Annotated in this window: 66 protein-coding genes and 1 rRNA gene (1 of these 67 running past the window's edge); 51 read left to right on the top strand and 16 right to left on the bottom strand. The window is 34.8% G+C overall.

Annotated features, from left to right (window positions below; translation table 11 throughout):
* Window positions 1–185: the start of a phenylacetate--CoA ligase family protein gene (locus tag ACJMLO_RS02720; protein ID WP_405293683.1), read on the bottom strand. The gene continues 1,117 nt to the left of window position 1, outside the view; only the first 185 of its 1,302 coding nucleotides appear in the window; it begins with the start codon at window positions 183–185; its stop codon lies beyond the left edge, outside the window.
* Between the two features lie 230 nt (window positions 186–415).
* Here ACJMLO_RS02720 and ACJMLO_RS02715 point away from each other — a divergent pair, with 230 nt between their 5' ends.
* The 3 genes from ACJMLO_RS02715 (at window position 416) to ACJMLO_RS02705 (ending at window position 3,043) form a co-directional block, all read left to right on the top strand.
* The gene (locus tag ACJMLO_RS02715; protein WP_405293681.1) at window positions 416–1,216 is read left to right on the top strand and encodes a tetratricopeptide repeat protein; all 801 of its coding nucleotides are present in this window, start codon (window positions 416–418) and stop codon (window positions 1,214–1,216) included.
* Between the two features lie 103 nt (window positions 1,217–1,319).
* A complete protein-coding gene (locus ACJMLO_RS02710; RefSeq protein WP_405293679.1) occupies window positions 1,320–2,930 on the top strand; it encodes a sodium:solute symporter in 1,611 nt (536 codons plus the stop codon).
* Entirely contained in the window at window positions 2,930–3,043 is a 114-nt protein-coding gene (locus ACJMLO_RS02705; RefSeq protein ID WP_405293677.1) for a symporter small accessory protein, read from the top strand. The genes ACJMLO_RS02710 and ACJMLO_RS02705 overlap by 1 nt, the downstream gene beginning before the upstream one ends.
* A gap of 187 nt (window positions 3,044–3,230) precedes the next feature.
* Here the strand turns inward: ACJMLO_RS02705 and ACJMLO_RS02700 are convergent, their stop codons facing one another.
* Window positions 3,231–4,709 carry a hypothetical protein gene (locus tag ACJMLO_RS02700; protein WP_405293675.1) on the bottom strand — a complete coding sequence of 493 codons (1,479 nt, stop codon included), beginning with the start codon at window positions 4,707–4,709 and terminating at the stop codon, window positions 3,231–3,233.
* Between the two features lie 198 nt (window positions 4,710–4,907).
* Here ACJMLO_RS02700 and ACJMLO_RS02695 point away from each other — a divergent pair, with 198 nt between their 5' ends.
* Window positions 4,908–6,746, top strand: a complete 1,839-nt coding sequence (locus ACJMLO_RS02695; RefSeq protein WP_405293673.1) for a YhgE/Pip family protein — start codon at window positions 4,908–4,910, stop codon at window positions 6,744–6,746.
* 61 nt (window positions 6,747–6,807) lie between these two features.
* Here ACJMLO_RS02695 and ACJMLO_RS02690 read toward each other — a convergent pair whose 3' ends face one another.
* On the bottom strand, window positions 6,808–7,077 hold the full coding sequence (locus tag ACJMLO_RS02690) for a hypothetical protein (protein WP_405293671.1): 270 nt from the start codon (window positions 7,075–7,077) through the stop codon (window positions 6,808–6,810).
* A gap of 1 nt (window position 7,078) precedes the next feature.
* Window positions 7,079–7,366, bottom strand: a complete 288-nt coding sequence (locus tag ACJMLO_RS02685; protein ID WP_405293669.1) for a hypothetical protein — start codon at window positions 7,364–7,366, stop codon at window positions 7,079–7,081.
* A gap of 128 nt (window positions 7,367–7,494) precedes the next feature.
* On the opposite strand from ACJMLO_RS02685, the gene ACJMLO_RS02680 reads away from it, so the two are divergent.
* From ACJMLO_RS02680 to ACJMLO_RS02670, 3 genes are all read left to right on the top strand, one after another.
* A complete protein-coding gene (locus tag ACJMLO_RS02680; RefSeq protein ID WP_405293668.1) occupies window positions 7,495–8,670 on the top strand; it encodes an MFS transporter in 1,176 nt (391 codons plus the stop codon).
* 61 nt (window positions 8,671–8,731) lie between these two features.
* Window positions 8,732–9,451: a carboxymuconolactone decarboxylase family protein gene (locus ACJMLO_RS02675; protein ID WP_405293666.1), complete on the top strand. Its 720-nt coding sequence runs from the start codon at window positions 8,732–8,734 to the stop codon at window positions 9,449–9,451.
* 52 nt (window positions 9,452–9,503) lie between these two features.
* Window positions 9,504–10,889, top strand: coding sequence for a glutamate synthase-related protein (locus ACJMLO_RS02670; protein ID WP_405293664.1), 1,386 nt, complete (start codon window positions 9,504–9,506; stop codon window positions 10,887–10,889).
* A gap of 54 nt (window positions 10,890–10,943) precedes the next feature.
* On the opposite strand, the gene ACJMLO_RS02665 is transcribed toward ACJMLO_RS02670, so the two are convergent.
* A complete protein-coding gene (locus ACJMLO_RS02665) occupies window positions 10,944–11,072 on the bottom strand; it encodes a hypothetical protein (protein ID WP_405293662.1) in 129 nt (42 codons plus the stop codon).
* Window positions 11,073–11,831: 759 nt separating this feature from the next.
* Here ACJMLO_RS02665 and modA point away from each other — a divergent pair.
* The 3 genes from modA to ACJMLO_RS02650 are packed head-to-tail and all read left to right on the top strand — an operon-like array spanning window position 11,832 to window position 14,472.
* Window positions 11,832–12,665, top strand: coding sequence for a molybdate ABC transporter substrate-binding protein (gene modA / locus ACJMLO_RS02660; protein WP_405293660.1), 834 nt, complete (start codon window positions 11,832–11,834; stop codon window positions 12,663–12,665).
* 52 nt (window positions 12,666–12,717) lie between these two features.
* Window positions 12,718–13,395, top strand: a complete 678-nt coding sequence (modB, locus tag ACJMLO_RS02655) for a molybdate ABC transporter permease subunit (RefSeq protein WP_405293658.1) — start codon at window positions 12,718–12,720, stop codon at window positions 13,393–13,395.
* A gap of 39 nt (window positions 13,396–13,434) precedes the next feature.
* A complete protein-coding gene (locus ACJMLO_RS02650) occupies window positions 13,435–14,472 on the top strand; it encodes a sulfate/molybdate ABC transporter ATP-binding protein (protein ID WP_405293657.1) in 1,038 nt (345 codons plus the stop codon).
* Here the strand turns inward: ACJMLO_RS02650 and ACJMLO_RS02645 are convergent, their stop codons facing one another.
* The gene (locus tag ACJMLO_RS02645) at window positions 14,473–15,009 is read right to left on the bottom strand and encodes a DNA-3-methyladenine glycosylase I (protein WP_405293656.1); all 537 of its coding nucleotides are present in this window, start codon (window positions 15,007–15,009) and stop codon (window positions 14,473–14,475) included.
* A gap of 217 nt (window positions 15,010–15,226) precedes the next feature.
* On the opposite strand from ACJMLO_RS02645, the gene ACJMLO_RS02640 reads away from it, so the two are divergent.
* The 12 genes from ACJMLO_RS02640 to ACJMLO_RS02585 all read left to right on the top strand — a co-directional run bounded on the left by ACJMLO_RS02640 (window position 15,227) and on the right by ACJMLO_RS02585 (window position 25,695).
* Window positions 15,227–15,814: a TetR/AcrR family transcriptional regulator gene (locus ACJMLO_RS02640; protein WP_405293655.1), complete on the top strand. Its 588-nt coding sequence runs from the start codon at window positions 15,227–15,229 to the stop codon at window positions 15,812–15,814.
* 140 nt (window positions 15,815–15,954) lie between these two features.
* Window positions 15,955–16,434 (top strand): hypothetical protein, encoded by a 480-nt coding sequence (locus ACJMLO_RS02635; RefSeq protein WP_405293653.1) that lies wholly within the window; start codon window positions 15,955–15,957, stop codon window positions 16,432–16,434.
* A 192-nt stretch (window positions 16,435–16,626) separates the two neighbouring features.
* Window positions 16,627–17,766, top strand: coding sequence for an aldo/keto reductase (locus ACJMLO_RS02630; RefSeq protein WP_405293651.1), 1,140 nt, complete (start codon window positions 16,627–16,629; stop codon window positions 17,764–17,766).
* A gap of 60 nt (window positions 17,767–17,826) precedes the next feature.
* Window positions 17,827–18,177, top strand: a complete 351-nt coding sequence (locus ACJMLO_RS02625) for a nascent polypeptide-associated complex protein (RefSeq protein WP_405293649.1) — start codon at window positions 17,827–17,829, stop codon at window positions 18,175–18,177.
* 5 nt (window positions 18,178–18,182) lie between these two features.
* Entirely contained in the window at window positions 18,183–18,926 is a 744-nt protein-coding gene (locus tag ACJMLO_RS02620) for a metallophosphoesterase family protein (protein ID WP_405293647.1), read from the top strand.
* Between the two features lie 68 nt (window positions 18,927–18,994).
* Window positions 18,995–20,020, top strand: coding sequence for an NYN domain-containing protein (locus ACJMLO_RS02615; protein ID WP_405293645.1), 1,026 nt, complete (start codon window positions 18,995–18,997; stop codon window positions 20,018–20,020).
* On the top strand, window positions 20,013–21,215 hold the full coding sequence (locus tag ACJMLO_RS02610; RefSeq protein WP_405293644.1) for a hypothetical protein: 1,203 nt from the start codon (window positions 20,013–20,015) through the stop codon (window positions 21,213–21,215). The genes ACJMLO_RS02615 and ACJMLO_RS02610 overlap by 8 nt, the downstream gene beginning before the upstream one ends.
* A gap of 21 nt (window positions 21,216–21,236) precedes the next feature.
* Window positions 21,237–21,650 (top strand): hypothetical protein, encoded by a 414-nt coding sequence (locus ACJMLO_RS02605; RefSeq protein WP_405293642.1) that lies wholly within the window; start codon window positions 21,237–21,239, stop codon window positions 21,648–21,650.
* 15 nt (window positions 21,651–21,665) lie between these two features.
* Entirely contained in the window at window positions 21,666–22,889 is a 1,224-nt protein-coding gene (gene argJ, locus ACJMLO_RS02600) for a bifunctional ornithine acetyltransferase/N-acetylglutamate synthase (RefSeq protein WP_405293640.1), read from the top strand.
* A 350-nt stretch (window positions 22,890–23,239) separates the two neighbouring features.
* Entirely contained in the window at window positions 23,240–23,842 is a 603-nt protein-coding gene (locus tag ACJMLO_RS02595; protein WP_405293638.1) for a class I SAM-dependent methyltransferase, read from the top strand.
* Window positions 23,843–23,975: 133 nt separating this feature from the next.
* Window positions 23,976–24,686, top strand: a complete 711-nt coding sequence (locus tag ACJMLO_RS02590) for a 2-C-methyl-D-erythritol 4-phosphate cytidylyltransferase (protein WP_405293636.1) — start codon at window positions 23,976–23,978, stop codon at window positions 24,684–24,686.
* Window positions 24,679–25,695, top strand: a complete 1,017-nt coding sequence (locus ACJMLO_RS02585; protein WP_405293634.1) for an alcohol dehydrogenase catalytic domain-containing protein — start codon at window positions 24,679–24,681, stop codon at window positions 25,693–25,695. The genes ACJMLO_RS02590 and ACJMLO_RS02585 overlap by 8 nt, the downstream gene beginning before the upstream one ends.
* On the opposite strand, the gene ACJMLO_RS02580 is transcribed toward ACJMLO_RS02585, so the two are convergent.
* Complete coding sequence (locus tag ACJMLO_RS02580; protein ID WP_405293632.1) at window positions 25,696–26,223, bottom strand: hypothetical protein; 528 nt, start codon at window positions 26,221–26,223, stop codon at window positions 25,696–25,698. It abuts the gene before it with no gap.
* A gap of 379 nt (window positions 26,224–26,602) precedes the next feature.
* On the opposite strand from ACJMLO_RS02580, the gene ACJMLO_RS02575 reads away from it, so the two are divergent.
* Window positions 26,603–26,929: a hypothetical protein gene (locus ACJMLO_RS02575; RefSeq protein WP_405293630.1), complete on the top strand. Its 327-nt coding sequence runs from the start codon at window positions 26,603–26,605 to the stop codon at window positions 26,927–26,929.
* Here the strand turns inward: ACJMLO_RS02575 and ACJMLO_RS02570 are convergent.
* Window positions 26,924–27,091 (bottom strand): hypothetical protein, encoded by a 168-nt coding sequence (locus tag ACJMLO_RS02570; RefSeq protein WP_405293628.1) that lies wholly within the window; start codon window positions 27,089–27,091, stop codon window positions 26,924–26,926. The two genes, ACJMLO_RS02575 and ACJMLO_RS02570, sit on opposite strands and share 6 nt — an antisense overlap.
* Before the next feature lie 51 nt (window positions 27,092–27,142).
* Here ACJMLO_RS02570 and ACJMLO_RS02565 point away from each other — a divergent pair, with 51 nt between their 5' ends.
* The 8 genes from ACJMLO_RS02565 (at window position 27,143) to ACJMLO_RS02530 (ending at window position 32,523) form a co-directional block, all read left to right on the top strand.
* The gene (locus ACJMLO_RS02565) at window positions 27,143–27,400 is read left to right on the top strand and encodes a hypothetical protein (RefSeq protein ID WP_405293626.1); all 258 of its coding nucleotides are present in this window, start codon (window positions 27,143–27,145) and stop codon (window positions 27,398–27,400) included.
* Between the two features lie 81 nt (window positions 27,401–27,481).
* Window positions 27,482–28,300 carry a low temperature requirement protein A gene (locus ACJMLO_RS02560; protein WP_405293624.1) on the top strand — a complete coding sequence of 273 codons (819 nt, stop codon included), beginning with the start codon at window positions 27,482–27,484 and terminating at the stop codon, window positions 28,298–28,300.
* On the top strand, window positions 28,293–29,228 hold the full coding sequence (locus tag ACJMLO_RS02555; protein WP_405293622.1) for an SAP domain-containing protein: 936 nt from the start codon (window positions 28,293–28,295) through the stop codon (window positions 29,226–29,228). Before ACJMLO_RS02560 ends, ACJMLO_RS02555 begins: the two co-directional genes overlap by 8 nt.
* Before the next feature lie 3 nt (window positions 29,229–29,231).
* Window positions 29,232–29,819, top strand: coding sequence for a DUF998 domain-containing protein (locus ACJMLO_RS02550; RefSeq protein ID WP_405293620.1), 588 nt, complete (start codon window positions 29,232–29,234; stop codon window positions 29,817–29,819).
* A 161-nt stretch (window positions 29,820–29,980) separates the two neighbouring features.
* The gene (locus ACJMLO_RS02545) at window positions 29,981–30,229 is read left to right on the top strand and encodes a hypothetical protein (protein WP_405293618.1); all 249 of its coding nucleotides are present in this window, start codon (window positions 29,981–29,983) and stop codon (window positions 30,227–30,229) included.
* 686 nt (window positions 30,230–30,915) lie between these two features.
* Window positions 30,916–31,242, top strand: coding sequence for a helix-turn-helix domain-containing protein (locus tag ACJMLO_RS02540; protein WP_405293616.1), 327 nt, complete (start codon window positions 30,916–30,918; stop codon window positions 31,240–31,242).
* A 2-nt stretch (window positions 31,243–31,244) separates the two neighbouring features.
* The gene (locus ACJMLO_RS02535; protein ID WP_405293614.1) at window positions 31,245–31,970 is read left to right on the top strand and encodes an ImmA/IrrE family metallo-endopeptidase; all 726 of its coding nucleotides are present in this window, start codon (window positions 31,245–31,247) and stop codon (window positions 31,968–31,970) included.
* Complete coding sequence (locus ACJMLO_RS02530) at window positions 31,963–32,523, top strand: hypothetical protein (protein ID WP_405293612.1); 561 nt, start codon at window positions 31,963–31,965, stop codon at window positions 32,521–32,523. The genes ACJMLO_RS02535 and ACJMLO_RS02530 overlap by 8 nt, the downstream gene beginning before the upstream one ends.
* A gap of 95 nt (window positions 32,524–32,618) precedes the next feature.
* Here ACJMLO_RS02530 and ACJMLO_RS02525 read toward each other — a convergent pair whose 3' ends face one another.
* Together ACJMLO_RS02525 and ACJMLO_RS02520 are read right to left on the bottom strand one after the other, a co-directional pair.
* Window positions 32,619–32,774 carry a hypothetical protein gene (locus tag ACJMLO_RS02525; RefSeq protein WP_405293610.1) on the bottom strand — a complete coding sequence of 52 codons (156 nt, stop codon included), beginning with the start codon at window positions 32,772–32,774 and terminating at the stop codon, window positions 32,619–32,621.
* A 42-nt stretch (window positions 32,775–32,816) separates the two neighbouring features.
* Window positions 32,817–33,485, bottom strand: coding sequence for a hypothetical protein (locus ACJMLO_RS02520; RefSeq protein WP_405293608.1), 669 nt, complete (start codon window positions 33,483–33,485; stop codon window positions 32,817–32,819).
* A gap of 49 nt (window positions 33,486–33,534) precedes the next feature.
* Here ACJMLO_RS02520 and argB point away from each other — a divergent pair, with 49 nt between their 5' ends.
* Window positions 33,535–34,398, top strand: coding sequence for an acetylglutamate kinase (gene argB, locus ACJMLO_RS02515; protein WP_405293606.1), 864 nt, complete (start codon window positions 33,535–33,537; stop codon window positions 34,396–34,398).
* A gap of 25 nt (window positions 34,399–34,423) precedes the next feature.
* Window positions 34,424–34,876 carry a deoxycytidylate deaminase gene (locus tag ACJMLO_RS02510; RefSeq protein ID WP_405293604.1) on the top strand — a complete coding sequence of 151 codons (453 nt, stop codon included), beginning with the start codon at window positions 34,424–34,426 and terminating at the stop codon, window positions 34,874–34,876.
* Window positions 34,877–34,878: 2 nt separating this feature from the next.
* Here the strand turns inward: ACJMLO_RS02510 and ACJMLO_RS02505 are convergent, their stop codons facing one another.
* Window positions 34,879–36,348 carry a class I adenylate-forming enzyme family protein gene (locus ACJMLO_RS02505; protein ID WP_405293602.1) on the bottom strand — a complete coding sequence of 490 codons (1,470 nt, stop codon included), beginning with the start codon at window positions 36,346–36,348 and terminating at the stop codon, window positions 34,879–34,881.
* Complete coding sequence (aksF, locus tag ACJMLO_RS02500) at window positions 36,349–37,338, bottom strand: homoisocitrate dehydrogenase (RefSeq protein WP_405293600.1); 990 nt, start codon at window positions 37,336–37,338, stop codon at window positions 36,349–36,351.
* 183 nt (window positions 37,339–37,521) lie between these two features.
* On the opposite strand from aksF, the gene ACJMLO_RS02495 reads away from it, so the two are divergent.
* Together ACJMLO_RS02495 and ACJMLO_RS02490 are read left to right on the top strand one after the other, a co-directional pair.
* Complete coding sequence (locus tag ACJMLO_RS02495; RefSeq protein WP_405293598.1) at window positions 37,522–37,986, top strand: HEAT repeat domain-containing protein; 465 nt, start codon at window positions 37,522–37,524, stop codon at window positions 37,984–37,986.
* Between the two features lie 120 nt (window positions 37,987–38,106).
* Entirely contained in the window at window positions 38,107–38,712 is a 606-nt protein-coding gene (locus tag ACJMLO_RS02490) for a YitT family protein (RefSeq protein ID WP_405293596.1), read from the top strand.
* A 21-nt stretch (window positions 38,713–38,733) separates the two neighbouring features.
* Here the strand turns inward: ACJMLO_RS02490 and ACJMLO_RS02485 are convergent, their stop codons facing one another.
* Genes ACJMLO_RS02485 through ACJMLO_RS02475 form a run of 3 tightly spaced genes read right to left on the bottom strand, consistent with a single transcriptional unit; the run spans window position 38,734 to window position 40,486 of the window.
* Entirely contained in the window at window positions 38,734–39,390 is a 657-nt protein-coding gene (locus ACJMLO_RS02485; protein ID WP_405293594.1) for a hypothetical protein, read from the bottom strand.
* On the bottom strand, window positions 39,377–39,925 hold the full coding sequence (locus tag ACJMLO_RS02480; RefSeq protein WP_405293593.1) for a TIGR00730 family Rossman fold protein: 549 nt from the start codon (window positions 39,923–39,925) through the stop codon (window positions 39,377–39,379). Before ACJMLO_RS02480 ends, ACJMLO_RS02485 begins: the two co-directional genes overlap by 14 nt.
* Before the next feature lie 9 nt (window positions 39,926–39,934).
* The gene (locus ACJMLO_RS02475) at window positions 39,935–40,486 is read right to left on the bottom strand and encodes a DUF2115 domain-containing protein (protein ID WP_405293591.1); all 552 of its coding nucleotides are present in this window, start codon (window positions 40,484–40,486) and stop codon (window positions 39,935–39,937) included.
* Window positions 40,487–40,565: 79 nt separating this feature from the next.
* Here ACJMLO_RS02475 and ACJMLO_RS02470 point away from each other — a divergent pair, with 79 nt between their 5' ends.
* The 11 genes from ACJMLO_RS02470 to ACJMLO_RS02420 all read left to right on the top strand — a co-directional run bounded on the left by ACJMLO_RS02470 (window position 40,566) and on the right by ACJMLO_RS02420 (window position 49,808).
* A complete protein-coding gene (locus ACJMLO_RS02470; RefSeq protein ID WP_405293589.1) occupies window positions 40,566–41,210 on the top strand; it encodes a hypothetical protein in 645 nt (214 codons plus the stop codon).
* A 42-nt stretch (window positions 41,211–41,252) separates the two neighbouring features.
* On the top strand, window positions 41,253–41,720 hold the full coding sequence (locus ACJMLO_RS02465; RefSeq protein WP_405293587.1) for a hypothetical protein: 468 nt from the start codon (window positions 41,253–41,255) through the stop codon (window positions 41,718–41,720).
* A 117-nt stretch (window positions 41,721–41,837) separates the two neighbouring features.
* Window positions 41,838–42,287, top strand: a complete 450-nt coding sequence (gene nikR / locus ACJMLO_RS02460) for a nickel-responsive transcriptional regulator NikR (RefSeq protein WP_405293585.1) — start codon at window positions 41,838–41,840, stop codon at window positions 42,285–42,287.
* Window positions 42,288–42,310: 23 nt separating this feature from the next.
* Entirely contained in the window at window positions 42,311–43,081 is a 771-nt protein-coding gene (locus ACJMLO_RS02455) for a methyltransferase domain-containing protein (RefSeq protein ID WP_405293583.1), read from the top strand.
* Window positions 43,082–43,085: 4 nt separating this feature from the next.
* A complete protein-coding gene (gene hycI / locus ACJMLO_RS02450; RefSeq protein ID WP_405293581.1) occupies window positions 43,086–43,568 on the top strand; it encodes a hydrogenase maturation peptidase HycI in 483 nt (160 codons plus the stop codon).
* Window positions 43,565–44,659, top strand: a complete 1,095-nt coding sequence (locus ACJMLO_RS02445; RefSeq protein WP_405293579.1) for an acetyl-CoA carboxylase biotin carboxylase subunit family protein — start codon at window positions 43,565–43,567, stop codon at window positions 44,657–44,659. The genes hycI and ACJMLO_RS02445 overlap by 4 nt, the downstream gene beginning before the upstream one ends.
* A 77-nt stretch (window positions 44,660–44,736) precedes the next feature.
* Window positions 44,737–45,807, top strand: a complete 1,071-nt coding sequence (locus ACJMLO_RS02440; RefSeq protein ID WP_405293577.1) for a glycosyltransferase family 4 protein — start codon at window positions 44,737–44,739, stop codon at window positions 45,805–45,807.
* Between the two features lie 287 nt (window positions 45,808–46,094).
* Window positions 46,095–47,576, top strand: coding sequence for a Mur ligase family protein (locus tag ACJMLO_RS02435; protein ID WP_405293705.1), 1,482 nt, complete (start codon window positions 46,095–46,097; stop codon window positions 47,574–47,576).
* A gap of 86 nt (window positions 47,577–47,662) precedes the next feature.
* Window positions 47,663–48,109 (top strand): hypothetical protein, encoded by a 447-nt coding sequence (locus ACJMLO_RS02430; protein ID WP_405293575.1) that lies wholly within the window; start codon window positions 47,663–47,665, stop codon window positions 48,107–48,109.
* Window positions 48,106–49,371, top strand: a complete 1,266-nt coding sequence (locus tag ACJMLO_RS02425) for a hypothetical protein (RefSeq protein ID WP_405293573.1) — start codon at window positions 48,106–48,108, stop codon at window positions 49,369–49,371. Before ACJMLO_RS02430 ends, ACJMLO_RS02425 begins: the two co-directional genes overlap by 4 nt.
* Before the next feature lie 5 nt (window positions 49,372–49,376).
* Window positions 49,377–49,808 carry a DUF356 domain-containing protein gene (locus ACJMLO_RS02420; RefSeq protein ID WP_405293571.1) on the top strand — a complete coding sequence of 144 codons (432 nt, stop codon included), beginning with the start codon at window positions 49,377–49,379 and terminating at the stop codon, window positions 49,806–49,808.
* Here ACJMLO_RS02420 and ACJMLO_RS02415 read toward each other — a convergent pair whose 3' ends face one another.
* The gene (locus tag ACJMLO_RS02415; protein ID WP_405293568.1) at window positions 49,809–50,306 is read right to left on the bottom strand and encodes a multiprotein bridging factor aMBF1; all 498 of its coding nucleotides are present in this window, start codon (window positions 50,304–50,306) and stop codon (window positions 49,809–49,811) included.
* Between the two features lie 153 nt (window positions 50,307–50,459).
* Between ACJMLO_RS02415 and ACJMLO_RS02410 the strand changes: the two genes are divergently transcribed.
* The 5 genes from ACJMLO_RS02410 to ACJMLO_RS02390 form a co-directional block, all read left to right on the top strand.
* On the top strand, window positions 50,460–51,725 hold the full coding sequence (locus ACJMLO_RS02410; protein ID WP_405293566.1) for a proteasome-activating nucleotidase: 1,266 nt from the start codon (window positions 50,460–50,462) through the stop codon (window positions 51,723–51,725).
* Between the two features lie 194 nt (window positions 51,726–51,919).
* A complete protein-coding gene (locus ACJMLO_RS02405; RefSeq protein ID WP_405293564.1) occupies window positions 51,920–52,894 on the top strand; it encodes a PH domain-containing protein in 975 nt (324 codons plus the stop codon).
* A 9-nt stretch (window positions 52,895–52,903) separates the two neighbouring features.
* Window positions 52,904–54,097, top strand: coding sequence for a geranylgeranyl reductase family protein (locus tag ACJMLO_RS02400; protein ID WP_405293562.1), 1,194 nt, complete (start codon window positions 52,904–52,906; stop codon window positions 54,095–54,097).
* A 4-nt stretch (window positions 54,098–54,101) separates the two neighbouring features.
* Entirely contained in the window at window positions 54,102–55,139 is a 1,038-nt protein-coding gene (locus ACJMLO_RS02395) for a TIGR01177 family methyltransferase (protein ID WP_405293560.1), read from the top strand.
* 533 nt (window positions 55,140–55,672) lie between these two features.
* Window positions 55,673–55,790, top strand: a 16S ribosomal RNA gene (locus ACJMLO_RS02390); the annotation flags it as partial.

Here is a 55,790-nt window from a genome sequence, read left to right as displayed (position 1 = left end):
AATGGAATTTTTTCAATGTCTTCAAGTGTTTTGATGTCTTCAGGCTTCAATCCGATTTCATCAAATCTTTTTTTATAAAATTCTACATTTTCATATGCGAGTTTTACGGTTTTTTGCAGTCTTTCTAACTGAATCTTATTTTTTTCTTCTTTGCCCATACATTCGGCTTTTTCATCCCAAAACATGATATCCCTATTTTAATAATTTTTTTTTAGCATGTTTAATTATGAATGTTATTTGATATAAAAGTTTAGTTAACTGTTTAATTTTTTGATTTCAATTTTAATTAGTTTTTAATGCTTTGATGTAAATATTGATTTAAACTCGTATAATTACAAAAGAATATCAATTTTTACTTTATTTAAGATATAAGGTATTTATAGTTTGTTATAATAAAATTTATATGGTGATTATTTTGAATTTAAAAATTGAAGAAGCTAAAAAAGAATTTGACGACAAAAATTATGTCGGAGCATTAGAAATTTTAAATGGCGAAGAATTTGAAGATGAATATTTCAAACTTGTCATGTTTCTTAAGATTGGCTGTTTAAGAGGTTTGAATCGTTTTGATGAAGCATTAATGGTAATCAATTCTGCTATTGAAAAATGCCCTTATGAGGATATTTTTTGGGCTCAAAAGGTTCAATGTCATTACTTCAATGGTGAAAAGAGGAATGCAGTCAGAGCTTTGGTTGAACTTGAGCGTATAGTTGATAGGAATGATGAAAGAGCTCTTGTGGATGTCTCTGAACTCTTTAGCTTGGTTGGCGATGATGAAAAAGCGTTGAAGTACTGTGATATGGCATTGTCTATTGATGGAGATTTTGTTGATGCCGTTCGACAAAAATCCATGATTGCAGGTTCTCTTAAAGATTATGACATGATGAGTGATTGTGCTGATAGACTTTTGGAACTTTATGATAAGGATATCTTAAAATTGTCGATTCCTTTCATGCTTAAATTGTTTTCTAAAAGATATGATGATGCTTTAAGTATTGTAAATAGTGTAGGTGTGCTTGATGATGAACATGAACTTTTGTTGAAATCTGCAATTCATAATGCTATGGCTGAAGATTTGAATATTGAAATCAGGACTTCTGCGCCTGTTGAAATTACGATTGATGAGGTTTTAAGGATTTTCATGGATTATCATTACCGTGGTGTTCAAGGGGGTGAAATTTGCGGGGCCAATTATTTGATTAGTGAAACAGAATAATGTACAAAAAAGTACATTAATGTATTATAGCAAGCTTTATATAACTTTGGATATAATAGATTAATTGTAATATTGATTTATTATATTTTAGAGGTAATTATTTATGGACGTAATGATTTTGGCAATCGTATTTATAATCTACATATTTGCGCTTGTTTTTGTAGGTTATTATGCGTACAAAAAAACCAATTCCTCTGAAGACTTCATGATTGCTGGTAAGGATACGCATCCATTTATCATGGCAATGAGTTATGGAGCTACTTTTATTTCGACAGCAGCTATTGTTGGTTTTGGAGGGGTTGCCAGTGAATATGGTATGAGTGTTTTATGGTTAGCATTCTTAAACATTATCATTGGTGTATTTATTGCATTTGTATTTTTAGGAAAAAGAACCCGTAGGATGGGACATGCATTGGGATCATTAACTTTCCCTGAGTTTTTGGGAAAACGTTTTGACAGTAAGTTTATCCAATATGCATCAGGATTGATTATTTTCTGTGCAATGCCAATTTATGCTGCAGTAGTATTGATTGGAGCTGCAAGATTCTTGGAATCATCCTTATTGATTGATTTCAGTATTGCACTTTTAATATTATCAATAATCATTACATTTTATGTATTGTTCGGAGGAATCCGTGGTGTAATGTATACCGATGCCCTGCAGGGAACAATCATGGTCGTTGCAATGGTGTTCCTGCTTGTATTTGTATATTGGCTTCTTGGAGGAGTCGACACTGCAAACACTGCGCTGACAAATATGGTTAATTTATATCCTGCAGACGCTATTGCAACGGGAGGTACGGGCTGGACGGCCTTCCCAGAGTTTGGAACACCTTTCTGGTGGTCACTTGTATCCTCAACATTAATCGGTGTAGGTATCGGTGTACTCGCACAGCCTTCACTGATTGTAAGGTTCATGACAGTTAAATCAGACAAGGAACTGAACAGGTCAGTATTGATTGGAGGAATCTTCATTGCAATCATGCCGACCACTGCATATATCGTAGGATCACTTTCAAATGTATACTTCTTCGATAAGTTAGGTAAAATCGCAGTGGATGTGGTTGGAGGAAACATCGACAAGGTCATTCCGACATTCATTACAATGGCGCTGCCTGAATGGTTTGTATATATATTCCTGTTATCATTGATTGCAGCAGCAATGTCAACTATATCTTCACAGTTGCACACACAGGGAACTGCATTCGGTGTGGATATTTACTCAGTACTGAGAGACAAGGCCAAAAGAAGATTGGATGACGTGTCAATTTCAAGAGTGGGCATTCTAATAGCTATTCTTCTTGCATTGATTATGGCATTTTCACTTCCGGGAAGTGTGGTTGCGCTTGGAACAAGTCTCTTCTTTGAAATCTGTGCTGCAGCATTCCTGCCAGTATTTTTAGGAGCACTTTACTGGAAAGGAATTACAAGGCCTGGAGCTATTGCAGGAATAGTTTCCGGAACATTGGTAAGTCTGTTCTGGCTGATGTTTGTATTCAAAAAGACTGCAGTTGGACTTGGAATCTGCAAATTCATATTGGGTGTGGATACAATCCTTCCGGCTGCACCATGGCCGTTTATTGATGTAATGTTGATAGCAGTGCCTGTTTCTGCAATATTTGTTATTGTTGTAAGTTTACTTACCAAACCTCCGGCTCAAGAGGTAGTTGATAAGGCATTCTCTCAAATTGATACAAAAGGAAGTGATGCATAATGGGAATTTTAGGAATTGAGGACCCATGGATTTGGGGAGTATATCTTGGAATTATATTATCAACACTTTTATGTATTGGTTATGGTATTGTAAACTGGAACAAAGGAGATTAGATTTAATCTTCTTTCTTTTTTTATTTTTCGTGCAGAATTAAATTTCAGAGCCCCTTTTATGAAAACTTAAGATTTTAGGCTTGAAGATATATATAATAGGATTTGAGAAGGAATTAATCTGGCCCTGATGGTTATAGGCAATCTAAAATCAAAAATAGATTATGAAGAAGATTTTCTTCATAATAAGTTATTTTTTCACTTTTGCAGTTTTTTTAACAGTTATCTTTTCATAACTCGCTTGATATTTGACTTTTTTACCAACTTTAAGTTTATTCAGGACATTTTTCTTAATTGTCACTTTCGCAATGCCCTTTGCATTGGTTTTTGCGATGTATTTCTTGCCCTTAAACTTGAAGGTAATCTTTTTAGCCTTAAGAGGAGTTGTTCCGTGTTTAAGAGTTGCTGTTAAAACAAGTTTTTTTGCAGACTTTTTAACTTTAACGGTTTTTAGGGTTAGTCCCAAATACTTATATGTGCATTTTGAAGTGATTACTCCATAGGTGTCCCTATAGCTTGGTGCGGAGTTGTCTTCGAAAGTACATTTGATAGCTTCTGACCAGAAGTTGGTATCTGAAAGTGAGGTGACAAACCCGTATATTGCCCCTCCTTTGCCTGCAGAATTCTTTACAAAGGTTGAACTTTCAAACAAACCGGTGAAATAAGCTACTCCTGAAACCCATTTTCCGTTGTTGTAATTTGAAGTAATCTCATGGCATTTAAAGTAGATTCCTCCACCATATTTGCGTGCCTGATTTTCGGTGAAAACAGAATTTTTTACATACAAATCCTTATTTCCAAATATTGCTCCACCTAATTCTCCGGCGGTATTGGATTTAAAGTTGCATGAGTTAACATCCAAATTGGAGAATGCATAAACTGCTCCGCCTCCACGGCCTTTTGCAACGTTATTTGTAAAAGTACATCCGGTTATGTAATCTTCACCAAACTTTATTGAAGCATCTACGCTTATTGGCAATATGAATTCCATATCTCCAATTATGGTTTTGTCCTTATAGTAATTCTCATAAAAATCAATGGACCCGTCAAATGACAGACAGAGAATGGCTCCTCCGTCACCTTTTGCAGTATTTCTATTAAAAACAGAATTTTTACAATTCAATTTGCCGACTGAATTGATTGCTCCGCCACAGCATTTTGCATAATTGTTTTCAAATTTACAATTATTGATGGTCAGATTTCCAAAATTGAATATTGCTCCACCGTAATAGTCAGTATAACCGTTTTGGAATTTTATATTATTCAGCACCACATTATTATTTTTTAACAGGCCAATTTCAATAAGAAATATCCTGGATTTTGACAATCCGTTAAATGAATGACCATTTCCGTTAATGGTTATATCTTTGCCGATTTGAATTCCATTTATGCCAAATCCTTCATCGTATGTGTAATCTTTGTCCAGAGTTATTATTGAACCATCTGGAGCATCATCAATCTTTTTTTGAAATGCGGTGAATGTTCCATCGTCATCACCAAGCAAGTTTTCTTGTGGAAGGTTTATTGTCTCATCACTGGATTCTTCGAGCAGCTGAAAATCATCATTGATTGTTAGTTCAGTATTATTCAAATCCTCTGCATTAACACTGGCAATGCCGAATAAAAGCAGAACAATACAAATGAATAATAATTCCTTTTTAAATTTCATATTTTCACCATTAATTTTTATCTATATTTATATTTTGTATTTAATATTATTTGTCTTTTTTTTAAAATATTTTCAGATAAAAAAGAAATGTTTAATATTAGGTATAATCATAAATATATAATGTATTTTTTAAAATTCTAAATTTAACAATTAAGTAAATTTTCTATTTTCTTAATTTTTAAGAAACTGGGGTATAAAATGGGTAAACGAAATGTAGGGAATGTTATTGAAATAATGAAAAGCGACTTCAAATCCGTTTTTTCAAATCCCATAGTGACTATCTTATTGTTGGGATTGATAATTCTGCCATCTTTATATGCTCTTATAAATATTCAGGCATGTTGGAATCCTTATGAAAATACTGGGGATGTGGAGTTTGCAATTGCTAATATGGATAATGGATCTTCTTTTGATGGCACTCCTATAAATGTTGGAAATGAGCTTGTTCAGGGATTGGATGACAACGATAAGTTCAAATGGACTTTTGTTACCGAAGAGGAATTGCGTAGAGGGGTTCATGATGGAGACTACTATGCAGGTATTATAATACCTAAAAATCTGACTGAAAATGTTCTGTCAATAGCCGGCGATAATCCTCAGCAGGCAAAACTCGAATATCTTGTTAATATGAAGGCAAACCCTGTTGGAGCTAAATTATCGGATTCTGCATCTAATGCAGTTTATTTATCATTAAATGCAAAGATTGTCGAGTTCATAAATATGGCGGCTTATGGAAAACTTGGTGAACTTCAGGAAGGGCTTTCTTCCGGAGCTACTCAATTGGCTAGTGGTGGAAGTCAGCTTTCAGCCGGTGCAGATCAGGTATCTTCCGGCGCTTCACAGGTTTCCGATGGAGCCACTAAAGTGCAGAAAGGTTCTAAGAAACTTGAAAGCGGTGTAAGTGAAGTAGATAAGGGGTCTAAAAAAGTAGAAAAAGGTGCACAGAAAGTTAAAGAGGGTTCTAAGAAATTGGAAAGCGGTTCTAATCAGGTTCAATCAGGTTCTGATGAGTTGCAATCAGTAATTGATCCGTCATTAATGCCGGACAATCCTGTTAAGGATTATATAGAAAACAGTGCCAAAGTGGCTGAGGGCAGCGGTGAAGTTGCTCAAGGTGCCAGTAAGTTAGCTGATGGGTCAGTTACACTGGCTAAGGGGTCATCTAAATTGGCTAATGGTTCAAGTACTCTTGCAAATGGGGCCAATACTTTGGCCAACGGTTCTAGTGAATTGGCAAAAGGTTCGCTGGCTCTTGCGGCAGGTTCCCAGATGCTTTCCGGTGCAGCGGCTCAGGCATTGTTTACAGCTGCCGGCGCTCTTGCATCATCTGCAGATTCACTCTCAGGAATCACAGGCATAAATGAAACGCTCCTTGGAGACTATTTCTACTCTCCAATAAAATTGGACAGACATGAAATTTTCCCAGTTCCGAATTACGGATCTCAGATAGCTCCATTCTACCTTGTTTTGTCCATGTGGGTTGGAGCATTGATTACCTGCGCAATGTTAAAACCGGGAACCAGTGAAGGAACCAAATACACTCCTCTTGAAATGTACTTCGGTAAGCTGGCATTGTTTTTAGTAATGAGCATATTCCAAGGATGTGTGACAATAATTGGTTCATTTATATTGGGCATATATGTTGCTGAACCTTTAATATTCATAGTGTCGGCGATACTGGTATCGGGAGTTTTCATGGTATTGATGTATTCATTTGTTTCCGCTTTGGGAGATGTTGGAAAGGCTATTGGAATTCTATTGCTGCTGTTCCAGATATCAGGAACAAATGGTATTTATCCGATTCGGATTATGGATTATCCATTCCAGGTTGTACATCCTTATCTGCCGATGACATATGCGATAACATTAATACGTGAATCACAATTGGGTATGGTCTGGTCTAATTACCTGCCTGCATTGGCGGTACTTTTAGCAATAGGTTTAGCTACTGTTATAATTTTACTTATTGTCAAGGAAAAAGCAGACAAACCGACACACTACTTTGAAAAACGTTTAGAAGACAGTGGTTTATTCTAGAAGTTATTTTAACTTCTATTTTCTTTTTTTTTAAAAGGTAATGGTATAAAATGTGGAGGGATTAGTATCCCATTGCTTCAAGCATTGATTGAATACCTAAAATAATAATTGCCACACCACCAAATATTTCAATATAATCGGCATATTTGATAGCTATTTTTGTTCCGTATGTTCCGAGCAATAGCCATAGGACTACTGCAATCAAACTCAATACACTTAAAATGATTGGATTTACATGGGCTACAGCACCTTGGGATGCCAAAATAAGGTTTTCTATGTTTCCAAAAATAAGCAATCCGGTAAATGGAGCATAGTCTTTTAAGTTAACCATTTTATGCACGTCCTTTTGTTTCTCTTATGTGGTGCACTGCTTCTATAATGGCCTGAACACCTAAAATGAAAATTGCAAGTCCTCCAATGAATGTGATATATTGGGAATATTGCATCGCCATATCAGTTGCCACAAATCCAATAACCAACCATATGATTACTGCTATAATACTTAATCCGCCTAAAACCTTCGGATTTACTCCTCCAACAACGCCCTGAGACGCTAAAATAAGGTTTTCTATGTTTCCAAAAATAATCAATCCTATAAATGGTAAATATTCAGTTAACATTTAATCACCATTATCATATTATTTATCTAATTATTAATAAATATTAAGATTTTAGACAACATTTCCCATATAAAATGAACTTATGAGTAGATAAATGTTATTTATTTGAAGCGATAAATAGAATATTGATGAATGTAAATGAAAATGAAAAGATTTTTACAAAATCATTTTTCCTTATATTTGGAGCATTGCTTTTTACGGCTCTTGTAATGTATGCGCTGATGTCTACAGTAACGGAATATGCCACAGCAATGGGTTCAACTGCAATGATTGCAGGATTGGTTTCTGGAATATATGTCTTTGGAGGTTTGTGTTCAAGAATATATTCCGGGGATGCATTGGGAAGAGTGGGCTGGAGAAAGATAGCTATAGTATTTATGACCATTCATTTCATGTCATGTCTTCTGTATTTTGTCGTTGATAATGTTGCATTATTATTGATTGTTCGCTTTATCCATGGTATTGGCTTTGGAGCATCTGCAAATGCTATAGTCACAATTGCTTCAGCAATTTTACCTAAAAAACGCTTTTCAGAGGCATTTGGATATTTCATGCTTGGAACAACAATGGCGGTGGGACTCGGACCATTTATTGGCGGGTTCTTATATGATTTTTCAGGAGCCTATGGCTGTTTTATTGCAGCAGGAATCTTTTCGGCTATGGCATTGCTTTTCATGCTTTTGATTGACATTGACAAATATGATGTGAACAATGAGATCCCTGATGATAAGGAGTATTCGGGCATCGAAAAGGTTATCGAATTCGGTGCTGTTCCGGTTTCACTTTTTACTGCCATAACAAGTTTGGGTTACGTTTCAATATTGTCATTTTATAGATTATATGCGGTCGAAGTTAATTTAACAGGCATATTTTCATGGTTTTTTATAATCTATTCAATCTGTCTGGTTGTTACAAGACCATTGGCCGGCAAAATTCAGGACAATGGTGGAGATAGGATTGTTTGTGTTGTGGGAATAATTGCCCAATCAATAGGAATATTGCTGATTGCATTAATTCCATCAACGTTCACTGTAATAATATGCGCTATCGGTACGGCGCTTGGATTTGGAACCCTGAACTCAGCATGCACTGCAATAATTACAAGAAATACTCCTCAACATCGCCGTTCTTATGCATTGTCGACATTTTTCATATTCTGTGATGCAACAATAGGCTTTGGACCTGCACTTTTGGGTTGTTTTGTTTCTGAAAGTACAGGATATGCTCCATTGTATCTGATTTCTTCTGTAATTACATTGGTGGCTTTGCCGATTTGCTTGTATGCATTAAGAAAAACAGATTAATCATGTGAGGACAAATTCATGAGTCAACACTTTTTTATAATTCCTTTTTCAAATTAATTTCATGAAAGAACTATTCGCTAATTTTGAAAGAATCGAGAAAAACGATCCTGAATTTCATGAAGTCTTTAAAAACTTTGCTTACGCAGAGGTCTTTGAATATTCCACATTGACCGAAAAGGAATCAATTCTGGTGACTCTGGCTAGTCTTATTGCCTGTCAATCTCCAAAGGCATTTAAAAAGATTTTGATTTCCGCACTGGATATGGAAATAACTCCTGAAGAAGTTAAGGAATTGCTCTATCAGTCTGTTCCTTATGTGGGTTTTGGACGGGCACACAATTTTTTCGGCATTGTGATTAAGGTATTCAATCAGAAGGGAATTGACATGCCTTTAGAAAAAAGGTCAAATACCATTCAGGAGGATAGACATCAAAAAGGGCGTGAAATTCAGGAAAGATATTTCGGCACTGAATTTGTCCAAAGTTTAAATGAAAATACTCCCGAAGGCCAAAAGCACTTCAACACATTTTTGGAAGGTTTCTGTTTTGGTGATTTCTACACTCGTGATGGCTTGAACGATCAGCAGAGGGAATTAATCACATTTGTATTTATCGCAACTTTGGGAGGCTGTGAAAATCAGCTTAGGGGTCATGTTCAGGGCAATCTGGCAGTTGGCAATGACAAGGAAAAACTGATTTCAGCAATAACTGTTGTCGTGCCTTACATAGGTTTTCCAAGAACACTCAATGCACTGTCAATTGTCAATGAAATCTGCAAATAGCTAAATATATATACTATCAATTTTCACTAATTAAACAAGTGAGAGTGATATTATGATATACAAATGCACCATATGTGGCCATATCCACAATGAGGAAGCAACAGGAATACTTTTAAAGAATCTTGACAAATGTCCAATCTGTTCACAGCCAATTTCAAAATTTGTTGAAGTTGAAAACTCACAATCAAGTGAAAACACACTTCAGGAAGACTCAAATCTGTCATATGACAAGGATTATGCTAAAAGCGATAGGGACATAAGGCAAATGGATGCCATTCATGAAATGGCAATTACCGGAAAATCAATAGTTTCAGCAATGTATACCGATTTGGCTATGCCAAGCTGGGATGAAATTCTTATTTTGGGAGCTCAACTTAACCCTCAGCCTTTGGAATCGGATGTTGAGGTAAATACACAAACAGTCATTGGTAAAAACGCTAAAAAACCATTGGTTATTGAAAGCCCAATTTACATCACCCATATGTCTTTTGGAGCTCTCTCAAGTGAAACCAAAATTTCACTTGCAAGGGGAAGTGCGGCCATTAAAACCGCTCAATGCAGTGGTGAGGGAGGTATTCTTCCAGAAGAGATGAAAAATGCATACAAATATATTTTTGAGTATGTTCCAAACAAGTACTCCGTAAATGATGAAAATCTAAAAAATGCAGATGCCATTGAGATTAAGATTGGCCAGTCAACAAAACCTGGTCTTGGGGGCCAGCTTCAGGGCGAAAAGGTAACTTCAAAAATTGCAGAAATCAGAGGCAAGGCTTTAGGTGAGGATATTCACTCTCCTGCAACAATACCTGAAGTCAATTCAAAAGAGGATTTGAAAGATTTGGTTGATGAGTTAAGGAAAAGATCCGATGGCCGGCCGATCGGTTTGAAATTTGCTGCCGGAAGGATTGAGGATGATTTGGATTATGTATTGTATGCGGGACCTGATTTCATAACTATTGATGGGCGTGGGGGTTCGACCGGTGCAAGCCCTAAGATAATAAGGGATTCGACATCTGTTCCAACAATTTTTGCTCTCTCAAGAGCTCGAAAATACTTGGATGAACATGAAAGCGATATTTCACTCACCATAACTGGAGGATTGAGAGTATCTTCTGATTTTGCAAAGGCTCTGGCAATGGGTGCTGATGCGATAGCTATCGGCACTGCGGCCATGATTGCTGCGGCCTGTCAGCAGTATAGAATCTGCGATACCGGGGACTGTCCTGTGGGTGTCGCAACTCAGGATGAGGAGTTGAGAAAACGTTTGAAAATAGAGACTGCATCAAAACGAGTTGAAAATTTCTTGAGAGTTTCAACCGAAGAGCTTAAAACCTTTGCAAGAATAACAGGACACAGGGACGTGCATGATTTAAACGTTAATGATTTGTGCACAATAAACTCAGAAATATCAGATTATACCGACATTAGACACGCATAAAAAAGATTGAGGGTTAATGTTTTCACATTAATGCTTAATCACATCTCTTCAACATCAGGTATCGTTTTTAATTTCATCTGTTGCATTGTTGGGCAAAAATACTCCCATTATCATCGGAGGTTTTAACACATTAATCCATATGTTGCATGTCAGATATTTAATTTGGATTGTAATGTTTGACATTTCGTTTGATTATAAGTTTAATTATATTCGTAAATACCTCTAAAAATTCTTTAAATTTAATTATCTGTAATCTAATTAAATTTTGATTTTACGAACTGTTTTTCAATGATTATTTTTCATAACATTTCTTTATATATTCAGATTGTTAAAATATTAAATGGTGAATTATTATTCATAACGAAATTTGGAGAAAATTTTAAGGATTATAAATAATCGCTGCAACGGTACTGTAATGTCCATCTGCAGTTGATATGGATTAATATAATATCTTCAATGAGATAATAAATTCATTTAAACATTATGAACTGTAAAATATTGATTAAAGTCCAGATGATATTGACTTTTCGAATCAGACATTCTCATAATTATAAAACAAATTTGAAATAGTAAATTTGGCGAAACATTGTGGGATATGATTTTTGAGATTTGATTGTTTCGTTATGAAAAAATATATATGTCATAGAAAAGTTAATTATAATTACTAATCATGATAATTGAATAATAATTTAGGATTGGAAAATAATTAAGAGGAAATGTTTTGAAATTAAACTAAAAAACAATTTCTTTTTTAAAATTATTTTGATTATCTGGCAATTCTTTTATCTGCAGTTCATATGATGTATATAAAAGTTAATATTGATAACAAAAAATATGCTCGTTTGAGCCGTCAAGATTATTTGAATCGTCTTTTTACGGGTCCGGTTATTGATTCGATGTCTGATAGTGTATTTTGTAAATTATTTAAAGAGGAGGACAAAAATGAAATCTATGAAAAAAGTTTTATTTGTTGCAGTCTTATTGGCAATAGTTGTTGTTAGTGTCAGTTCCTGTTCTGCGGGTCTATTTGACTTTTTAGGTGGGTCATCTGATAACGCAACTGATACTAGTTTAGATGGACAGGAAGTTAAATTAGCTGCTGCGGCTAGTTTAAAGAATGTTTATGATGAAAAGTTAATTCCTATGTTTGAAGAAAAATATCCTGGTGTAAAAGTTACACCTACATACGCTTCAAGTGGGGATTTACAGACTCAGATTGAAAATGGTTTAGGGGCAGACGTATTCATGTCCGCTGCTAACAAACAGATGAACGCTTTAGTAGATGAAGGCCTAGTTGACAATGATACCAACCTTCAATTTTTAGAAAATAAGGTTGTTTTAATTGTGCCTAAAGATTCAACTGCTAACATCTCTTCATTTGATGATTTGAAAAATGTAGAAGGCAACATTGCTATTGGAGATCCTGAATCCGTACCTGCAGGCCAATACGCTCAGGAAGTATTAAACAACACTGGTATCTGGGATGAGGTTGAACCTAAATTATCCTTAGGTACTGATGTAACTGCAGTATTAAATCAGGTAGCTCAAGGATCTGCTGATTGCGGTATTGTTTACGCTACAGACGCTAAATCCAATGATGATGTTAAAGTAGTTTGTGAAGCACCTGAAAATGCTTTAAAAACTCCAGTAATTTACCCTGTAGCTGCACTTAAAAATTCAACTGATTCAAGTGCTACAAAAGCATTCATGGACTTCTTACAAACTAAAGAAGCTAAAGACGTATTCGTTGACTACGGTTTCACCCTTCATGAATAGATTTGGTATAAATTATTCATTTGAATGGTAAATAATGTTAAGGTGATAAGACATGATGGATTGGTCCCCAATTTTCATTTCAATGAAAACTGCAAGCTTGTCAATATTCATAACCTTTTTTGTAGGTTTAATTGTTGCTTGGGGTCTTGTTAAGATGAAAAATGACACCGCAAAGATAATACTTGACGGCATTTTTACATTGCCAATTGTATTGCCTCCTACTGTAGTAGGGTTCTTTTTATTGTATATTTTTGGAGTCAGAGGACCAATTGGAAGTTTTTTTATAGATTTCTTTGCCGTAAAAATAGCTTTTTCATGGCCTGCAACTGTTATAGCTGCAGTCGTCATGTCTTTTCCTTTAATGTATCGATCCGCTCGTGGAGCATTTGAACAGGTGGATTCCAACTTATTGGATGCCGGCCGTACCTTGGGAATGTCAGAGTGGAAAATTTTCTGGAAAGTTTTATTTGCAAATGCATTGCCAGGAATTATTAGTGGCGGAATTCTTGCTTATGCTAGGGGCTTAGGAGAATTTGGTGCTACAGCTATGCTTGCAGGTAATATTGCCGGTCAAACTAGAACTCTCCCTATGGCGGTTTACTCTGAAGTGGCTGCAGGTAATATGGGAGACGCTTTTAATTATGTAATAGTCATTGTTGTCATATCATTTATAGCTATTTTTATTATGGACTATGTTTCCATACGAAAGGAAAAGCAATGGAGAAACTAAAATAAATTATGGAAATATCTGTGGATATGGGGAAGGATTATGAATAATAAATTGTTAAAAGTAAATATTCAAAAGGAACTTAAGGAATTTGATTTGGAAGTTGATTTTGAATTGAAAAACAAGCGTTTGGGTATTCTTGGTCCTTCTGGTTGCGGTAAAAGTATGACGTTGAAATCCATTGCAGGTATTGTCACTCCAGACAATGGTGTTATAAGTTTAAATACTGGTGAAGAAACAGTTTATTTTGATTCTAATAATAAAATTAATTTAAAACCTCAAAAAAGAAATGTGGGTTATTTATTTCAGAATTATGCTTTATTCCCCAATATGACTGTTGAAGAAAATATTGCAGCGGGTTTGCCTAAAAACCATGATGGAACAATAGTATCTGAAATGATTAAGCGTTTTCATTTGGAAAGTTTGGAAAAAAGACACCCTAGACAATTGTCTGGTGGTCAGCAGCAAAGAGTCGCTTTGGCTCGTATAATGGCTTACAGTCCTGATGTAATATTATTGGATGAGCCGTTTAGCGCAATGGATACATTCCTAAAAGAACAGTTGCGTGTTGAGCTTTCTAATTCTCTAAGGGATTTTGACGGATTCTCAATCATGGTAACTCATGACCGTGATGAGGCGTTCCAGTTTTGTGATGAGCTTATAGTCTTGGATGAAGGTAAAATCATAGCTAAAGGCGATACATATGAAATATTTGAAAACCCAAGAAAAGTTCAAGTTGCAAGACTTACAGGATGTAAAAACATTTCAAAAATTGAAGTTATAGATGATTATCATCTTAAATCCCTTGACTGGGGAATTATATTTGAAGTATCTGAAAAGATTTCTCCTAATATTACTCATATAGGAATAAGGGCACATGATTTTTCAGCTGCTGAAAAAGGAGATGTCAATTCCTTTGATACATTAAATTCAACCAAATTAGAAATGCCCTTTGAGTGGGAAATAACTCTGGCAAACGGATTATGGTGGAAATGCGATAAACTGATTTATGAGCATGAATTTGTGATTCCTGAGTACTTAAAGATAGATCCTAAAGATATAATATTGCTTGAAGAGTAGCTAATATTTAAAGCAGCTCTCCTGATGGTTGTCGATGATTCCAATTGATTCCAGGTATGAATAGATTATTGTCGGACCGACAAATTTCATTCCTCTTTTTTTCAAGTCTTTAGAAATGTGTTTGGACAGTTCGGATTCGGTTAAAAATTCCGCTTTTATAATTTTGCCATCGGTAAATCCCCAGATGTAGTCATCAAAACTTCCAAATTCCTCTTGTATTTCAATGAATATTTGGGCATTGTTTATTGCCGATGTGATTTTTCCTTTATGGCGAATTATTCCATCGTTTTGCAAAAGTTCATTAACTTTATCGTCATTGAAATTCGCCACTTTTGCCACATCAAAATCATCAAATGCCTTTTTAAAGTTTTCACGTTTTTTGAGTATTGTAATCCATGAGAGTCCTGCTTGGAATGATTCCAAAACAAGCATCTCGAAGAGTTCCTTATCGTCATGTGTTGGAATTCCCCATTCCTCATCATGGTATTTAATATAAATCTCTTCACTTCCCGCCCAATTGCACCGATTCTTATTCATGAAAATACTTATTATAATCTTAGTTTAAATAATTTGCCTAGTAAAAAATGCTCTTCTTGAGGGTTACAAAAACCGTTTGTTTACGCTATGGCCAAACGCCCCATATTGAAAATTGGAAGTGGAGTAAAACAAGTGTTTCGACATAAAATATAAAATTTTTTCAATAATTTTCGTAAATTATTGAATTATATATATTATTAAAAATATAATCATATTCATGAATGAGTTCAACAGCACCGACAAAAAGATTATTAATGCCACCTTTAAAATTCTTCAAAAGGAAGGTTTCGCCAAAGCAACAACTAAAAAAATAGCTGCCGAAGCGGGTGTGAATGAGGTAACTATTTTTAGAAAATTCCAAAATAAGAACAATTTGGTTGAGATTACAAAGGAATGCTATCTTGTGAGGTATCTTGAAAAGATGGAGGAGATTTTTGATTTCAATGAGGATGATGAAATTGAGGAGTATCTCCAAAGTAATTTTGTGGGACTTTTAAATCTCTCAGAAAATGAATATAGCATTATTAAATTGGCAATGGAAGAGGTTAGAGATATACCTGAGAGAAAACAGCTGATTTCCAGAATCACCGGTACAATCATCGATAAATTGGAAGAGTTTTTCAAATCTCAAATTGAAAAAGGCAAAATCAGGCAGATTGATGCGAGAGTATTGGCTGGGATGTGTTTCAGTATAACCTTCCAGTCCGTTATTTTGTGGAAAGTTTACGATATGAGTCCTAGTGTTGAAACAGATCAGTATGCCAATAACTTCTTAGACATATTATATAATGGAATAAAAGTCTGATTATTGTTTTTTAATTATTTTAAGATGTAAGTGAGCACTTACATTCGAAAAACTTTATATATGGCTGAGTTCATATTATTAATTGCCTTTTTGATTTTATTAAAGAAATCAAAAAGCACTCTTTTATTCCTGGTGATAATATGGACGTTAGAAATATAATAGTTTTAATATTCGTTTCTCTACTCTTGTTTTGCACTGTCTGTGCACAAAAAAATGTAGATGATTTTAATATAGATGAATCCTATAATAATGCATACAATGGAACTTCAAATTCATTGTATCTAAATGAAAAGCAGGACTCCGGAATCATCATTTACAAGTACGTAACCGATGATGTTGATGATGACGATGATGCTTATGATGATCTAATCCATGATGACGGCAGAGACTATTTGACCAATGATGATGATTTAAAAGTAGATATTAGCTCAGACAATATCGTTAATTTCACAGATTATGACCACGCACAGCACGGAGTTGCTGAAGTAATAAACTGTGGCGGTGAAGACTATGTTATTGTATTCTGGACAAAAGATACAAGTAATGTAGACAATAACGATTTAATTTCTCAATTAAATGAATTCAATAAGGATAATAATGTAAAAGCTATTGCATTCTAATTATCCTTTTTCTCCTATTTTTTTTAACTTGTAACGCGAACAATTCGCATTATTCTTCTTAAAATTAATATAGTTATATCTATAATGAATATTTCCAAAAAAAATAATTATGGAGTATTTTTTTTACTTTTTTGTGAAAAACATCATGTATTAATAAAGTAGTGACCTATATAATAATAAGAGGGGATTTAAATGACAACATTGGGTATGGGAATGATGAGACTTCCTATTTTGGAAGAGAATAATTTCAAAAGTATTGATTATAATCAGGTCAATAAGATGGTAGATGCATATATTGATGCAGGATTTAACTATTTTGACACAGCATATGTTTACCATGAGGGTATTGCGGAAGACGTATTTAAGAAATGTGTAGTTGAAAGGTATCCAAGGGAATCCTTTAAAATTGCCACCAAATTGCCGTTATTTGTAATAACTGAAGAATCACAACTGGAACCGTTGTTTGAAGAGCAGCTAAAAAATTGTGGCGTTGATTATTTTGACTATTACATGTTGCATAATGTGAGCGGTTTTACAGAAACTGCATGGAAGAATGTTGATTTGTATTCATTCGTCCAAAGGAAAAAGGAAGAGGGATTCATTAAACATGTTGGGCTGTCCACTCATGGCGATGCTGAATTTCTTGAGGAAATTTTGATGGAACATCCGGAATTGGAGTTTGTATTGCTTCAGATCAATTATCTTGACTGGGAAGATGAAAATATCGAATCAAGAAAATGTTATGAAGTTGCACAAAAATATGGCAAACAAGTAATGATTATGGAGCCGTATAAAGGAGGATTTTTAGCAGATATTCCAAAAGAAGCAGAAACTCTCCTTAAAGATTATCATCCTGATAAATCTATTGTTTCATGGGCGATGAGATTTGTTGCCAATTTGGATGCCTGTGTTGTTTTGACTGGTGCAAGCAGTATCGAGCAGCTTGAAGACAACATTCGGGAATTTAAAAATGCCGATCCGCTGAATGATGAGGAACATGAACTTCTGGAGGAAGTTTCGAAAATCATCAACAGCAACATCACAGTGGACTGCACAAAATGCAGATACTGCGTGGATTCATGTGCTGAAGAAATTGACATTGCAAAAATCTTTGATTTATATAATAAACATAAGATGCTTGACACAGACCTCTGGACACAATTTGGAAATGCATATCTGAATTATTCAAAGCTTGAAGGAGTTGGAATAGCTTCGGATTGCATTGAATGTGAGATGTGCATTGAAGAATGCCCGCAGCAGATAAATATTCCTGAAGTTTTAAAGGATGTTGCCGAAACCTTTGAAACCCAAATTTATGGCTTTGAAAATTAAGTTAATTTTAATAATAATTAAGTAGATATTTATAAATAGTTATTTTTATTGGTGTATAATATGATACCAGGTATGAATAAAAAGCAAATGAAACAAATGGAAAGACAAATGAAAAAAATGGGTATGAAAATGGATGAACTTGAAGGAGTTCGTGAAGTCATTATCCGTTTTGATGATAAAGAATTAATTATAGATAATCCTAGTGTAAGTCTTATGAATGTCATGGGTCAGGAAACCTATCAGGTTGACGGTAAGGCTCGTGAAGTTGAATTGGAATATGAAATTGAAATTCCTGACGAAGACGTTGAAATGGTAGCTAACAGTGCAGGTGTAAGCGAAGATAAAGCAAGAGAAGCACTTGAAGAATGTAAAGGCGATCTTGCGGAAGCTATCATGAAATTAAATCAATAGATAACATGACTTTGATTGTACACATTTCCGATTTGCATGTGTCAAATTCAACATTCGATGAAGAGGTCTTCATGAATGCGGTCACAGAAATCAACGAGTTGCAGCCGGATATGATTGTTTTAACAGGAGATTTGACCGAAAACGGTTTTTATGTTGAGTTTGAACAGGCCGCCAAATATTTGGAAATGTTTGAAGCTCCATTATTTGCAGTTCCCGGAAATCATGATGCTCGTAACTTAGGTTATCAAACCTTTGAAGAGCTTATAGGTGAGAAAAGTTGGAAATTGACAATGGATGGCAATTTCTCAGTAATGGGACTTGACAGCAGCTCTCCCGATGAGGACAAGGGCCATGTTGGTACGCCTCAGCATATGTGGCTTGAGCATCAGTTGGACGAATGTGTAGTTAATGAAAATTTCTCAATTGTCGCCCTGCATCATCATGTAGTTTCCATTCCTCAAACTGGGCGTGAACGCAATGTTTTATCAGATGCAGGAGATGTTTTAAAGACATTAACAACCCATGAAGTGGATTTGGTTTTATCCGGACACAAGCATGTTCCAAACATCTGGAAAATAAACGACACTATTATTGTTAATGCCGGATCTCTTTGTTCTATCAAACTGAGGGGTAAAAATAAAAATTCATACAATGTTTACAATATAACTGATGAGGATATTGAGATTTTCCTCCATCAGGTTAATGGTGAAAAATTTCTATTTGGAAAGTATCCAAGAAACGTTATATAAAATAACTTTAAATATGGAATGGAATAAATATACTATATTGATTTTAAATTAATTGTTAAGGTGATATTATGAAAGTGGTCGTAGATGCTTCTAATGTAGCATATCATGTCAAAAACAAAAATGGACAGCCTCAAATGTCCAATATTCTTGCTGCTGTAAAAGCATTAGAAGAAAGTGAAGATGAATTTGTAATTATTGCCGATGCATCACTTCGCCATGATATTGATGATAAGGAAAAATTTGCAAAATTGTTGGAAAGTGACAATGTCGAAGAAGTTCCACCGGGAAATGATGCAGATCATTTTATTTTAGATATTGCTAGTCGTGAAAAAGCAAAAGTCTTATCAAATGATAAATTCAGAGATTATGCTGCTGAATTTAGAAATATTGCTTCAATGAGAATTCCTTTCATAATTGACAACGGTAGATTGACCTTTGGAAAACCAAAAAAACCTAAAAAAGATAGGAATATCCTACAACATATTTGTGATGAAATTATTAAGGAATTGAACTTTAAAAAATGGGAAATCTATACTGGTAAGGAAGGATTGGAAATTTCTCCATTAAATATCGCTAAACAGGCAATTATTCGTATTGACAATGAAAACAATGCGGAATCCAAATTGGAAAACATTTTTGCGAAAATACCAATGTTCAATAAAATTGTAGAGATGGTAGATGATGTGGAAATAGCCGCTCCATATGTTATTTTCGTATTGGTTCATCCTAAAGATTATAAAGTTGCTGTAAAAAATGCAGGTAACATCTCAGTTACCGTTGCAGACAGATTAGGTTTGGAGAAAAAACCTTTGATTGCAGTACGTAATGATTTATTTACAAAACCTGGAACTTTTGAGTTAAATATTCTGCTTGCAGATGAAGTTACAGAGACAGCGCCTTACAATGTTTTGGTGCGTGTATGCGAACATGATGAGGTATTCATTAAAAGGAATTCAAGAAATATAGCCAGTACAATTGCCGGCAGACTTGGATCCTGGAAATTCCCATTCGTTTCTGTAAAGCCTGATATGCTTTTGGAAAAACCGGGGGATTTTGAAATAGAGCTGGAAAAAGGAGGAGACTTGGATGGCTAACAGTTTGACTAAGTCTTTCATTAAGCTTACCACCAAGCTCAATCCCATTGCTGTTGGAACAAAATTTTTTCCAACAAATTCATTGGAAACAGAATATGTAGAGTTGTTTAATTATACTCAGACTATTCTATTTGAGCTTGAGAAAGCGGAGATTACTTCAGATACAATTTTGAAAAATCTCATTCGTGATGTGGGTGCTGAAAACCTTCCGAAGGATTACACATTCCATGAATTGAAACCGGCAGAAAACAAAATCGAAGAATATGCTCTAGTGAGCAATATCATCATGGGAAGTGACCGTTACCTTTATGTTGAATTGGCTCATCCTTCTCGTTTGATTGACATATTTGTAAAGATTATTCAAAACGAAAAAGGAGAGATTGTAGAAAAAACAGCAACAGAACTCGTCTCAAAAATGCTTAGTAAAAATGACGCTATTCGTGTTGCTATTGAACTGATTGGTATCGGTTTATCTGAAGGTGTTCAAGTTACTTCTGCGGTCGGTATGACTGGTGCAGCTTCTATTGAGCGTGCAATCCATTACACTCAAAGTGTTGGCAGTTTTCCAGGTATCGCATTTACAAAATTAGGTGGAGAGTATGCATTGGTATTTGATTCACCATTCTTACTTCAGGAATCACGACCCGTAGATTTGGAAAATTATCTGTTCATCGATTTAATTGATTCCACTAAATTCATTAGCAAAAACGGCAGAAACCAATTAGTGGATCTCATGACCGGAATTAAAAACTTTATTGAAACCGAATGTGAGGGTGAACTTGAAGGTTATCGTGAAGGTGGAGACGATTTTATTGCAAGGTTTCCGTCAAAGGATTTGGCTATACGTGCCGGACTGGATGCCGCATGGTTTGCACTGGACAATGGTGCTAAAATACGTGCAGGTATTGGAAGAAGCAGACGTGAAGCCGGTGAAAGGGCTCAATTGGTTGACGATTTGAATTCAACAGCTCCACTGTCATTGGTCGTTTTTGAGCTGGCCAACGGTTTATATGCTTACAATATTCCAACCGAATTTACAAGAACTCTGATTAATTTGGTGGAAAATGAAAAACCTAAATTGATTGGAGTATTTGCATTTGTATTTATATTTGCATATTTAATGTCAATTTTAGGACTTGGAATGTTTAGTTTCATTGGGGTCATATTGGCTCTTGTTTATGCAGTTATTGCTTAATCAACTAGAATGTGAATAATTATGAGACGAAAAAAGGATGATAAAAGAGTTTTAAGATCAGGAAATGGTCGCCAGAATACTTCTAAAAGAAAAATAGGAAGGAATAGGAAAAATAATTTCAATTATCGTCCAAACATGTCCTATAATCCTCGCAATAGGAATTCTCATAAAAAAAGAAAAACAAGCGGTACACTTATTTTAATAATGATTTTGGCATTGGTTGCTTTTGTCATTGGTGCGGGCATTGGTGTTTCTTTAAGCTTTGATGATGGCAGTGATGATGAAGGACCTCAGTATGAAAATGTCACCGAAGAAATGTTGAAGGATGTAAATAGCAGCAAAGCAATTTCTTATGATAAGGAAGTTGATGCTGTAGATTTTAATGAAAATACTACTTCGCAGCTGAATATTCAGCAAAAAGAATCGGAAGATTAATTTTTTGTGATTTTTATGAATTATATTAAAGAACTTGATGGAGGATTTTCTGTAATTGAAAATCTTAAAGTATCAGGGGCTCGTGAAGGTAAATATGGTGTAAGCATTATTGTTTCTCCAAACAGTTCTGCTTCAGCAGTTTTCACTTCAAATAAAGTTGTTGCGGCTCCGGTTAAGTACACTCAAAATGTTTTAAAAAAAGGTATTGTTTCAGCTGTTTTCGTAAACAGTGGAAATGCAAATTGTTTTACAGGAAAACAAGGTTTTAAGGACTGTGAAACATTAGTTGAGTTGTTATCTGTTGATTTAAAAATACCTAAGGATGAAATAGCTATTGCATCTACAGGTGTCATCGGTCGTGAAATGCCGATAGATATCATTTCCAAAGTGGCTTATGAATCCTTATCTAAATTGGGCAGCAATCCAGAAAATTCACTTGCAGCCGCAAAGGCGATTATGACAACCGATACTTTTCCAAAGGAATGTGCTGTTGAAGTAACTTTAACAACTGGTGAAACTGTAAGAATTGCAGGAATCACAAAAGGCAGTGGAATGATTGCTCCAAATATGGGTACCATGTTGTCATTTATTGTAACGGATGCCGTTATTCCAAGTGGGGAGATTAAAAAGGCACTTAAAACTTCAGCCGACATTAGCTTTAACATGATTGTCGTTGACGGCGATGAAAGTACCAATGACACATGTTTGATGATGGCAAATGGACAATCAGGTGTTGAAGTAATAAAGGACGGTAAAATGGATTCCAATTTCCAGGATGCTCTCAACTATCTCTGCATTGATTTGGCTAAAAAAATGGCACGTGATGGCGAAGGAGCAAGCAAATTTATTGAAGCAAATGTCTATAATGCTCGAAATGATGATGATGCGCGTCTTGCAGCAAAATCAATAATTTCATCAAGCCTTTTCAAATCTGCAGTATTTGGTGGAGATCCGAATTGGGGAAGAATCGTATCGGCTATAGGATATTCAGGATGCGATTTAAATCCGGATATAGTTACAATATCAATTGCAGATGATTCTGATGATGTTGATTTGGTCAAAAATGGTGAAATTTTAGCATTTGAGGATACTCCTTATCTTGAAATGGCTGAAAAGATAATGCAGTCAAAAAATATCATCGTCAATATTGACATGGATTTGGGCGACGGTGAGGCAACTGCTTGGGGTTGTGATTTAACTTATGATTATGTTAAAATTAACGCAGAATACACCACTTAAAGAAAAGCTTTAAATATATTGAAAACAAATATTTTTTTGTTATAGATTTAATTCTAATCTTGTAATTATAAATTTTAAGGAGGGTAGAATATGGCAAAAGTTAAAGGAACTAACAGAAGAACCAGACAAAAAAGAAGTTATACTAAACCTGGTAGTAAAAGAGGAAGAGGAGTAAAACAAACTTGGAAAAAATAATCCTCTTATAACTTTTTTTCTTATTTTAAACTATTTTTAACCATTATCGAATCAAATAGGCCGTTTTTTTAAAATCTTTCCTATTGTTATGAAATTATCATCATATTGAAAATAATTAAATAGTATTTCTTAAAGATAGTTATTTAGGTGATAATATGAAAGAACAACCAAATGGTCACAGAGCACATGGATTTTCAAGTGTAAGTTTCCTTGATTCTGATGAGATTATCAAGGAATTGGCTCTAAATGGTGATGAAGTATTCATGGATGCAGGTTGTGGTGACGGTCACAATGCAATCAAGGTCTTGGAAGACTATAATCACAGGGGATGCGTTTATGCTGTTGATATCTATGACGCTTCAATAGAGGACATGGAAACCTATAAAAAAGAAAACAATGTTGAAAACTTAATAAATATCGAAGCTGACATTACTGAAGGAATTCCGGGCGTGGAAGATGATTCAATTGATGTTATTTTAATGGTTAATGTATTCCATGGATTTAAAGCCTCAAGAAAGCTTGATGAAGCTGTTGAGGAACTCAAAAGAATAGTTAAAAGTGATGGTAAGATAGCCATTATGGATTATAAGGCTTGGGATGTTCCAAACGGACCTCCGACTAAAGTGAGATCTTCACCTGCGGATTTGGAAAAACTATTCAATAATCATGGTCTTAAAATGACTTATTTGAATGAGGAAATTGGTGAAGATATTCCTGAAGGCAAATCACATTATTTGATAATGTTTGAAAAGGAATAATCGTTTTTTCATTTTTTAAAACCGGAAGTTTTCAACTTCCAAAACTCTTTTTTTGATTGAAAATATTAAATACTATTTTTTAAAGAATATTATTTAGAAAAAATATAATAGTATTATAAAGGAGTACAGTCACATGATTTTTGCAGCAATATTGGCAGGTGGAATCGGTTCGAGAATGGGCGGAACAGACACTCCCAAACAATTTTTGACCTTGGGAAACAAACCGGTCATAATTCACACAATTGAAAAATTCGTAATCAATCGAAATATTGACAAGACAATCGTGCTGATACCAAAAAATTTTATAAATCATACTGAAAATTTAATTGAGGAATACATTGGAGATAATGAGGATATAATCGTTATTGAAGGTGGGCAAACCCGAAATGACACATTGATGAATAGTATAAGATACATTGAAGATAATTTTGGTATTGATGATGACTCCATTATTCTTACGCATGACTCAGTGCGTCCTTTTGTCACCCATAGGATCATTGAAGACAATATTGAGGCAGCAAAAAGATATGGTGCATGCGATACGGTCATTCCCGCAACAGATACGATTGTTGAAAGTATAAATGGAGAGACCATAGAAAGTATCCCGGTAAGGGATTATTATTATCAGGGCCAGACTCCACAGAGCTTCAATATAAAAAAACTTTTCAGCTTGATTAATAGTTTAACAGAGGCTGAAGCCAATATCCTAACAGATGCATGCAAAATATTCACACTTAAGGATGAGGATGTACATCTGGTTGATGGTGAGGTAACAAATATCAAGATAACATATCCATATGATTTAAAGTTAGCAAACACAATACTTGAGGATAGAAATGATTAACGTTGTTTATAGGCTTAAATCTCCTAAGTTCTTTGAAGAGGCAATTGACGAGATTGAACTTGATGGCGTGGTTGTAAGGCCAACTTATCTGTCAATCTGTCAGGCTGATCAAAGATACTATCAGGGTTCAAGGCCTGCTGAAGTTTTGGAAAAAAAATTGCCGATGGCACTGATTCATGAAGGAATTGGCGAAGTGGTTTTTGACGATTCAGGTAAGTTCAGTTCCGGAGATAATGTTGTAATGATTCCAAACACTCCTCAGGGTGAGGATGTTTGCAGAGCCAACTATTCCTACAAATCCAAATTCAGAGGAAGCGGATTTGACGGTTTTACATCAGACTTGGTTAGGCTTGAATCCGACCGGGTTGTAAAAATACCTGAGGATTTCAACCCTCATGTTGCGGCATTCATTGAACTGATATCTGTGGCCTATCAGGGTATTGTAAAGTTTTCTCAAATCTCCATTACTCCAAAGGATACCTTAGGTGTATGGGGTGATGGAAACCTTGGTTTTATAACTGCACTGCTTCTTAAGGTGAAATTTCCAGATTCCAAGGTCATCGTTTTCGGAAAACACCTGGAAAACTTAAATCTCTTTTCGTTTGCTGATGAAATCTATCAGATACATAACGTTCCTAAAAACTTGGCGATTGATCATGCTTTTGAATGTGTTGGTTCAAGTGCTTCCCAATCGGCCATTGAACAGATAATTGATATAATCAATCCGCAGGGAATCATCAGCCTTTTTGGCGTAAGTGAATATCCGGTACCAATCAATACAAGAATGATTCTGGAGAAAGGATTGACTGTTCAGGGAAACAGCAGGTCCGAAAGGGAAGACTTTGTTGGAGTTGTTGAAACTCTCAAACAAAATCCTCGGATGTTTGAATATCTCGAAAAGCTAGTAACGACCATCTGTGAAATAAATACGCTAAATGACCTGAAGGAAGCATTTGATAAGGATCATATTTCACATTTCGGCAAGACCATTTTGAAATGGAATAAGTAATTAATAGAGTTCTCTATTAATTATCTTAAAGTATTCGAGCCGGTAATAGTTTCTGTCTTTTCTATCGCAGGTTACCGGAAGCATCTCGAGGGCATTCAAATCATCTTCATTGAGAGTTTGGTTGTTTTTAATTTTGTTTTTAATCTTTTCTAGAGTGAATCTGCAGAGGTCTTCTTGTGAACATGCAAGTTTGATTGTAAAATTAGATTCTGAGTAAATTTTACATTCTTTGACGCTAACATTTACATTTTTGGAGCATAACAGGTAAACTGAAACATGTCGGTTGTGCTTTTCGCAGAGATTTTCCGCAAATTCAACATATTTTGTAAGTTCCATTTCGTCAAAATCTTTCAGTTGGACTTCAAAATCAATAAAATCTCCATCTTCGGTTGTGAATATGAATCCTCCAGGGTGAACTTCTTCATCAAGAACGGTTTCATGTTCGGGTGTGAGGCATTTTATTGGCCTTTCGTCCTTAAAAGTTTTTTTAATCGTATTTGTTATGTACTCAAGTATTTCATTATACATTTTTTTCAACCTTCTTAAATTATATTTGTATTAATATTCTCTATTTTGATGATTTATAAGGGTTTACTTGTAAATCAAAGCAATATTAAAGAGTAAAATCAATTTTTAAGAATGAAAACAATATTTTAGAATGTAGTTTTATAACTTTTAATGGCGCGGGCGGGCAAAGTGGGGAGAACCTCTCATTTCCGTATTTATTTTAATGAATAAATCGGTTAAATTTAAAAATATGATTATACTGATGGCATAATGAGGAATAAATCGTTTTTAAGTTATTTCAATTTGAAAAATGAGCTATGTAATGGAATATTGATTTTGATTTGTATTATTTAGTTAATTTAATAATGAGTTGATGCGATAATTAATAATTGGTGATAGTGTGGATTATGAGAGGATAATAAGTGAAAAATTTCCAAACTGCAATGTGGAAGTCATTCAGCCCGACTTTTTAGAACTTGAAAAACTCATAGAGTACATTACCGATGATATTATAATCTATAATCCTCATTCGGTAATGGTATACAGACATATGATGAGATTTTTAATGAATGTGGGCGAACGTGGCAAAATCTATTATCTGGAAGACTTTTCGGATGATGATTTAAAGCTGATTTATGCGGGGCTTTTGAAATTCACCTGGAAAAGAGATACAAAAATCCACTTATTCAAAAATTCAAATCCCGATAAGGAAGTTTTGGGATTATGACTGGAAGAACTCGTCGCAGTACTCACAGTAGTAATAATATCTACTTTCACAGCAGTTTCCAATAATTATCTCTTCATTTAATGATGTGGCGGCCAGTTCATCGTCAGGTTCGCCGTGAAATACTCTTTTTAATTCTCTTTCACATTTGGGACAGGTTTTCATATTATCTAATTTTATTAACTATTAATTTTAAATATTATTGTAGGTGTTAAAATGCTTATTAATGTTGGCGCTGAATTCGGTACACATTTGGAGTCCAGTGAACTTGCTGTAGAATTGATTGACATTCTAAATAAACTCCCTGAAGATAGTTTCATAATTGACTTCAAGGACGTTAATGTAGTTACTATGAATTATGCACAGGCTTACTATACTTCTAAACTGGATTCACCTAAAAACATTTCTGAAATCAATATTTCAGATGAAATTAGTGTTGTTATGGGTGCTGCTGATGAGGCATGCAATCCCTAATTTTTTTTTAATTGTCTGAGTTTGTTATATTGCTTTGAGCTTGTAAAATTGTTCTTATTTAAAACTGCTTATTTTAAATATTTGATTGACAATATTACTTTATTGTTCATTCTACTTTTGACAGTGGTGATTCTATATTCAATTCAGGCAAAAAAGGAAAATTCGATGTCTGGAGCTGCAGGTAATTCCATTTCAATATTGTTGGTGGTCTGCACAATATATTTAATTGCCATTCTCTGCTCGCTGTTCCATTTAACCCAATATGTAATCTGGATTAACGTGGTGGCAGTCCTAACCGGTGCTTTCCTTCCATTTTTCATCAGGGGCAAATTCGACAAAAGCATCATCAGCTTTCCCCATCTTGTTGAAAGATTTGAGCTTTTGACAATCATCACATTTGGTGAGGCGATAGTAGGCCTTACTCATTTCTTTGATACGACAAACTTTAATTTCGTCCCTATTCTTGTGTTTTTCATAGTCCTAACGATGTTCGGATCATATGTTATTCAAATCCACAATCTGATGGAGCATCACAGAGTAGAACGCTCTTTAAGGTTAATGTTCAGCCATTATTTTGTTGTAATCAGTATCAACCTTGTAACGGTGGCATTGGAGCTGATACACTCTGGTGAAGTCAATCACATTTTTGCAAGCGGTTTGATGATAGTATCTCTTGTTATTTTCTACATATCAATAATGGCAAACAAAGAGTATTATAAGCAAAACATTAAATTAACCAAAAGAGATATAATGTTAATGTTAATGGTTACGATAATTGGAATGGCTATAATTTTAATATTCATTTCAAATTTATATGCTTTCCTGATTGGAAGCCTTGTTATAACATTCGGTAACTTTTCTGTATTGTTAAGAAAACAAAAAAGGTGTTTAAGTGAGTGAACAAAAATTAGAAGTATTTAATGTATTGAATTATTTAAAAAACGATAATGATCTTGAATATATTTTAAATAAGGGAGAATTCGGAACTTTCAATTCGGCTGAAGAGTGCATCAGCTATCTGGTTGATGAAGGATATCTTAAGGGGGATGTAGAGGTAACTGCGGATGTTGAAATAACTGCCGAACATATCTCTAAAAAGTATATAGTGTCTGAGCTGAAGGATATTTTAAGGGAAAACGGTCTAAAGGTTTCAGGCAAAAAGCATGAATTGGTGGAAAGAGTTTTACCTTTGCTGAAAGAAGCGAAAGATGCACGTAATTTGGACATATCAACTAACACCAACAAATCATTTGACAATTTGGAGCTGACCGATAAGGCATATGAATTTTTAAAGGAAAACGATTGGATTGACTTGTATATGTTTGCTCTTGTACAATTCAGATTCGATGATTATGAAACCTATGTTGCGGGGTCATCTGCAGATAAAATCCAGACAGGATTGAATTTCTGTGATGAAATCATCTCAAGGTCATTAGTGAATAACCATTTTGAAGTCTTCAGATTGGCGTTATCTGCAAAGGCACACGTTTATGCATATGATGGGGATTATGACTCTTTCATGGACTATGACTTGCAGCATTTCATTTTGGGTTTGAACCCGATTTCTCTTGATGCTCAAAGTTATGCCACATACGAAATCATTGTTGAGGCCAATATTGTCAATTTAAGAAATGTATTGGAAGAGCTGAAAATGGGCAGTCTCAAGAAAAGGTTCGACAGGATATGGAACAAGTCCCATATCAAAAATGTCACCGTCCCTAAAAAGACCACCTATAAAATTTTGCAAAGGGCAATTGATGGTGCCGATATCGAAGAGCTCAACTTTGAGTTAAGGGAGAAGTTCTTCAATAAAAAATTTGGAATTTAAATCATGAAGCGTAAGGTTGCCGGAATAGTCTTTATCATCGGTAGTTTGTACTATATTTTGGCGGAGGCCATTTCTGCAGCTCACTTTAATGCTTCTTTTATTGATACTTATATTTTTCATACCATTTCTGAGCTAGGAATTCCAAATGCAGAATCTCCATTATTCTGGCTGATGAATTCTGCATTTATCTTTATCGGTTTGATATTGATTTTTGGCAATTTTTACAGATTTGGGGATTATATAACAAAAAATAAGGCTGTTTTTTATGCCCTGTCATTAATAACAGGAATAGGCGTCATTATTGTCGGTTTGATTCATGGAGGAAATCCTCTGATGTCAGGCTATCACACCTTAGGTGCAGTCATGGCAATACTTGGAGGAAACGTTCTTCTTGTTTTGATTTCTAGGTCAATGGATGAATTTGAAGTTTTTCAACAAATAACATTGATTCTGGGAGTTTTTGGTTTAATTGTCTTTTGGATAATGTTTTTCAGCATGGAAAACATTTACATGCCGGTTTTGGAACGGCTGTCTGTATACACTCTAATTATCTGGAGTTTTTTAACTGGCGTTTACTTGATTCGTGACTAAATTATTTTGTACTTTACTTGAACAACATTTAATTTAATCGTTGTTACTTTTCAGATAATTGTTGGGACATTGTTGAGTTTACTTTTTTTTCATTATCATACATCCATTCAAGTATAAAACTTTAAATACTTCTTCAGTTAATTATTGTTAAGGGTGATAGAATGACAAACCTTAGTAAAAATACTGAAGAAGAAATCTTAGCAATTGTCGAAAAGTATCAAAAGGAAAATACAAAACTGCTCAACTACCTTATCACAGATGATGAGATTACATTCTTCTCACCTATCGGTAATGGTAGTGAAATAACTGCTGCGGACTTGCAGAAAGTTGCAGACATTTTGAAAGGTTCATTCATTGGAATGGAAATTGTAAACCAGGAATACCGGTTCAAATTCAAAATGGGCATTTAGATGCTCATTTTACTCTTTTTTTTGATGGTTTTTAATTTTCAAGTGAATTGTATATAGTGTAATTATTTTGGGTGATTTGTTTTTGTGAACTTATTCTAACATGTTAATATTGAGAAATGGTTTTTTAGTCTAATTTAAACAGAACTGGTATGGAAAATGCAGAAAAAGAACTAACCATGCGCTTGATACACATACATACAAATACATGAAAAACTAAACGTAACACTCATTTAAACAAAAAACACAAAAAAATAAGCAACGAATTAGCAAGATCGCTTCAAAAATAACCAAATAATTCTAAAAAAAGTAACGTAGTGAAATTTCAATTGTAAAATAACTTCTGAAACTCCACTAATCTCATTCTAAAAGCAAAATCTTTTGATAAAAATTCAATCCAAAAATTGAATTATTGATGGACTTATTGATTTGTATTTTTTTTAATTTATTATTGTTAATATTACTTAAAAAATTATTATAAACTTATTTAAATATTATTTATTAGTATATAGTATTTTGATTTAGATTATAGTAAAATTAAACAATATTATTTTGTTTTATACAATTTTATGTATTAATTATATTAATTGAAATCAATTTCAGATGTTGATTACAATTTTGTCATATTTTTGATAGAAATATTTATATATTTTTTAGTACAATGTAATATTACTTATGGAGATGAAATCATGAATAATACAGTTGGAGAAAATCTATACAAATTAAGGAGGGAAAACGGATATACACAAGAACAAGTTTCTAGCTATTTGGGGATTACTCAAAGCAACCTTTCTAAAATAGAAAATGGTGAGAGAACCTTTAACATGACATTACTTGATAAATTATGTTTATTATACAATTGTTCACCGGAATATTTATTGGGAGAAGAAGATTCACATGAAAAATCAAGTATAGCATTTCGAAGTGACGAAAAGGTGGATCTAAACGTAGTTGCAAAAATGAATGAAATTACAGGATATTTAAAATTACTAAGAAAACTGGATGGTGATGAGTAAACATGAATAGCATTGCATTGGCGGAAATGTTAAGACATGACTGGGGTGTTGAAAGCTTTGCTTCAATAAATATACGCTCTTTAGTCTATAATAACATAAGGAATTTAACAGTACTTTGGTTTCCAATGAAAACCAACATTAGCGGGTGTTGCTCAAAAACAAAAGACGACAATGTGATATTCATCAATACCAATCATACAATTGGAAGGCAAAACTTCACACTTGCCCATGAATTATACCACTTGATTTATGAGGATATTGAAGACTTTATCGTTTGTGGAATCAACAATAATAACCAAAGCGAAATAAATGCAGATAACTTTGCATCAACCTTTTTGATGCCTGATAGTGCCCTGTACTGGTTTAAAAATAAAAACCAAATTGAAGACTGGACACTTGAAGACATAATAAAATGCGAACAGCATTATCAGGTCAGCCGTTCTACCATGCTTTTACGCCTTAAAAAAATGAATTGGATTAATCAAAACCAATTTGATGAATATGGTGTTGATATAATACGTGAAGCTGACAGATTAGGTTACGACACTAGTCTTTACAAACCATCTCCAGAAAATCAGAAATATTCCTCAATAGGTGAGCTAATACGCCTAACCGAAAAGGCATATGAGGATGAAAAGATAACCGGTGGAAAAAGAAGGGAAATACTATTAAGGAGTTTTAGAAATGACATCATTCATAACTCAAATGAGGTGAATGACCTTGGATAAACCGGTTTTTTATGATACTGACTGTTTAGAATGTTTTTTGTTTGTAGATGCAGGCCATATTTTAGAAAAATTATTCACTAAAATTGTCATTCCCGAACAAGTTTATAATGAACTAATGGATGATAACACGCCGCCAATCGTAAAAACAAATTTTAAAAAATTAAAAGATGGATTTGTAGAAACAAGAGAAATACCTTTCATGTCTCAGGAATACACTACTTTTAACTTAATTAAAAAAGGATTTTGGAGTCAAACAGGTAAATGTTGTGGTGATGGGGAATCAGCAGCAATGGCATTGGCTCATCTGAATAATGGAATAGTGGCAAGCAACAATCTAAGTGATGTGGAAGAATATATTGATAGTTTGGATATTGAACTCATTACTAGTTCTATGATTTTATCCAAAGCGGTTGAAAATGACATTGTCAGTGAAAATACTGCAAATGGATTATGGAAAGGAATGATTAAAGAAGGTATTGATTTACCTAAAAATTCATTCACAAAATATTATGATGAACTTTACAAAAGTGATTGTAAAAGATTTTTGAAGTGATAGATATAGTATAGGTTTTTTATTTTGCTTAAAAGTATGTTGTTTTCATTGTTTTTAGATTTTATAATACAATTTTGACTGAAAAGTATTACAAATCAGACATTTTCGACGTGTCTCAAGGACGAGAATACATTCTTCTCACCTATCGGTAATGGTAGTGAAATAACTGCTGCGGACTTGCAGAAAGTTGCAGACATTTTGAAAGGTTCATTCATTGGAATGGAAATTGTAAACCAGGAATACCGGTTCAAATTCAAAATGCGATTATAGGAGTTTTTTAACTCCTACTTTTTTTATATCTCTCTTAGATATTCCTGAGTGAGTCTACATTCGCTCATGCATTTTGTACAGCCCAATCCGGCTTTGTATTGGTCAATAATATATTCGCTGCATGCTTCAATATCTATTATGTCCTCTCTTTTAAGCCGGTCATTCCATTTTTGAGGATTTATTGCATTGACCGGACATGCATCCTGACAGTTTGTGCAGTCTTCACATTCGGAATCAGTAATTGGGGTTCCAAATTCAAGTGGCATATCAGTCAATATTGCTCCAAGTGCAACTGCTGAACCGTATTCGGGGGTTATGAATAATGCAGAGCGTCCAATCCATCCAAGCCCTGATTTGGTAGCTATTGTTTTATAGGGAAGAATGCTTAGCAATTTTTTCATGTCACATTCATTGCGGGTCATTGTCAGTGCAAATGCATCATATCCTTCATTTTTGATGTACTCTTCCCCTTTAAGTGCAATTTCAGTCAGTTTGTCAATTTGTGCGTGAAAACACTTCCAGTATGCTTCATATTCCTCATCATCAACAAATTGCATGGCTTTTTTAGGTAATTTTAAAACAATGCTGATTCCATTCGGCAAATCAACAAATTCACTGGCCAGCCCTTCAACGTCAGCATACCCGACTTTGCTTGCTCCAAGTTCGAGAAGATATTTTTTAACTTCATCCATATAATTAGTTTTATAAATCATTAAATTAAATATTTAGTGTAGTGATTAGATGAAAGATATAGATGTTTTAATTGAAGCTTTACCTTACATCAAAAAGTTTCATGATAAAAAGATTTTAATTAAATATGGCGGACATGCGATGGTTGACGAAAAGGCGAAATCATACACTGCCCGTGATACAGTATTGCTTAAATATGTTGGAATGAAACCGCTAATCGTACATGGCGGAGGTCCTGAAATCTCAAGATCAATGGATAAACTCGGTAAACAGTCTGAATTCATCAAAGGTTTAAGGGTAACCGATGAGGAAACCATGGAAATTATCGAAATGGTTTTGGTGGGTAAAATATCAACTGAAATAGTTTCCGAACTCATAAAACATGATGGTGATGCAATTAGCTTATCAGGAAAGGATTCAAGTTTAATATATGCTCATAAAAAAGAAGCAAGCAAGATTGATGGGGAACTCGTTGATTTAGGTCTTGTCGGCGAAGTTGACTGTATAAACACCAGTTTGCTTGACATGTTTTTAGACAATGATTATATTCCTGTAATATCTCCTGTAGGCATTGCAAAGGATGGAACAAGCCTAAATTTAAATGCTGACACTGCAGCTGGTGAAGTTGCAAGTGCAGTAGGTGCTGAGAAATTAATCATTTTGACTGATGTTCCAGGCGTTTTAAGAGACCCTTCAGATGCTGATTCATTGATTCAAAAGATCAAAATTGATGAAGTTCCGGGTTTAATTGAAGAGGGCATCATTTCAGGAGGAATGATTCCTAAAATTGAAACCTGCGTTAAGGCTATTGAAAATGGCGTCGAATCATGTCACATTATTGATGGGCGCAAAAAACACTCTTTGCTTTTAGAGGTTTTCACAACTGACGGCATTGGAACCATGATTTATAAATAACCAGTTTAATGAAGGAGATGTTGATATGGCAGATGAAAATAATGCAAACCGTATGAGTAAAAACGAATATTATCTTGCAATTGCTCTTGCGGTATCAAAAAGAAGCACCTGTTTGAAAAGACGCTATGGAGCGGTAATCGTCAACAACGATGAAATAGTCAGCACAGGTTATAATGGAAATCCGAGAGGCGATCAAAACTGTTGTGATAGGGGAAACTGTCAAAGAATGGATCTTCCGTCCAATTCAGGTAACTATAATGATTGCTTTTCAGTCCATGCAGAACAAAATGCCATGATCAGTGCAAGCAGAAATGAAATGCTGGGTTCAACCATCTATCTGGCCGGAGAAAAGTATGATGAAGGTGATTGGGTAGATATAGATGATGCGGAACCTTGTCCCATATGCTTTAGGATGATAAAGAACTCAGGCATTGATAAAATAGTCAGCAGGAAAGGAATTTTAAAACTGCGTGAATAACTTTAATTCTTAAACATTTTTCGCAGTTCTCTTCTTAGCAACTTCCAACCGTTGACTCTTGGAAGTTCATCCAAATCGTAGATTTCACGGGGAACTTTATATCTTGACAGATTTTCACGGGCGTATTCAAGCAAACCTTCACTGTCGTTTTCATTTTCCCAAACGACTGCAGCAACAGGTATTTCACCCCTGTGACAGTCATTTATACTAAAAATAGCTATTTCTTTAACCGCAGGGTATTTAATCAGCACTTCCTCAACTTCTGTCGGATAGATTTTCCATCCGCTCATTACAATCATGTCCTTTTTCCTGTCAGTAATGAACAAACGATTGTCTTCATCAAGATATCCGATATCACCGGTTAAAAACCATCCATCATCTAAAAATGATGCTTTTGTCTTTTCTTCGTTTCCCCAATAGCCTTTAGCGACTGCCGGGCCTCTAAGTGCGATTTCGCCCTGTTCATATTTTGCCTGAATTTTTGTCGAATCGCTTTCATCAACGATTTTAACTTCAGAAAAGCAAACGGGATGGCCTACACTTTCAAATCTGTCTGCTTCACGGTAATCTTCAGGTCTTATGACTGTACCTGTTCCGATTACAATTGTTTCGGATAATCCATAAGCGTTGATGATTGGTATGCCGTAGGTTTGATGGAAATCTTTCCAAATCTTTTTATGCAATGGCCCTCCACCTGAAATTATCTCACGAACGGTTTTAAGTTGTTTTCGTGCATCCATTGTAGTCAGGGAATGTATGACAGGAGGCATTCCGGTAAGAACGCTAACCTTTTCGCTTTCACATAATTCAAGATATTCGTCAATGTTGAACTGTTCAATCAAAATGTAGTATGCAGCTGATCTCAATGCTGAAATTGCCCATGACAATCCCACATGTGCCATCGGATAGATTCCCAAAAAGATATCGTCCTGCTTTAGGGTCAGCACATCGCATTCATTGTGTATTGCAGTGAAATAATTTCCATGGGTCAGCATTGCCCCTTTAGGCTGTCCGGTAGTTCCGGAGGTATATTGCAATTGGCATAGGTCATCCCAATCGGTATTTTCTGCTTCAAGCACTTCACAGTTTTTGAATTCGATAATGTCCTTTGGAATGTAGGTGTCAATGTCAATTATGTTTTTGCCTGCTTCATCAGTAATCAGAAGTTTTGCTTTTGAATCGCCTGCGATGTATTCAAGCTCCTTTGCAGTCATGATTCTATTTGTTGGAATAGCTATTGCACCGATTCTCCATATTGCAAAAAGTGAAAACAGGTATTCTTCGGAATTTGCAAGATAAATTAAAACTCGCTCTCCTTTTGAAATTCCCAAATCTTTTAGTTTCCTTCCAATTTCTGAAACAATTGATAAAATTTCTCCAGAGGTGTATTTTTCACCGTTTTTAGGATTGTATAAGACATGCTTGTCCAAACGTTTTGAATTTGCATCTAAAAAAGTAGTAATATTTAGCATTTAAATTAACTCCCGAACGATTGCTTTTGTAACATCCATTGTGGAAGAATCTCCTCCCAAATCTGGTGTCCTAATCTTACACTCGGCAATTACCTTTTCAACAGCATTTTTGATATTGTTTGAGGTTTCCCATTCTCCCAGATAATCGAGCATCATGGCTGCTGATAGGATCATTGAACATGGATTGGCTATATTTTTGCCTGCAATATCTGGTGCCGAACCGTGTACGGGTTCAAATAATCCGTTGTGATCACCAATGTTTCCGGAAGGTGCAAGACCCAATCCTCCGACAAGTCCTGCACTTTCATCAGACAGTATATCTCCAAACAGGTTACTTGAAACAATAACGTCGAAGTTTTGTGGCTGTGTCAGCAGGTACATTGCCATTGCATCGACGTAGTAATCTTCAGTTTTGATTTGAGGATAATCTTTTGCAACTTTATAAAAACTTTCTTTAAATACTCCATCAGTCTTTTTCAATACATTGCTTTTGTGAACGCAGGTAACCTTGCTTTCTTCCCTTTTGATACAAAGATTAAATGCGGCCTTGGAGATCCTTTCAGATGCCTTTCGTGTAATGTGTCTTTCAGCAATCATCTTGTCCATATTTCCATATTCTATTTGGGAATACAGCCCTTCGGTATTTTCCCTAACGATTACAAAGTCGATGTCGTCTCGAATGCAGTTTGCACCCTTGTATGACTTGATGGGCCTTATGTTTGCATATACATTCAATGCCTTTCTCAGATTTATGATCGGACTAGGCTCTCCGGGAGTTGATGTTGATGCTCCAAACAATACGGCATCACTTTTGCTAGCTATTTTGATTGTTTCTTCAGGCAATGTTGTTCCATTAAGGCTGAAACACTCATAACCGGCATTTCCATAGGTAAAACTAAATTCTATGTCTATTTTGTCAAGAAGATATTCGCAGGCAGTCATAACCTCTTTTCCTATTCCGTCTCCACTTATTACTGCAATGTTATACATTTACGTTCACTTGATAATTTTTTAATATGATTATAATATTGATTTAATGATATATATGCAATTTTCTTTTTAAAAAATTTGTTCGTATGTTATCGAAATACTTTTATATGATATATTACTATAAATTATATTAATTACATAGTAAATAGTAGTTAAACACCTTATTGAATAAGGGGGATTAAAATGGAAAGAAGTATCGATGAGTTAATAGAACTATTAAACGATAAAGATGACTTTGTTGTGGAAGATGTAATGGGAGAATTGGAAATAAGGGCTGATGAATCACTGGACCCATTGATTTCCGCTCTATCCAGCAGGAAAAAAAATATTAGGTTACATGCGGCTACTCTTTTAGGCGCAATTGGTGATGCTAAGGCAATCGACCCATTAATCTCAACATTAAAAGATAATAACAAGCTAGTTAGAAGGGAAGCATCCACTGCACTTTCACGTATGGGAGAACCTGCTGTTGATCCTTTAATCGGAGTTTTGGATGATGAAGATTGGAAAGTAAGGGGAGCAGCAGCCTGGGCACTCGGAAACTTGGGTGATGAAAAAGCCATTCCTGCACTTGAAAAACTTCTTGATGATGAAAGCGGTTTTGTAAAATCCGGTGCACAAAGTGCAATCGAATCAATTAAGAAATAATTAAGTTATTTCTTTCATTTCTTTTTTTTGTTTTGTTCCAAGGGGAATTTTAGGCCAATTAATGATATGATGGTTCAAAACTCTAATATTAAGCGTATTAATAGATATATATTGTATTTGATGTCTCTGTTTATCATATCTTTGGGCGCTGCACTTTCTATCAAGGCCAATCTGGGAACTTCTCCATTAATTTGTCTGCCTTACGTTTCAAGTTTAGTATTGAAGTTAAGTGTTGGAACGGTCTGTTTTATATTTAATTTTATTTTTGTCGTCCTGCAGGTTGTTCTTTTGAAAAGGGAGTTTGAAAAAAGGCAGTTTTTACAAATCGTTGTCGGTACAATATTTTCAGTGTTCATTGATTTTTCGGTGATGCTGGTTAATTTCTTAAATCCTCAGGATTACACAAGCCAAATGGCACTATTGCTGGTTAGCTGTATCGTTGTTGCATTTGGAGTTTTGTTTGAAATTCAAACTGAGGTGGTTTATCTGCCTGCTGATGGGCTGATTGTAGCAATTTCTAAGGTATTGAAGAGGGAATTTGCAAAAATAAAACCTTATGTAGACACTTCCATGGTAATTACTGCAGCAGTTTTGTCAGTTGTCTTTCTTGGATATCTTGCGGGAGTTCGTGAAGGAACTGTGATTTCTGCTTTGATTATAGGACCTATTGTTCGTGTACTAAAAAGATATTTGGATTCCTATATCGAACCTTTGATAAGCAAATAGAAATTTTTTTTGTAATCTGGGTTACTTGTCTTTCTTAAAGACAATACTCTCACCAATCATTTCAATTAAAATCTTATTGATTGGATTGATAAGGGATAGGGGATGTTCCTTTTTATAGTTCATTTGAAGCGGCAGAACCCTGAAACTGGACATGCACTGGTCAGTTGACCTGAGGGCAAAATAAGCTTTGTAGTCTTTGTCAATGATGTTGATCATTAATCCGACATCTTCTGTTCTTTCATGGCCGGCTATGCCTTCTTCAGCATAGACCTTAAATTTTTTCACGCCATCAGCCGTAATCAGAGCATATTCCACTAGGTATTCCAGCTCGTCTTCGTCAAGGTCATAGTCATCATATTCTATAATCTCTAGGCATTCATTGTCGGGAATCATTAAATTGGAAGCGCAATAGCCCAAGGAGATATAAATCCCATCATGGTCAAGGGCTTTTGAGATAATGTCGAAATAAAGGTTATCCAAAGGTTGGGACTTATACATGTCTCCTAAAATTTCCGGAACGGTATGGGTCATTCCTCCTTCTTCAATCACAGTACAGTAAAAATGCTTTTCGCCGAGATAACCTGCTGTTGATGCCTTTTCAATTGTCTTTTTAATGTCGATGTCATTGGCATCTTCAATATTTTCAGCTATATTTAAAGCTTCTTCATTGCTTATCATCATTATCACTATTTAAATGTTCAAATATTTCATCAGAATTTGTTGCTATATCATAAAGTTGTTCTGCCTTATATAAAAAGCCTTTTTCGTCCATTTCATCAATCATCTTAAGCATTGTGTCATAGAAATGATTGATGTTGAAAATTATAATTGGGCAGTCATGTCTTTTTAATTTTTTAAGCGTAATTATTTCAAAAAATTCATCCAGGGTTCCTATTCCTCCAGGCGAAATTATAAATGCGTCGGAGTTATTTAGAAATTCCTGTTTTCTTTCATCCATCGAATTGACATAAATGAATTCACTGCAATCTTTGCATAAGGGTTCAAATTCGCCAATCCATTCGGGTGCAATTCCAATTGATTTTCCGCCATTGTCATGAACTCCCTTGGCACATGCTCCCATCATGCCGGTGTCTCCACCTCCAAATACCAGTCGGTGGTTATTTTCAGCAATCATGCCTCCTAATGTGTAGGCTTCATCAGTGTATATTTTATCTATCTTTCTGCTTCCAGATCCGTAAAGGCATATGTTCATTTTATCACTCTAGATATCAGGAGTTTGCTCTGCAAGGCATAAATGGCAAATTGCATTTACATTGTCTTTCTGATTTTCCTTGACTGGGCAGAAATATTCTCCGTTTCTTTCTTCAACAAATAAGCTTCCTGGAAATTCACTTCCAACAGGATGTATTGGTTCTTCCAGAATAAAAGTTGTGTAAAGTGCAGTGATGACATATATCAATGGAAATTTGTCATCTGTCGCATCTGACAGCCTTTCCTTTTCGAAGGTTCTCTCAAGCATTGGGAATGATTCGTCAAATGCGGTTTTGTCTATAGCTGAATCGACATAATCCTCTTTTTCCTTAACCTCCTTCATGCGCATTATGAAATATTTAATGTAAATCTTCAGGTATTTTTCACGGTATTTGGCATGAACGAATTCTCCATCCTTTCGCATATGTGCGGTAGCCAGCATTAAATCATTGACTGATATGATTCGAGCATATTTTTTGAGAATTACCATTAGCTCCGATTTTGTAATTTCTTTTTTTGGAGATAATTTTTTAAGTTCTACCAATATGTCTTCAGCTTCCATGATTAAATTTATTAAGGTTCTGATTAATAAAAACTATTAATTACCTTGACATTAAATTATAATTATTGGGGTTATTAGTATGGATGAAAATTTCATGGAGATTTCAAAAGAGGATATTGAAAATGTTGAAAATGCTTTAAAAATCAATAGTGACTATAAGTTGAAAAGTTCTAAATTCAATGTTAAGGCATTTGAAAAAGGTCAAGACATAATCTTGATTCAATATGTTGCCAATGTTGAAAATGAGCTTGTTTTTTCCACTTATGAAGAAAATGGAAAATATTTCATTTCCGAAACATTCGGATTATTTATCGACAGCATTGTCAATGGAAATGTTTCACGTGATGTTTTCCAGTCTGTAAGCAGCTATTTTTATGATGTTATTGATAATCCTGATAATGACTACAGTGATGAAAAGGATGAATTGGTCACTTTTTTACTACTGACCGAAGACTATGAGGAACAACAGCTTCTTGAAGATTTAAATCCCGCCAAGATCCGTGAAGATTACCAAAAGGATTATAACATGATTTATGCCGATGAATCTTTGAATCGTGTTCAGAAAAGTTTAGCCCTAAAGGAACTTGTTCACATGTCCATATGTCAGGTGGTCAATGATCTGGAGTTGTTTTTCACAAGGCCATATAATTTGACTCCCGAAGAGGTTGCCGAGAAAAACAGGCAAGAGGCAAAGGCACTTGAAAATGAAATGCAGTTATCATAACTATTAAGTAATACTTATTACTAAAATATAATTGTTGATAATATGATAAATATTACTCGTAGTGAAGAGGTCGTCTTAAATCAGATAAAAATTTATGATATCGAATATCCTCAGGGAGTTCCCATTGGTGTCCTTAGAAAAGAGCTGGGATTTCATGAATATGATTTGATTCAAATTCTCGAAGAGCTTCAAGATAAAAATTTAGTTATTTTCGCAGACAATAAGGTTAGCCTGTCAGATAGCGAAAAGGAAGTCAACACAGTTAATTCCAAAAAGGATGTTGAAGAGTTGGAGCTAAACCAAAAGGAGATAGATTCGTATAAGTTAATTCGGGAACTGGTGGATGACAAAAATCTTGTTTCAAAATATACTTTAGAGGGTCATTTGTTATATGGAGATTTAAAACTCAGTAATTTCAGAATGTACCACATTATATTGTCTTTACAGAATAAAGGTCTTCTCAAAACAATTGAAAAGGATGATGGAGAATATTATCTCCTTGTTGGATAATATTTTTTACAAAATTAATAATATTTAAGTATTATCATTTTCTATTTTAATCATAATCTTTATATATGGATAAAATTAATATATTAAAATAATTATTGAATTTTTGATGTGTTTTTTATGATGAGAATAAGTATGTCATTACCTAAGAAGTTACTCGCAGATTTTGACGAGGTACTAAAAGAGAGAGGATATCAGTCTCGTTCTAAGGGAATTCGTGATGCACTTCAGGATTATATTGTAAGATATCAATGGATGAATTCCATGGAAGGGGAAAGAATAGGAATTATCACAATTATCTATGATCACCATTACACAGGAGTTATGGAAAGCCTTGCAGAAATTCAACACAGTTTCAGAAATGAAATCAATACAAGTATGCATATTCACATGACCGACAAATACTGTATGGAAATTGTTGTTGTAAATGGGGATATTGCTGAGATTCGTGATTTGACCGAAAGAATAATGAGACTTAAAGGTGTTGAACACGTAAAACTCACAAGTACTGCAAACGGCGAAGATTTTAGAGAACCTGGTCATACACACGACCATTCCCATGTTCATTAAAATCTTTTCTATTTATTTTTTTCATGAAATTTAAAACCACTCCATATCATCATGACCTGTTAAAAGATACGGATAGGTTATCTGTTTTTTATAGGGCTATTGAAGAGTATGATGGAAGAACTGATTTGGCATATGATTTAGGTTGCGGCAGTGGTGTTTTATCTTATTTTTTAAGTTCCAAATTTAAGGAAATCATCTCTTTGGAAGTTGAACGAAAAGCATATGTTTGTGCAAAAGAAAATCTGGCTGATTTTGATAACATTCAGGTTGTAAACAGTGATGTTTTGGATTATGAATTTACAAAAAAAGCAGATCTGATTGTTTGTGAGATGCTTGATACAGCTTTAATCGATGAAGAAGAGGTGCCGGTTTTAGATTATGCAAAAAGATTCCTGAAACCGGACGGCAAGATCATACCAGAGGCAATCGTAAATGCGGCGGAACTTGTGAATATGCAGAGGGATAATGTTCATTGGGATGAAGGCGCCAGATATGAAATCCTTTCAGATGAAATCATTTATTCCAAATTCGACCTGTTAGATGATATTGATCCTAATTTTAAAGCTATTTTAAAATTCAAGGCAAAAAAAGATGCTTTAGTAAATGGTTTGAAAATTACAACCTACACTATCCTTAATGATAATATTATTGCAGGGCCATTGCCCATGTTAAACCCGCCACTTCTGATTCCGTTGGAAGAAAAAGAAATTAAGGTAAATGATTTTATAAATGTTGAAATAAAATATATTATGGGAAAGGGGATTGAAAGTATAGAAACAAAAATTGTTAGGTGAAAATATGGAATTTGAATCTCAGTTAAGCAATTTTCTAACAGGTTTCGAGAAATTGCTGGTATTGGGTGTAGGCAATAAGCTGAAAAGTGATGATGGTGTGGGACCATTCATTATACAGAAGCTAAAGGAAGAAAACATTGAAAATAAAAACCTGATGTTCATTGATGCCGAAACAGTACCTGAAAACTTCACCGGCAAAATCAGAAAAGAAAATCCCACTCATTTAATTATTGTTGATGCATGTTTGATGGGTATGAATCCTGGAGATATGCAAATCGTTAACAAATATGAATTTGCAAACATTGGCATTTCAACTCATTCGATGTCACTGTCATTCTTTGTTCGCTATCTTGAAAGGGATACGGAATTTAGAATAATATTCGTTGGTATTGAGCCTGAAACTATGGATTGGGGTGAAAAACCAACGCCGAAAGTTGAAAAGGCGGCCAATGAATTTATAGAAATTTTAAAAGGAATTATATTATGAAAATTTTATTTATCGGCTCAAGATTGTATGATGATTTAGATTGGTATGTGAAGTCTAAAGGTATAGAAAGTGTTTTGACTGAATCAAATGAAGATGCAATCAACCTTGATTTGCCGGATCAGGTGTTTATTGTTCCGCGTGGAATGGATGGACCTAAACAGGTGGCATTGATGCAGAATGTAGATGCGGTCGTACCATTGATTGGAATTGATCCTCCATTGATTGATGTTGCTCACATGAAAGAGGAACTTGAATCTGAACAGGGCATTCCGGTTATTGCAGCAGGAGTACGTGCAGTGGAGCTGACTTCCGATAAAATCAAGACAAAGGAATTTTTCACTGAAATAGGTGTTGCCACTCCAAATTATCAAATTTTAAACAGTCCTGATGATTTGACTCTTGATTTTCCGGTTGTCCTAAAGCAGGGGGAAGGTCAAGGTGGCAAAGACATTAAGGTAGCCCGCTCAATAGATGACGTGAAGGATTATTTCAATGAATTTGACCATGCATTATGTGAAGAGTTTATTGAAGGTGCGGAAATATCAATTGAAGTATTGGGTTATAAAGGCGAATATGTGGCATTGCCGCCAATTTATAAAGGCGAAACTACCCTTGAAGGGACACACCCATTGAACAAAACCAAAACCGGACCTTGCATGGTTGAAGGATTGGATAATAATCTGGTTCAGTATACTGCTTATCAGGTAGCTAAAAACCTCAATTCTGACGGAATCTTTGAAATGGATTTCATGTTTTCTCGAAAAAACAATCAGCTTTATGCAATTGAAGTGAATACTCGACCAAACGGAACCAGATATCTGACTACCGCAACTTGTGGAGTGAATTCATTATGTGAATTGGTTAATATGGCAGTTGGAGAGTTCAGTTTAGCAAATATTTCCGATAAACTCAAGTATTATCATTCAACTGAAATTCCAATAGGCAACTATAAAGGGCCTGCTCCAAACGATCCAGTCAAATCTTTTGAAAATAATGATTTTGTTGTTCATGGGCCGGAAGGTTATCAAAGGGTTACCGCAAGGGCAGATTCCAGAGAGGAACTTGAAAACTTGGTTGAAAAGTTAACCTGAATTTCTGTGTTATAAGTTATAATTAAATACTATTACTAATATATACCATATTAATATGATTATGATAGTGTGGTATAATGAATAATACAGAAATGTTAATTCTTTTTTTAATAACATTGGTTGCTGCAATATTCTTCACATGGTATGTTAAAAGGATATTGCTAAAAGCAAGGATTGCTGATAATCCTATAGTTAGTGAACATAGACATAAAAGTGGTACTCCTACAATGGGAGGAATCGCCTTTTTATTTACAATTTCCTTAATTTTTGCACTATATTATCACAATACTTCAATATTGCTTGTATCATTCATTATGCTTGCAGGAGGAATTGTAGGATTGGTCGATGATTTAATTGGACTAAAGGTTAAAGAAGTTCAAAAAATTGTTGTAAACATATCCGATGAAACTATAACTTTGGGAAGATTGGATGTTGAACCGAATGAAGAGGTTCGTGTAGCAACTCCAAAAGCAAAGGCTGAAGTTGATGATTTGCTTAAGGCAGGTAAGGTGGAAGTTGTTGGTGAAGTTCCAATTAAAACAGAACCTGAAGAATCAGAAAAAATAATTTGCCAAATAGTTTTGGGACTATTTTTGGCTTTGACTGGAGCCGTAACAACATTGGGAGGATTTACATTAGGATGGCTTGCCATTCCTGTTGTAGTTATCGCAATTCTCGGATCCATTAATTCAGTTAATCTTATTGATGGTATGGACGGACTTGCAGCGGGAATTGTAGGTATTGCATCTATTTCTTGCTGTTTGTATGCTGATTTATTTGGGCTTGCAACAATCAGCCCTCCATTTTTAATCCTTGGGGCAATATGTCTTGGATTTTTAGTCTTTAACAAATATCCTGCATCAATATTCATGGGCGATACAGGTTCATTTGTTCTTGGAACCGGCTATGCGGCTGCGGTTCTAATAGGTAATATACCATACTTTGGAGTACTTGCATTGGGTGTTCCAATCATTTCAGTCGTTGTAAGTTTAATGCACAGGGCTCATATTATCAAGTTGCCTGTGGAACCTTTGCACCACACTTTAAATCATTATGGGATGTCTGAGACAAAGATCGTTTTGAGCTATTGGGGAATTACAGCTTTATTATGTGCTGTAGGTATACTCGCTAAGATGTATGTCTTTTAAATTTTTATGATTTGGTGATTTTTATGGATATTGAGGATTTTGTCAGGTCTATTAATGGGAAACTTGTAGGTAATGATGACTTTTTCTCTATTGATGGTTTTACAGGAAAGTTCACGTTCCTGCATGATGCACACACGGGGGATATTGTTATAAGGGAATGGATTGATCCTGCCGGTGTTGAAATAGCTTTTAATAAAAATATTGCATGTCTTGTAACTCCAAATCCTAAGGAAGGAGCCATTGAAGCTGCAAATCGCCTTAACTTTCCACTGATTATTATTGAGGACATGGCCGATGCTGAAAAATACGTTTTAGATTATTCGATTAATGATACTTTGGATGACATTGATGATTTGGTGGATTTTGTTGAAGGTGAACTCATCGGTAATGATGATTTCTTTTCAATTGACGGATTTTCCGGAAGATTCACATTTCTAAACGATGCCCATACTGGAGATATTGTAATCAGGCATTGGATTAACAAAACCGGAATTGAAATGGCATTCAACAGAAATATTGCTTGCTTGATTACTCAAAATCCTAAGGACGGAGCTATAGAAGAGGCTAAAAGATTAGGTTTCCCTTTAATCATAACCGATAAGATTGAACTGGCCAATGCCTATGCACTTTCATATACAATCAGTCACTTTTCCCCTACTTCAACCAATGTTGTAATTACTGGAACAAATGGAAAATCAACAACATCACATATGATTTATCATATTTTAAATAATGCAGGTTATCATGTATTGACCAATACCGACAGTGAATCTGAATTCAACACTTTAATTGATCCGATGGTTTCCAAACTAATTTCTGATGAGGTTGAAACTAACGGAACAATTGATTATCTGGTCATTGAAGTGTCTGAAGTTCAGGGATGGCTTGGTCATCTGATGGAAAATCATGCTGCGTTAATGAGTGAAGCCGTAAGGCCAAGAGTTGGAGTTATAACAAATATAGCAATGGATCATATAGGTCTTATAAATTCTGTCGATGATGTATTCAATGAGTTGAAAGCTGTTCCGGAATCTATTGGCCGAGGATTTACTGTTTTAAATCATGATGATGAGCTGGTTCGAAAATTGGATGCTCAAAATCCATTTTACACTTCAATGTCTAAACTGGATAGCGATAATGCGGTTTACTTCGACGACGGTAAAATAATATATGATGGTTCAACTATTTTAACAATTGATGAGCTTCCATTCAAGGGCAATCATTTCATACAAAACATATTGTCTGCAATCGGGGCCTGCATATCATTAAATTTGGATATTGATGTAATAACTGATGGAGTCAAAACTTACAAGGCGCTCAATAGAAGATTTGCAAAATTAAATGATGAACCCTTAATCTATGATGATTTTGCCCACAATCCCGATGGAATCAAGGCTACAATTTCCGAAACTCTCAAGCTGCTTCCGGACAATCAGAAACTGCATGTTGTCTGTGCAATCAGAGGGTCTAGAGGGATTGAAATTAATCAGTTGAATGTTGATGCTTTGATTGAGTCAATGGATGAGAATATTGTTTTATATTTATCTTCAAGCAATGATGTTGTAAATGAATTGAATTTTGTTGAAGAAGATGAAAGGGAAGTATTCTTCAATACATTAAATAAGAATAACATTGACTATATTCATTTTGATAATTTAGAGGATTGTTTAAGGGAAGTTTACAATAAAGCGGATAAGAAGGATATTATTCTGTTGATTGGGGCTCAGGGAATGGATCCTGCAGAGTCACTTTTGTCTGACATAATATAGAAAATTTAAATATAATATTAAATTAATATAATAAATGTATAATTTATTCTTTCTTAAAAGAATAGCAGTACTATGAGGAAATAAACATGTTTATAAAGATTAGAAGAGACACATTAATTATTTTATTATTGGCGTTTATTTTAATTCTTTGCGGTCGTTTAATCACTTATGTGGCTTTCGCTTCATCTGATGATATTACTGACGGAATTCCTATTTCCGGAATCATTGTTAAAGGCAATGATATAGTTCCGGTTGACACTATCAGATATAATGTTATGCAAGCCGGTTTTAGGGATGGAAGTGTTATATATGATGATATTTTAAAAACTTCCAAAAGAGAAGTTTCGCTGCAGGATGCGATACAGACGGCTCAAGAATTTGCAACACGGTCGACAGTGCCTGGAACATCTGTAGAGCCTATTACTGCTGCAGATGTGCAAGTAGATAAAAATACTGGTGTAGTTACAGTCACTGTCATAGAAGATTTTTCTTCTGTTGAATTGGATAATAAGACAATAGGGGGAACTGGATGAATATTAGAAAATTCCATATTGCTATTGTCTGTTTGATTATACTTTTAATGACTATGAGCAGTGTCGCTGCTACATGTAACATTATTGTTATTACAGACCCTTCCGGAAATGATCCGAATGGTGCGGCAGCAGGAAGTATGTCCTTTGCAGAAAACATGTTCCAGTCAACATTTTTAATGTCAAAGATTAATCATTTTGTAGTGCTTTCCGGGGGTACCGGTAGTTCTGAATCAAGGCTGGATTCTGTAGTGGATGCCGTCGCAAATCTGGAGAATAATGCTTCAGCAGCTTCTGCAGCTTCCTTGGCAACACAATTTAAAGGTGCTCGTCTAGTAGTCGGCGGTCCGAATATCGGTGCTGCAATTGGAGGTTCCTTTAATGCTTATGTAATTACTGTTGATGATGCAAGCAATGACATTAAGGTAACTCCATATACCAGTGGAATTGCTACATTGCAGCCCGGCCAAAAAGGAGCTATCATTCACTTGAGAAACACTGCAGGAAATCCATTATACGGTACTGCAGACAGTGTCAGAAAAGAAACTGCAATGAATATTGGAAAAATGATTAGGGATGGATATCCTGCTACCACAATTCTTTCTGAAGCTATGGGCGAAGTGGCCAGAGATTCAGGAGAGAAATACGGTGGGGGTGGAGTAAACCTGATTTCAGGTATTTCCACTGATGACATGTTCACTCCAATAGAAATGAACCAGACAGGTTATCCTATGGATTCTGAATACTCAAAGGTCTGTGACGATTGTGGATGGGCTATGGGTTATCCCGCAGCAGAATCTCATGACAGATGTCCTGTTTGTAATTCAGAGCTCAGAATCGTGTATGCATATGAGGCATTGGGTTCAGCTTTAACAGTCAGTTCAAATGCAGTCAGTGTATCTGTTTATGGAAGTGACAAACCTGGATTGGCATCAACTACTCAGGAAATTGTTGAAGCTTCAGTTGCGAAATATGGATATGATGCATCCACTATTGCTGGGTCTATCAACAGAGGTATTAACAATGGACTTCTCATGGGTGTTGACCATGTTGAACCTAAGGACATTAATGTAAAACAAGGTTCTAAAGCTGTTGGTGTTTATTATAATGCCCTTCCGGGAGACAGATCCTCTCCAGCTTGGGATTTACCTATTGATGGTAATATCCTAAACATTTTAGGAAGTATTCAAACTGCAGTGGGCATAATCTTGATACTTTTAGTCGTATTCAGATCAAGACTGTTAAAATCTTTCCAGAACAGGTGATTGTCATGGCGTTGATATTGATAAGAGGAGAAAATAATTCTAAACTGCTGAATGCAATTGCAGATATGGAACGCCATGGTAATTTGAATCTGACATCAAAGCCTAAAGTAGTCGATGCTTCTTTTGCAGATAATCTTGTTGAAGGAATATTGAATTCAAAACTCAAGACAAAGTCTAATGTTGCCACAGCATTTTTTGTAAAGGAAGATACCACTTTAAGCATTATGCAGGTCAAAAAAATTCATCCTCCAGCTCATGTGGTGGTTGTAAGCGATGAATATGGTGCTTATTCTAAATTGGAATATGTCCTGAATAATGCTGATGATTTCACAGGTTATAATTCCACTAAGGCTATTAATGATGGGATGATTGATTATAAAATAAATAAAAAGGAAAGACACATTAGAAATGATAAATTGAATAGCTATACAAAATAGCTATTTTCTTTTAATTTTCATAATGTTGCCTAAGGTTCTTTCTCCGGATGAATTGCTGATGAACTGATTGAGGTCAACATTGTCTACTTTTTCAAGCAGTTTGATGTCCAATGCTTTTTCTAGTTTTTTTGTAAGTTTATTGTCCGGAGTCATTTTTCCGGTTTCAATTCTGTTTATAACTGAAACTCTTTCGTTGATTTTCCTGCCCAAATCTTCACGAGACCAGTCTTTGGCTTCTCTTGCTTTTCTTACTTCCAGACTAAAGTCTTCAATCAATTCTTCGGAAGGTTCTTCATTTCTGGAATATGCTCTGTTTCTAGTTGTTGCAGGCCTTTGTTTTTTATTCTTATTTTGTTTGACAAATTTCGGTTTAGGTTGTGCTTTTTGAATTTTTCCAAGTTTTGAGCACTCTTTACAAACAACCATGACTGATCCTTCAATTTTTGCTCTTATTGGATTGTTTTCTGGTACTGGTTTACCACAAATTTCACATTCCATATCAATCAGTTCCCCTTATTTTTTAATTAAATATATATTTGTAATGTTATATAATGATTGTTAGTTTCAATTAAAATGAATACCTTTAAATACTTTAAAGTTACTAATTGTTATTAAAGTAACATGTTGTTAAAAAATTTAAACTAACTGGAGATGATTCACATGGATGATTTTAATGATTTGGAAAATTCTTCAAAAGAACAGTTAATTGAAAAAGTCGATTTATTGCAAGACGAAATTGACACCTTAAGAGAAGAAAAATCCAAAGCTAAAAGTAACTTAATGTGGAAAGTTAGGAAATTGGAAAAAGACAAGGTTCTAATTGAAAATGAAAAGATTAGACTTGAAAGAGAAGTAAAATCTCTCAGATCTGAAGTTGATAGATTTAGGTCACCTCCTTTAGTACTTGCTACCATTACAGAAGTATTGGATGATCACAGAATGACTGTAAAAAGCAGTACAGGACCTAGTTTTCTTGTTAATTACTCAAAATTCTTAGATGAAAAATTATTGGTGCCAGGTTCAAGAGTTGCACTCAATCAACAGACTTTCGGCATAGTTGAAGTGTTGCCTTCCGAAAAAGATGCCAATGTTTCAGGAATGGAAATCGAAACCAAACCTGATATCACTTATGACCAAATCGGTGGTTTGGAAGAGCAAATCCTCGAAGTTAAGGAAACAGTTGAACTTCCTTTAACTGAACCTGAACTCTTTGAAAGGGTAGGTATAGAACCTCCTAAAGGCATATTGTTGTATGGACCGCCGGGAACCGGTAAAACTTTACTTGCAAAGGCAGTAGCCAATGAAACTAATGCAACATTCATTAAAATTGTTGCTTCTGAATTTGTTAAAAAATACATTGGTGAAGGTGCAAGACTTGTTCGTGAAGTATTTGAACTTGCTAAGGAAAAGGCTCCGGCAATCATATTCATTGATGAATTGGATGCAGTGGCTGCAAAAAGACTTAAAAGTTCCACCAGCGGAGATAGGGAAGTTCAAAGAACTTTAATGCAATTGCTTGCAGAACTCGATGGATTCGAATCCAGAGGGGATATAGGCATCATTGGCGCTACCAACAGGCCTGATATCCTGGATCCTGCACTTTTACGTCCGGGTCGTTTCGATAGATTCATTGAAGTTCCTCTTCCTAATGAAGATGGAAGACGTGAAATCCTTAAAATCCACACCAGGAACATGTCCTTTGATGAAGAGGCAGATGTTGACTTGTTGGCTGATTTAACAGACGGCTTATCTGGTGCAGATTTAAAGGCCGTATGTACTGAAGCCGGTATGTTTGCAATTCGTGATTCCCGTGATAAAATCACTGTAGATGACTTTATGAAGGCTGTTGATAAAGTTATGGACAAAACCAAAGAGGATGAATTGTTCAAAACAGAAGCTGGCGTAATGTTTGGATAAATCTAATTGAAATAAGCCAATGATGAACCCTATGAGCTCTGATGCGTGATGAATGATGGGCGAGCTGAGGCTTATTTTTCATTACTTTTTTTGTAAAACTTTATTTAAAAGTAAATTCTAATATTATAATCATGTTCTTTAATAATAATGAAAGTAAAGTTAATGATAGAATACTTTACCAAACAAAACCTAATATGATATTAGGTTGTAAAAAAGCAATTCTTGGAGTCATTATTCTAATCATTATCCTGAACATCTCTCCCATTGCGATAAAATTTATAGGGGAAATGCAGGTCTATATGATTTCTCAAGTTAAACTTTCACTGACTAGATATATGGCCATTGCTTTTTTTGTTATCATTCTTATTAACGTTATTTATATTATTTGGCAGCTGATTGGTTGGTATTCAATGGAATATACCTTGACTGAAAGCAGAATCATTATTAAATCAGGAGTTATTTCCACTAAAAAGAATTACATGCCTTATGCAACAATTCAGGATATCAATTCTTCTCAAAATATTCTCTCCCGTCTGTTAAATGTGGGATCAGTTTCTGTGTATAGCGCATATGACAACAATCAGTTGGAACTAAAAAACATTTCAAATCCTTCAAAAGTGGAGGAGATCATTTTTTCAAGAATGGTTGGGCCAAGAAATTTCCAGGCTCCGCCACAATCCATGCCCCAATATCAGGAAAGAGGCTACAACGCTTATTCCGACAGGTCTAATGATTTTGCTAGGCATGATGATTATTATGATGCATCTGATGAGTATGTTCGTGAGGATTATCTGGGAAGAAATGATTTTTATGATGAATACGAACCGATAACTCCAATAACCCATGAAAGAAATGCTCGTCAAAGGGGAGAATATGAATACTATCCTGAGGATTTTGAAAGTATCACAAACCAACCTCCCCGTCATACATATGAATATGAACCTTATGATTCAGGATACTCAAAACCTTCAAACAATCCTCAAAGGAACATTAACTATAATCCAAGAAGGGACGATTATTCATATGACAATGATGATTATTATTATAATAATGAACCTAAAAGTTATTATGATGAAGTAGTTGAAGAATATCCTCAAAATGATGTTGAAGATATGGATATTCCTTCTGATAATGTTATTCGCAGACATTTCGATAAATTTAAAAAATAAGGTATTTAGATGAATTCTGATTTTGATGTTGTTGTTGTCGGTGCTGGACCTGTAGGTTCGACTGTTGCATATTATCTGAGTGAAAGCGGTTTGGATGTTGCAGTCGTTGACAAAAAAAAGCAAATCGGCTATCCTCTACAATGTGCAGGAATTTTAAGCAAACACATTTTCGATTTCAATGAACTGCCGAAGGAAGTCATACTGAATGAAGTGACAGGCGCATTTCTCCATACCAGAAATCATATTCTCAACGTTGAAAAAGACACTGCTGTGGCATACATCATTGACAGAGTTGCATACGATAACTTTTTGTTAAACAGGTCAATTGAAAGTGGAGTGCAGCTAATCAATCAGAAGGTTGTCGGTGTCGATAGTCAAAAGGGAATAACCTACCTTTCAAACGATGAGGAAATCCGATCCAGAATCATAATAGGATGCGATGGCTACAATTCGACATTGTCAAAATGCATTTCCAACAGTCAGGATAGTTTTCCGGCATCACAGATGCTTGTTGAAATAGATGATGAAAACGTTAACCTTTTTAGGGAGTCTGAGCGCAATTGTGATGATTATGTGGATACCTATCTCTTGGATGATATCCTGCCCGGATTTTTATGGGTCATACCATTGAAAAACAATCAATATAGGGTGGGAATGTTTTCAACTCAGAATCACAGAAAGCAGGATGAAGTATTAAATAGCTTTTTGGATGAAAACTTTGACTACAAAATCATTGAGAAATATAAGGGTTTCATACCTATTTTCAATGATAGGAATAAGATTGTAAAAGATAGGCTGCTTTTGATAGGTGATGCGGCATCTCAGGTTAAGCCAACTTCCGGTGGGGGTCTGCTGATTGCATTTGATGCCTGTAAAATTGCAAGCAGGTATGTCATTGAAGCAATTAATAATGATGATATTAATATATTAAAGGGATATCAGAAGGATTTCAGAAGTAAATATCTAAAGGAATTCAGTTATCAATTAAAGGTTCAAAAAACTCTCAGTTTATTAAATGATGATGATTTGGATTATCTGTTTTTAAAACTTAAGGAAAACGATTGTGAAAAGTTAATATCAGAGTATGGTGATATGGACACTCAATCAAAACTTGTAAAGGAATTTATTAAAAGAGGTTTAATATTTAAGATTATTCCAACATTTCTTTTTAAAAAAGTTGTAAATATATTTGGATTAAGGTGAATTTATGGAATTATTATGTATACAATCACAAGAACATCCGGAGCTACCTTTAGCAGAACTGAAAGCGGTAATGGAATGTGAAAATATAGATGCTCAGCTTGAAAGTGTTTGTGAAGGCATAGCTATTTTGAAAAATATTTCTCAGGATAAATTTGATGAATACTACAGAATATTAATTAAAAGATTAGGATATACCCATGAAGTTCACGAACTGATTTTGGAAACAAGCGTTGATACTTTAGACAATGATGTTTCGCAAATCGATTGGTCTTGTTATATTGACAAAACTTTTGCGGTACGTGTTAAAAGAATTCACTCACAGATTGATACAGTAGGATATGAAAGGAAACTGGGAACATTGATTTTGGAAAATTGTGATGATATAAGGGTTAACCTGTCAAAACCGAATACATTGGTCAGAGTTGCCGCTTTTGAAAATAATTTATATGTGGGTATTGAAAGATTAAAATTAAATAAAAAACATTTTGAAGAAAGCAAACCTCATAAAAGACCATTCTTCTATCCGGGATCCATGAATCCAAAACTTGCAAGATGTATGGTCAATCTGTCAAGAATCAAAGAGGGAGAACTGTTGCTTGATCCGTTTTGCGGCACTGGAGGAATACTTATTGAGGCGGGTTTAATCGGATGTAAGGTTGTAGGATCCGATATCTACTGGAAAATGAAAAATGGAACTGCAATCAATTTGGAGCATTATGGCATTACTGATTACAGAACATTCCATTTGGATGTTCGGGAACTGAAAATGTATGAAAAAGTATCCAGTGTAGTTACTGATCCTCCTTATGGAATTTCCACATCTACCGGAGATGTCGATGGTGATGAAATCTTTAAGGAATTTTTTAAGGCCATCTATGATAATATGAAGGATGATGCTTACCTTTGTATGGCTTCACCTCATTATGTGGACTTAAAACCAATGGTTAAGGAAGTTGGTTTTGAAATTGTGGAACAATATGGAATTAAAATGCATAGAAGTTTAACAAGAATTATTTCTGTTATACGTAAAAAATTGAACTAATATTTAAGTGATGGGGATACATTTATATACTAGTTATTTTTTGCAAGGGTTTAAACTCAATGAATCTTTATAATTCCTGTTAATTTTATTATTTTATTCAATATTTTTTTCTATTTTATTTTTATTTGATTTTAAGAAAATTATTTTTGATTTTATATTAAAAGCGTTTTTTCATTAAATTCATAGTTAAAATTTGATATTTTTAACTAATTAAATTTTTAAGAAATTTATTTTATTTTAAATATTTTTTTGCAATATTTTTTAATTAAATTTGTTAATAAAATTTGTCTGTCTATTAAATGTGCTATGTGTTTTATGGCGATGACCTAAGTAATATTGTATGGAACAATTTTTACTATGATGGTTGCTTTCCGCATGTAGCTATACATTTTGTGAGTACTTGAATTTTCTCAAGTATGATGTTGGTTTTGTAGTATGTGGTGAATTAGTTACAAACTAGTTTAGTGTAATACTCGTCTATATTTAGCGTACTTCATAATACTTTATACTTATTATGTCTGTTATGTGATTCAATTCTGTTTGATCCTGGCAGATGTTACTGCTATTGGGATTCGATTAAGCCATGCAAGTCGAACGAATTTAGATTCGTGGCGTACGGCTCAGTAACACGTGGATAATCTACCCTTAGGA

It is taken from the genome of Methanobrevibacter sp., from assembly GCF_045120835.1.
GTDB lineage: Archaea > Methanobacteriota > Methanobacteria > Methanobacteriales > Methanobacteriaceae > Methanocatella.
Note: the sequence above shows the minus strand (reverse complement) of the source record. Positions and strands in the feature narration are given on the sequence as shown.

Excerpts from the sequence above, each read along its gene's own strand:
- aksF (WP_405293600.1), bottom strand. The coding sequence starts at position 37,338 with ATGTATAACATTGCAGTAATAAGTGGAGACGGAATAGGAAAAGAGGTT.
- ACJMLO_RS02680 (WP_405293668.1), top strand. The coding sequence starts at position 7,495 with ATGAATGTAAATGAAAATGAAAAGATTTTTACAAAATCATTTTTCCTT.
- ACJMLO_RS02615 (WP_405293645.1), top strand. The coding sequence starts at position 18,995 with ATGAAAGTGGTCGTAGATGCTTCTAATGTAGCATATCATGTCAAAAAC.
- ACJMLO_RS02710 (WP_405293679.1), top strand. The coding sequence starts at position 1,320 with ATGGACGTAATGATTTTGGCAATCGTATTTATAATCTACATATTTGCG.
- ACJMLO_RS02700 (WP_405293675.1), bottom strand. The coding sequence starts at position 4,709 with ATGAAATTTAAAAAGGAATTATTATTCATTTGTATTGTTCTGCTTTTA.
- ACJMLO_RS02465 (WP_405293587.1), top strand. The coding sequence starts at position 41,253 with ATGATAAATATTACTCGTAGTGAAGAGGTCGTCTTAAATCAGATAAAA.
- ACJMLO_RS02490 (WP_405293596.1), top strand. The coding sequence starts at position 38,107 with ATGTCTCTGTTTATCATATCTTTGGGCGCTGCACTTTCTATCAAGGCC.
- ACJMLO_RS02595 (WP_405293638.1), top strand. The coding sequence starts at position 23,240 with ATGAAAGAACAACCAAATGGTCACAGAGCACATGGATTTTCAAGTGTA.
- ACJMLO_RS02635 (WP_405293653.1), top strand. The coding sequence starts at position 15,955 with ATGGACGTTAGAAATATAATAGTTTTAATATTCGTTTCTCTACTCTTG.
- hycI (WP_405293581.1), top strand. The coding sequence starts at position 43,086 with ATGGAATTTGAATCTCAGTTAAGCAATTTTCTAACAGGTTTCGAGAAA.
- modA (WP_405293660.1), top strand. The coding sequence starts at position 11,832 with ATGAAATCTATGAAAAAAGTTTTATTTGTTGCAGTCTTATTGGCAATA.
- ACJMLO_RS02505 (WP_405293602.1), bottom strand. The coding sequence starts at position 36,348 with ATGCTAAATATTACTACTTTTTTAGATGCAAATTCAAAACGTTTGGAC.
- nikR (WP_405293585.1), top strand. The coding sequence starts at position 41,838 with ATGATGAGAATAAGTATGTCATTACCTAAGAAGTTACTCGCAGATTTT.
- ACJMLO_RS02695 (WP_405293673.1), top strand. The coding sequence starts at position 4,908 with ATGGGTAAACGAAATGTAGGGAATGTTATTGAAATAATGAAAAGCGAC.
- ACJMLO_RS02395 (WP_405293560.1), top strand. The coding sequence starts at position 54,102 with ATGGAATTATTATGTATACAATCACAAGAACATCCGGAGCTACCTTTA.
- ACJMLO_RS02545 (WP_405293618.1), top strand. The coding sequence starts at position 29,981 with ATGACAAACCTTAGTAAAAATACTGAAGAAGAAATCTTAGCAATTGTC.
- modB (WP_405293658.1), top strand. The coding sequence starts at position 12,718 with ATGATGGATTGGTCCCCAATTTTCATTTCAATGAAAACTGCAAGCTTG.
- ACJMLO_RS02405 (WP_405293564.1), top strand. The coding sequence starts at position 51,920 with ATGATATTAGGTTGTAAAAAAGCAATTCTTGGAGTCATTATTCTAATC.
- ACJMLO_RS02675 (WP_405293666.1), top strand. The coding sequence starts at position 8,732 with ATGAAAGAACTATTCGCTAATTTTGAAAGAATCGAGAAAAACGATCCT.
- ACJMLO_RS02410 (WP_405293566.1), top strand. The coding sequence starts at position 50,460 with ATGATTCACATGGATGATTTTAATGATTTGGAAAATTCTTCAAAAGAA.
- ACJMLO_RS02605 (WP_405293642.1), top strand. The coding sequence starts at position 21,237 with ATGAGACGAAAAAAGGATGATAAAAGAGTTTTAAGATCAGGAAATGGT.
- ACJMLO_RS02640 (WP_405293655.1), top strand. The coding sequence starts at position 15,227 with ATGAATGAGTTCAACAGCACCGACAAAAAGATTATTAATGCCACCTTT.
- ACJMLO_RS02570 (WP_405293628.1), bottom strand. The coding sequence starts at position 27,091 with ATGAAAACCTGTCCCAAATGTGAAAGAGAATTAAAAAGAGTATTTCAC.
- ACJMLO_RS02435 (WP_405293705.1), top strand. The coding sequence starts at position 46,095 with ATGGCCGATGCTGAAAAATACGTTTTAGATTATTCGATTAATGATACT.
- ACJMLO_RS02690 (WP_405293671.1), bottom strand. The coding sequence starts at position 7,077 with ATGGTTAACTTAAAAGACTATGCTCCATTTACCGGATTGCTTATTTTT.
- ACJMLO_RS02685 (WP_405293669.1), bottom strand. The coding sequence starts at position 7,366 with ATGTTAACTGAATATTTACCATTTATAGGATTGATTATTTTTGGAAAC.
- ACJMLO_RS02670 (WP_405293664.1), top strand. The coding sequence starts at position 9,504 with ATGATATACAAATGCACCATATGTGGCCATATCCACAATGAGGAAGCA.
- ACJMLO_RS02610 (WP_405293644.1), top strand. The coding sequence starts at position 20,013 with ATGGCTAACAGTTTGACTAAGTCTTTCATTAAGCTTACCACCAAGCTC.
- ACJMLO_RS02535 (WP_405293614.1), top strand. The coding sequence starts at position 31,245 with ATGAATAGCATTGCATTGGCGGAAATGTTAAGACATGACTGGGGTGTT.
- ACJMLO_RS02550 (WP_405293620.1), top strand. The coding sequence starts at position 29,232 with ATGAAGCGTAAGGTTGCCGGAATAGTCTTTATCATCGGTAGTTTGTAC.
- argB (WP_405293606.1), top strand. The coding sequence starts at position 33,535 with ATGAAAGATATAGATGTTTTAATTGAAGCTTTACCTTACATCAAAAAG.
- ACJMLO_RS02485 (WP_405293594.1), bottom strand. The coding sequence starts at position 39,390 with ATGATAAGCAATGAAGAAGCTTTAAATATAGCTGAAAATATTGAAGAT.
- ACJMLO_RS02625 (WP_405293649.1), top strand. The coding sequence starts at position 17,827 with ATGATACCAGGTATGAATAAAAAGCAAATGAAACAAATGGAAAGACAA.
- ACJMLO_RS02475 (WP_405293591.1), bottom strand. The coding sequence starts at position 40,486 with ATGGAAGCTGAAGACATATTGGTAGAACTTAAAAAATTATCTCCAAAA.
- ACJMLO_RS02415 (WP_405293568.1), bottom strand. The coding sequence starts at position 50,306 with ATGGAATGTGAAATTTGTGGTAAACCAGTACCAGAAAACAATCCAATA.
- ACJMLO_RS02470 (WP_405293589.1), top strand. The coding sequence starts at position 40,566 with ATGGATGAAAATTTCATGGAGATTTCAAAAGAGGATATTGAAAATGTT.
- ACJMLO_RS02665 (WP_405293662.1), bottom strand. The coding sequence starts at position 11,072 with ATGTCAAACATTACAATCCAAATTAAATATCTGACATGCAACATATGG.
- ACJMLO_RS02445 (WP_405293579.1), top strand. The coding sequence starts at position 43,565 with ATGAAAATTTTATTTATCGGCTCAAGATTGTATGATGATTTAGATTGG.
- ACJMLO_RS02420 (WP_405293571.1), top strand. The coding sequence starts at position 49,377 with ATGGCGTTGATATTGATAAGAGGAGAAAATAATTCTAAACTGCTGAAT.
- ACJMLO_RS02620 (WP_405293647.1), top strand. The coding sequence starts at position 18,183 with ATGACTTTGATTGTACACATTTCCGATTTGCATGTGTCAAATTCAACA.
- ACJMLO_RS02455 (WP_405293583.1), top strand. The coding sequence starts at position 42,311 with ATGAAATTTAAAACCACTCCATATCATCATGACCTGTTAAAAGATACG.
- ACJMLO_RS02590 (WP_405293636.1), top strand. The coding sequence starts at position 23,976 with ATGATTTTTGCAGCAATATTGGCAGGTGGAATCGGTTCGAGAATGGGC.
- ACJMLO_RS02480 (WP_405293593.1), bottom strand. The coding sequence starts at position 39,925 with ATGAACATATGCCTTTACGGATCTGGAAGCAGAAAGATAGATAAAATA.
- ACJMLO_RS02580 (WP_405293632.1), bottom strand. The coding sequence starts at position 26,223 with ATGTATAATGAAATACTTGAGTACATAACAAATACGATTAAAAAAACT.
- ACJMLO_RS02520 (WP_405293608.1), bottom strand. The coding sequence starts at position 33,485 with ATGGATGAAGTTAAAAAATATCTTCTCGAACTTGGAGCAAGCAAAGTC.
- ACJMLO_RS02495 (WP_405293598.1), top strand. The coding sequence starts at position 37,522 with ATGGAAAGAAGTATCGATGAGTTAATAGAACTATTAAACGATAAAGAT.
- ACJMLO_RS02540 (WP_405293616.1), top strand. The coding sequence starts at position 30,916 with ATGAATAATACAGTTGGAGAAAATCTATACAAATTAAGGAGGGAAAAC.
- ACJMLO_RS02510 (WP_405293604.1), top strand. The coding sequence starts at position 34,424 with ATGGCAGATGAAAATAATGCAAACCGTATGAGTAAAAACGAATATTAT.
- ACJMLO_RS02645 (WP_405293656.1), bottom strand. The coding sequence starts at position 15,009 with ATGAATAAGAATCGGTGCAATTGGGCGGGAAGTGAAGAGATTTATATT.
- ACJMLO_RS02425 (WP_405293573.1), top strand. The coding sequence starts at position 48,106 with ATGAATATTAGAAAATTCCATATTGCTATTGTCTGTTTGATTATACTT.
- ACJMLO_RS02430 (WP_405293575.1), top strand. The coding sequence starts at position 47,663 with ATGTTTATAAAGATTAGAAGAGACACATTAATTATTTTATTATTGGCG.
- ACJMLO_RS02565 (WP_405293626.1), top strand. The coding sequence starts at position 27,143 with ATGCTTATTAATGTTGGCGCTGAATTCGGTACACATTTGGAGTCCAGT.
- argJ (WP_405293640.1), top strand. The coding sequence starts at position 21,666 with ATGAATTATATTAAAGAACTTGATGGAGGATTTTCTGTAATTGAAAAT.
- ACJMLO_RS02440 (WP_405293577.1), top strand. The coding sequence starts at position 44,737 with ATGAATAATACAGAAATGTTAATTCTTTTTTTAATAACATTGGTTGCT.
- ACJMLO_RS02705 (WP_405293677.1), top strand. The coding sequence starts at position 2,930 with ATGGGAATTTTAGGAATTGAGGACCCATGGATTTGGGGAGTATATCTT.
- ACJMLO_RS02650 (WP_405293657.1), top strand. The coding sequence starts at position 13,435 with ATGAATAATAAATTGTTAAAAGTAAATATTCAAAAGGAACTTAAGGAA.
- ACJMLO_RS02630 (WP_405293651.1), top strand. The coding sequence starts at position 16,627 with ATGACAACATTGGGTATGGGAATGATGAGACTTCCTATTTTGGAAGAG.
- ACJMLO_RS02400 (WP_405293562.1), top strand. The coding sequence starts at position 52,904 with ATGAATTCTGATTTTGATGTTGTTGTTGTCGGTGCTGGACCTGTAGGT.
- ACJMLO_RS02585 (WP_405293634.1), top strand. The coding sequence starts at position 24,679 with ATGATTAACGTTGTTTATAGGCTTAAATCTCCTAAGTTCTTTGAAGAG.